Annotated in this window: 47 protein-coding genes (2 of these 47 only partly in view); 19 read left to right on the forward strand and 28 right to left on the reverse strand. The window is 74.6% G+C overall.

The window, feature by feature from the left end; all coding sequences use genetic code 11:
• On the reverse strand, positions 1-729 hold the 5' end (the start) of the coding sequence (locus ACZ6Z8_RS09090) for a UPF0182 family membrane protein (protein ID WP_465607732.1). Its footprint begins 2,295 nt before the window's first position; only the first 729 of its 3,024 coding nucleotides appear in the window; the start codon lies at positions 727-729; its stop codon lies off the left edge, out of view.
• 189 nt (positions 730-918) lie between these two features.
• On the opposite strand from ACZ6Z8_RS09090, the gene ACZ6Z8_RS09095 reads away from it, so the two are divergent.
• Entirely contained in the window at positions 919-1,491 is a 573-nt protein-coding gene (locus ACZ6Z8_RS09095; RefSeq protein ID WP_465607734.1) for a PPA1309 family protein, read from the forward strand.
• A 60-nt stretch (positions 1,492-1,551) separates the two neighbouring features.
• On the opposite strand, the gene ACZ6Z8_RS09100 is transcribed toward ACZ6Z8_RS09095, so the two are convergent.
• From ACZ6Z8_RS09100 to ACZ6Z8_RS09115, 4 genes are all read right to left on the reverse strand, one after another.
• Positions 1,552-2,664 carry a YlbL family protein gene (locus tag ACZ6Z8_RS09100; protein ID WP_465607736.1) on the reverse strand — a complete coding sequence of 371 codons (1,113 nt, stop codon included), beginning with the start codon at positions 2,662-2,664 and terminating at the stop codon, positions 1,552-1,554.
• A 57-nt stretch (positions 2,665-2,721) separates the two neighbouring features.
• Positions 2,722-2,895, reverse strand: coding sequence for a hypothetical protein (locus ACZ6Z8_RS09105; protein WP_465607738.1), 174 nt, complete (start codon positions 2,893-2,895; stop codon positions 2,722-2,724).
• Between the two features lie 365 nt (positions 2,896-3,260).
• Complete coding sequence (locus tag ACZ6Z8_RS09110; protein WP_465607739.1) at positions 3,261-3,701, reverse strand: molybdenum cofactor biosynthesis protein MoaE; 441 nt, start codon at positions 3,699-3,701, stop codon at positions 3,261-3,263.
• A 146-nt stretch (positions 3,702-3,847) separates the two neighbouring features.
• Positions 3,848-4,996, reverse strand: a complete 1,149-nt coding sequence (locus ACZ6Z8_RS09115; RefSeq protein ID WP_465391899.1) for an NAD-dependent epimerase/dehydratase family protein — start codon at positions 4,994-4,996, stop codon at positions 3,848-3,850.
• 199 nt (positions 4,997-5,195) lie between these two features.
• Here ACZ6Z8_RS09115 and ACZ6Z8_RS09120 point away from each other — a divergent pair, with 199 nt between their 5' ends.
• Complete coding sequence (locus ACZ6Z8_RS09120) at positions 5,196-6,728, forward strand: zinc-dependent metalloprotease (protein WP_465607741.1); 1,533 nt, start codon at positions 5,196-5,198, stop codon at positions 6,726-6,728.
• Positions 6,725-7,312, forward strand: a complete 588-nt coding sequence (locus tag ACZ6Z8_RS09125; RefSeq protein WP_465607743.1) for an NUDIX hydrolase — start codon at positions 6,725-6,727, stop codon at positions 7,310-7,312. Before ACZ6Z8_RS09120 ends, ACZ6Z8_RS09125 begins: the two co-directional genes overlap by 4 nt.
• Positions 7,313-7,455: 143 nt before the next feature.
• Here the strand turns inward: ACZ6Z8_RS09125 and ACZ6Z8_RS09130 are convergent, their stop codons facing one another.
• Positions 7,456-8,031, reverse strand: a complete 576-nt coding sequence (locus ACZ6Z8_RS09130; RefSeq protein WP_465608417.1) for a M48 metallopeptidase family protein — start codon at positions 8,029-8,031, stop codon at positions 7,456-7,458.
• A gap of 435 nt (positions 8,032-8,466) precedes the next feature.
• Between ACZ6Z8_RS09130 and ACZ6Z8_RS09135 the strand changes: the two genes are divergently transcribed.
• The 3 genes from ACZ6Z8_RS09135 to ACZ6Z8_RS09145 all read left to right on the forward strand — a co-directional run bounded on the left by ACZ6Z8_RS09135 (position 8,467) and on the right by ACZ6Z8_RS09145 (position 12,297).
• Positions 8,467-9,555, forward strand: coding sequence for a ThiF family adenylyltransferase (locus ACZ6Z8_RS09135; protein WP_465607745.1), 1,089 nt, complete (start codon positions 8,467-8,469; stop codon positions 9,553-9,555).
• A 462-nt stretch (positions 9,556-10,017) separates the two neighbouring features.
• Positions 10,018-10,620: a dihydrofolate reductase family protein gene (locus ACZ6Z8_RS09140; RefSeq protein WP_465607747.1), complete on the forward strand. Its 603-nt coding sequence runs from the start codon at positions 10,018-10,020 to the stop codon at positions 10,618-10,620.
• A 264-nt stretch (positions 10,621-10,884) separates the two neighbouring features.
• Positions 10,885-12,297: an ABC1 kinase family protein gene (locus tag ACZ6Z8_RS09145; RefSeq protein WP_465607749.1), complete on the forward strand. Its 1,413-nt coding sequence runs from the start codon at positions 10,885-10,887 to the stop codon at positions 12,295-12,297.
• Between the two features lie 115 nt (positions 12,298-12,412).
• On the opposite strand, the gene ACZ6Z8_RS09150 is transcribed toward ACZ6Z8_RS09145, so the two are convergent.
• From ACZ6Z8_RS09150 to ACZ6Z8_RS09165, 4 genes are all read right to left on the reverse strand, one after another.
• Positions 12,413-12,658, reverse strand: a complete 246-nt coding sequence (locus tag ACZ6Z8_RS09150; protein ID WP_094742988.1) for a hypothetical protein — start codon at positions 12,656-12,658, stop codon at positions 12,413-12,415.
• Between the two features lie 152 nt (positions 12,659-12,810).
• A complete protein-coding gene (locus tag ACZ6Z8_RS09155) occupies positions 12,811-13,179 on the reverse strand; it encodes a WhiB family transcriptional regulator (protein ID WP_465607750.1) in 369 nt (122 codons plus the stop codon).
• A gap of 168 nt (positions 13,180-13,347) precedes the next feature.
• Positions 13,348-13,806: a hypothetical protein gene (locus ACZ6Z8_RS09160; RefSeq protein WP_465607752.1), complete on the reverse strand. Its 459-nt coding sequence runs from the start codon at positions 13,804-13,806 to the stop codon at positions 13,348-13,350.
• A 323-nt stretch (positions 13,807-14,129) separates the two neighbouring features.
• Complete coding sequence (locus ACZ6Z8_RS09165) at positions 14,130-16,298, reverse strand: ATP-dependent DNA helicase UvrD2 (protein ID WP_465608419.1); 2,169 nt, start codon at positions 16,296-16,298, stop codon at positions 14,130-14,132.
• A 317-nt stretch (positions 16,299-16,615) separates the two neighbouring features.
• On the opposite strand from ACZ6Z8_RS09165, the gene ACZ6Z8_RS09170 reads away from it, so the two are divergent.
• Positions 16,616-16,873, forward strand: a complete 258-nt coding sequence (locus tag ACZ6Z8_RS09170) for a mycoredoxin (protein WP_465607753.1) — start codon at positions 16,616-16,618, stop codon at positions 16,871-16,873.
• Positions 16,874-16,909: 36 nt separating this feature from the next.
• Here the strand turns inward: ACZ6Z8_RS09170 and ACZ6Z8_RS09175 are convergent, their stop codons facing one another.
• The 6 genes from ACZ6Z8_RS09175 to ACZ6Z8_RS09200 all read right to left on the reverse strand — a co-directional run bounded on the left by ACZ6Z8_RS09175 (position 16,910) and on the right by ACZ6Z8_RS09200 (position 25,114).
• On the reverse strand, positions 16,910-17,749 hold the full coding sequence (locus ACZ6Z8_RS09175) for a GntR family transcriptional regulator (RefSeq protein WP_465607755.1): 840 nt from the start codon (positions 17,747-17,749) through the stop codon (positions 16,910-16,912).
• A 271-nt stretch (positions 17,750-18,020) separates the two neighbouring features.
• On the reverse strand, positions 18,021-18,962 hold the full coding sequence (gene nudC, locus ACZ6Z8_RS09180; protein ID WP_402812404.1) for an NAD(+) diphosphatase: 942 nt from the start codon (positions 18,960-18,962) through the stop codon (positions 18,021-18,023).
• A 199-nt stretch (positions 18,963-19,161) separates the two neighbouring features.
• Entirely contained in the window at positions 19,162-20,565 is a 1,404-nt protein-coding gene (locus ACZ6Z8_RS09185) for a dipeptidase (RefSeq protein ID WP_465607758.1), read from the reverse strand.
• 217 nt (positions 20,566-20,782) lie between these two features.
• Positions 20,783-23,638 carry an FtsX-like permease family protein gene (locus tag ACZ6Z8_RS09190; protein WP_465607759.1) on the reverse strand — a complete coding sequence of 952 codons (2,856 nt, stop codon included), beginning with the start codon at positions 23,636-23,638 and terminating at the stop codon, positions 20,783-20,785.
• Positions 23,635-24,399: an ABC transporter ATP-binding protein gene (locus ACZ6Z8_RS09195; RefSeq protein ID WP_465607761.1), complete on the reverse strand. Its 765-nt coding sequence runs from the start codon at positions 24,397-24,399 to the stop codon at positions 23,635-23,637. The genes ACZ6Z8_RS09190 and ACZ6Z8_RS09195 overlap by 4 nt, the downstream gene beginning before the upstream one ends.
• An 82-nt stretch (positions 24,400-24,481) precedes the next feature.
• Positions 24,482-25,114, reverse strand: a complete 633-nt coding sequence (locus tag ACZ6Z8_RS09200) for a PadR family transcriptional regulator (protein WP_465607763.1) — start codon at positions 25,112-25,114, stop codon at positions 24,482-24,484.
• A 67-nt stretch (positions 25,115-25,181) separates the two neighbouring features.
• On the opposite strand from ACZ6Z8_RS09200, the gene ACZ6Z8_RS09205 reads away from it, so the two are divergent.
• Positions 25,182-26,153 (forward strand): endonuclease/exonuclease/phosphatase family protein, encoded by a 972-nt coding sequence (locus ACZ6Z8_RS09205; protein WP_465607765.1) that lies wholly within the window; start codon positions 25,182-25,184, stop codon positions 26,151-26,153.
• A 65-nt stretch (positions 26,154-26,218) separates the two neighbouring features.
• On the opposite strand, the gene ACZ6Z8_RS09210 is transcribed toward ACZ6Z8_RS09205, so the two are convergent.
• The 4 genes from ACZ6Z8_RS09210 to ACZ6Z8_RS09225 all read right to left on the reverse strand — a co-directional run bounded on the left by ACZ6Z8_RS09210 (position 26,219) and on the right by ACZ6Z8_RS09225 (position 34,760).
• A complete protein-coding gene (locus ACZ6Z8_RS09210; RefSeq protein WP_465607767.1) occupies positions 26,219-27,403 on the reverse strand; it encodes a PP2C family protein-serine/threonine phosphatase in 1,185 nt (394 codons plus the stop codon).
• A gap of 195 nt (positions 27,404-27,598) precedes the next feature.
• Positions 27,599-30,826, reverse strand: coding sequence for a UvrD-helicase domain-containing protein (locus ACZ6Z8_RS09215; RefSeq protein WP_465607769.1), 3,228 nt, complete (start codon positions 30,824-30,826; stop codon positions 27,599-27,601).
• A gap of 57 nt (positions 30,827-30,883) precedes the next feature.
• A complete protein-coding gene (locus ACZ6Z8_RS09220) occupies positions 30,884-34,297 on the reverse strand; it encodes an ATP-dependent helicase (RefSeq protein WP_465607771.1) in 3,414 nt (1,137 codons plus the stop codon).
• An 85-nt stretch (positions 34,298-34,382) separates the two neighbouring features.
• Positions 34,383-34,760 (reverse strand): MGMT family protein, encoded by a 378-nt coding sequence (locus ACZ6Z8_RS09225; protein WP_465607773.1) that lies wholly within the window; start codon positions 34,758-34,760, stop codon positions 34,383-34,385.
• Between the two features lie 134 nt (positions 34,761-34,894).
• Here ACZ6Z8_RS09225 and ACZ6Z8_RS09230 point away from each other — a divergent pair, with 134 nt between their 5' ends.
• Positions 34,895-37,609, forward strand: coding sequence for a flippase-like domain-containing protein (locus tag ACZ6Z8_RS09230; protein ID WP_465607774.1), 2,715 nt, complete (start codon positions 34,895-34,897; stop codon positions 37,607-37,609).
• A 78-nt stretch (positions 37,610-37,687) separates the two neighbouring features.
• On the opposite strand, the gene moeZ is transcribed toward ACZ6Z8_RS09230, so the two are convergent.
• The 5 genes from moeZ to ACZ6Z8_RS09255 all read right to left on the reverse strand — a co-directional run bounded on the left by moeZ (position 37,688) and on the right by ACZ6Z8_RS09255 (position 44,375).
• Positions 37,688-38,866: an adenylyltransferase/sulfurtransferase MoeZ gene (gene moeZ, locus ACZ6Z8_RS09235; protein WP_465607776.1), complete on the reverse strand. Its 1,179-nt coding sequence runs from the start codon at positions 38,864-38,866 to the stop codon at positions 37,688-37,690.
• Positions 38,867-39,109: 243 nt separating this feature from the next.
• The gene (locus tag ACZ6Z8_RS09240; protein ID WP_465607778.1) at positions 39,110-40,117 is read right to left on the reverse strand and encodes an NAD-dependent epimerase/dehydratase family protein; all 1,008 of its coding nucleotides are present in this window, start codon (positions 40,115-40,117) and stop codon (positions 39,110-39,112) included.
• Positions 40,118-40,216: 99 nt separating this feature from the next.
• Entirely contained in the window at positions 40,217-41,305 is a 1,089-nt protein-coding gene (locus ACZ6Z8_RS09245) for a hypothetical protein (protein ID WP_465607780.1), read from the reverse strand.
• Positions 41,305-43,185 carry a DUF3492 domain-containing protein gene (locus ACZ6Z8_RS09250; protein WP_465607782.1) on the reverse strand — a complete coding sequence of 627 codons (1,881 nt, stop codon included), beginning with the start codon at positions 43,183-43,185 and terminating at the stop codon, positions 41,305-41,307. Before ACZ6Z8_RS09250 ends, ACZ6Z8_RS09245 begins: the two co-directional genes overlap by 1 nt.
• 236 nt (positions 43,186-43,421) lie before the next feature.
• On the reverse strand, positions 43,422-44,375 hold the full coding sequence (locus ACZ6Z8_RS09255) for an alpha/beta fold hydrolase (RefSeq protein WP_465607784.1): 954 nt from the start codon (positions 44,373-44,375) through the stop codon (positions 43,422-43,424).
• Between the two features lie 221 nt (positions 44,376-44,596).
• Between ACZ6Z8_RS09255 and ACZ6Z8_RS09260 the strand changes: the two genes are divergently transcribed.
• The 3 genes from ACZ6Z8_RS09260 to ACZ6Z8_RS09270 all read left to right on the forward strand — a co-directional run bounded on the left by ACZ6Z8_RS09260 (position 44,597) and on the right by ACZ6Z8_RS09270 (position 46,080).
• On the forward strand, positions 44,597-45,256 hold the full coding sequence (locus tag ACZ6Z8_RS09260; protein ID WP_465607786.1) for a TetR/AcrR family transcriptional regulator: 660 nt from the start codon (positions 44,597-44,599) through the stop codon (positions 45,254-45,256).
• A 134-nt stretch (positions 45,257-45,390) separates the two neighbouring features.
• Positions 45,391-45,618 carry a DUF3107 domain-containing protein gene (locus ACZ6Z8_RS09265; protein WP_402812354.1) on the forward strand — a complete coding sequence of 76 codons (228 nt, stop codon included), beginning with the start codon at positions 45,391-45,393 and terminating at the stop codon, positions 45,616-45,618.
• Positions 45,619-45,753: 135 nt separating this feature from the next.
• A complete protein-coding gene (locus tag ACZ6Z8_RS09270) occupies positions 45,754-46,080 on the forward strand; it encodes a hypothetical protein (protein WP_465607788.1) in 327 nt (108 codons plus the stop codon).
• Between the two features lie 42 nt (positions 46,081-46,122).
• On the opposite strand, the gene ACZ6Z8_RS09275 is transcribed toward ACZ6Z8_RS09270, so the two are convergent.
• Positions 46,123-46,848 (reverse strand): ferritin-like fold-containing protein, encoded by a 726-nt coding sequence (locus ACZ6Z8_RS09275; protein ID WP_465607789.1) that lies wholly within the window; start codon positions 46,846-46,848, stop codon positions 46,123-46,125.
• 700 nt (positions 46,849-47,548) lie between these two features.
• Between ACZ6Z8_RS09275 and ACZ6Z8_RS09280 the strand changes: the two genes are divergently transcribed.
• From ACZ6Z8_RS09280 to ACZ6Z8_RS09300, 5 genes are all read left to right on the forward strand, one after another.
• Complete coding sequence (locus ACZ6Z8_RS09280; protein ID WP_465607791.1) at positions 47,549-49,561, forward strand: DEAD/DEAH box helicase; 2,013 nt, start codon at positions 47,549-47,551, stop codon at positions 49,559-49,561.
• Between the two features lie 202 nt (positions 49,562-49,763).
• Positions 49,764-50,639 (forward strand): alpha/beta fold hydrolase, encoded by an 876-nt coding sequence (locus ACZ6Z8_RS09285; RefSeq protein ID WP_465607793.1) that lies wholly within the window; start codon positions 49,764-49,766, stop codon positions 50,637-50,639.
• A 380-nt stretch (positions 50,640-51,019) separates the two neighbouring features.
• On the forward strand, positions 51,020-51,178 hold the full coding sequence (locus tag ACZ6Z8_RS09290; RefSeq protein WP_380412455.1) for a hypothetical protein: 159 nt from the start codon (positions 51,020-51,022) through the stop codon (positions 51,176-51,178).
• A gap of 330 nt (positions 51,179-51,508) precedes the next feature.
• Positions 51,509-52,147 (forward strand): DUF6758 family protein, encoded by a 639-nt coding sequence (locus tag ACZ6Z8_RS09295; RefSeq protein WP_465607794.1) that lies wholly within the window; start codon positions 51,509-51,511, stop codon positions 52,145-52,147.
• A gap of 61 nt (positions 52,148-52,208) precedes the next feature.
• Positions 52,209-53,069 carry a PHP domain-containing protein gene (locus ACZ6Z8_RS09300; RefSeq protein WP_465607796.1) on the forward strand — a complete coding sequence of 287 codons (861 nt, stop codon included), beginning with the start codon at positions 52,209-52,211 and terminating at the stop codon, positions 53,067-53,069.
• An 87-nt stretch (positions 53,070-53,156) separates the two neighbouring features.
• On the opposite strand, the gene ACZ6Z8_RS09305 is transcribed toward ACZ6Z8_RS09300, so the two are convergent.
• Complete coding sequence (locus tag ACZ6Z8_RS09305) at positions 53,157-53,798, reverse strand: suppressor of fused domain protein (protein ID WP_465607798.1); 642 nt, start codon at positions 53,796-53,798, stop codon at positions 53,157-53,159.
• A 404-nt stretch (positions 53,799-54,202) separates the two neighbouring features.
• Here ACZ6Z8_RS09305 and corA point away from each other — a divergent pair, with 404 nt between their 5' ends.
• Positions 54,203-55,324, forward strand: coding sequence for a magnesium/cobalt transporter CorA (gene corA, locus ACZ6Z8_RS09310; protein ID WP_465607800.1), 1,122 nt, complete (start codon positions 54,203-54,205; stop codon positions 55,322-55,324).
• A 43-nt stretch (positions 55,325-55,367) separates the two neighbouring features.
• Here the strand turns inward: corA and ACZ6Z8_RS09315 are convergent, their stop codons facing one another.
• Positions 55,368-56,339 carry a DMT family transporter gene (locus ACZ6Z8_RS09315; protein WP_465607802.1) on the reverse strand — a complete coding sequence of 324 codons (972 nt, stop codon included), beginning with the start codon at positions 56,337-56,339 and terminating at the stop codon, positions 55,368-55,370.
• Positions 56,340-56,519: 180 nt separating this feature from the next.
• Between ACZ6Z8_RS09315 and ACZ6Z8_RS09320 the strand changes: the two genes are divergently transcribed.
• A protein-coding gene (locus tag ACZ6Z8_RS09320; RefSeq protein WP_465607803.1) for a hypothetical protein crosses the window boundary here: on the forward strand, positions 56,520-57,029 show its 5' portion. It continues 30 nt past the right edge of the window; the window shows 510 of its 540 coding nt (coding positions 1-510); the start codon lies at positions 56,520-56,522; the stop codon falls past the right edge of the window.

Below are 57,029 nucleotides of genomic sequence, written 5' to 3' on the forward strand. Positions count from 1 at the left end.
GGTCTTCACCGCCAGCGCGTACCGGTCCAGCCAGTACGCCACCGCCTTCAGCAGCACGAACACGCCCAGCAGCACCGCCAGATGACCCTGCGCGCCCGCACTCGCCCGACGGCCCGGACCCTGCAGCCGCAGCCCCCCGTACAGGTAGTGCACCAGCGCCGAGGTCAGCAGCGAGACGATCACCGCACTGAACGCGAAGCCCAGCACGAACTCGTAGAACGGCAGGTCGAAGGCGTAGAACGAGACGTCCATGCCGAACTGGGCGTCCTTCTCGCCGAAGGACGTCGCGTTCGTCCACATCAGCCACGTCCGCCACTGGCCCGACGCCGCCGCGCCCGCCACCAGGCCGATCACCAGCGAGACCCCGATCAGCGCCCAGCGCTTGAACGGCGCCAGCCCCGCCCGGTAGCGGTCCAGGCTCTGCTGCTCCACCGACATCGCCGACAGCGGCGGCCGCAGCCGGTGCGCCAGCCAGACGTTGAAGCCGACGATCACCGCCATCAGCAGGCCGAACACCCCGAACAGCCCGATCTTCGTCCACAGCTGGGTGGTGAAGACCGAGGAGTAGTGGACCGACCTGAACCACAGCCAGTCCGTCCAGAACCCGGCGAACATGACGAACAGCAGGAACAGCACCGCGAGTACGCCCAGGGTCAGCAGGGCCACCCGCGCCCGCCGGGAGGGCGGGCCAACCCTCCGCCGGAAACCCGGCCCTGAGCGTTCCGGCATCTGGAATACCACGGTGGCACCTCAGCTGTGTCGTCTGGATTCGGTCGGTCGTCAGAGAAACTTAACCAGGCTTTGGTCGAGTTCCCACCGTTAGCAGACGGTTACTCCGCCGCCCCCACCGCCCCCACCCGCGCCTTCCCCCCGGCCGCTCCGGCGAGCGCCCGCCGCCCGGCGTGTGAGGATTGAGTCATGTCCGACGCGTCTGATCTGAACAACTCCCCCGACGACGTATCCAAGCTCCCGGCCGCCACCCCGCTCACCCGGGCCGCGCTGGAGATCGACGAGTACGCCGCCACCCTCGGCTGGGACCTCCCGGCCCGACTGTTCGCCCTGGTGGACAGCGCCGCCCTGCTCAAGGCCGACCCCCGGGTCGCCAAGCAGCTCGGCCTCTCCGAGGGCGACGAGCCCGGCCTCACCCCGGTCGAGCAGGACGAGATCCCGGCCGGCACGGAGCTCGACAAGTTCCTCGGCACCATCGCCTGGCCCGACTCGGTGGCCGGCTGCGCCCTGGTCGTCGAGCGGCTGATGCTGCCGCCGGGCGCCGAGCAGTCCCGCCCCCGCGGCGCCTCCGACGCCCAGCTCGCCGAGTGGGTCGCCAACCACCCCAAGCGCGAGGAGGTGCGGATCACCGCCGCGGTGCTGCGCGACGGCCGGAAGGAGATCGCCCTGCGGCTGCGCTCCAAGGACGTCGCCCGCGAGGTACTGACCGGCCCCGACCTGGTGCCCGGCCTGACCGACGCGCTGCTGGCGACCTTCTCCTGACGCCCTCCCGCTGACGCCTTTCGCTGGCGCCCTTCCCTGGCGCCCTTCCCCCTGATGCCCTTACTTCGGGCAGGACGGCAGCGCGGAGGTCTGCCCGGAGCGGATCTGCTCCAGCGACTTCAGCGCGCCGTCCAGGGTGTCCGTCTTGATCAGGGTCAGCCCGGACGGCACGTTCTTGGTGGCCTCGGCGCAGTTCGAGGACGGGGTGAAGAAGTACTCGGCCCCGGCGTCCCGGGCGGCGATCAGCTTCATCGATATCCCGCCGATCGGGCCGACCTTGCCGTCGTCGTCGATGGTGCCGGTGCCGGCCACGAACTTGCCGCCGGTGAGGTCGCCGCCGGGGGTCAGCTTGTCGACGATGCCGAGCGAGAACATCAGCCCGGCGCTGGGGCCGCCGACGTCCTGCAGGCCGATGTCGATCTGGAACGGGTAGGTGTGCCGGATCCCGGTGCCGATGCCGACCACCGCGAGCTCGGCCCGCTCGGCCGGGGCCTTCGGGTCGAGGTCCTTGGCCCGCACGGTCGGGACGGTGACGTCCGTCTTCGTGCCCGGGGCGGCCGAGCCGTTGCCGGAGGTGTCCTTGACCCGGGGCACCACGGTGAAGACCACCGACTCGCCGGGCTTGTGCTTGGTGACGGCGGCGACCACCTGGTCGACCGAGTCGACGGCGGTGCCGTCCACCGCGGCGATCTGGTCCCCCGCGTGCAGCCGGCCCTCGGCCGGGGCCCCCGCGGTGACCGACTTGACGATCAGTTCGTTGCCGACCGGGACGCCCAGCTGCTTGAGCGCGGCGGTGCGGGCGCTGTCCTCGGAGGAGGCGAACTCCTCGGCGTTCTGCTTCTTGGCGTCCGCGTCCGACTGGCCCTTGGGGTAGACGTTGTCGTGCGGCACCACCAGCACGTCGTCGCGCATCCAGCCGATCACCGCGTTGACCAGGCTGGGCTCGTACTTCGCCCCGGTCACCTGCACGGTGGTCATGTTGAGGTGCCCGGAGGTCCGGTACGAGTCGTGGCCGGTGACGGTGATCACCGGCTTGCCCCCCTGGTCGCCGAGCGTGTTGTACGTCGGGCCCGGGCTCATCTCCGTGTACGGCACCTTCATCAGCACCGAGACGCAGAGCAGCGCTATGAGCAGCAGGGTGGCAGCGAGCATCGTCGCGGAGCGGCGTGGCATGCCTCGACAGTACGGGACGCGGATGAAGCGGCGCCCGCCGGGCTACCGCCCGCCGGGCTACCGGCCGGAGCGCTCCCCCGGGGCGGCGGTGCCGGCGGTGGTGCGTTCCATCGCGGCCATGAAGCGACGGTGCTCGGCGAGGGAGGCCGGGTCCCCCGTCGCCTTCGGAGCCCGCTGGGCCCAACCCGCCCAGGCGGCGGCGACCAGGACGGCGACAACCGGAATGATCAACCAGGCGAGCGCACCCATATCAGTACTCCCAGCTCGTCGTGTCTATGAGCAGATTAACCACTCCGGCGGACAACGCGATCGGCGCCGTCCGGGTTACGGGACGGCCGATCGGCTCACTTCCAGGGAGTATTCGGCCCACCGCGCCGGACCCTTTCGGGTGAGGCCGCGGCGCGCCTGACCCGAGGGACGCGCTCCGTGTGCGGCCGGTTCCGCCGCACCCGGCCGGGGTCGGCGGGCCGTGGCGGTGACGGGCGCGATCGCGGTCGCGGTGACGGGGTGCGGGGATGCCGGGCGCCGGAATGCCGGGTGCGGGGATGCCGGGCGCCGGATTGCCGGGTGCGGGGATGCCGGGCGCGGGGCGGGGGTCAGCAGCCGCCGGCGCCGACCCACTCCTCGTCGCCGTCGGCGAAGACCTGGTGCTTCCAGATGGGCACCTCGTGCTTGAGGTCGTCGATCAGCCGTCGGGCGGCCGCGAAGGCCTCCCCGCGGTGGGCGCAGGAGACGGCGACGATCACGGCCTTGTCGGTGATCTCCAGCCGTCCCACCCGGTGCACCGCGGCGAGCGCCTTGACCGGGAAGTCGGCGACGACCTTCTCCGCGATCCGGCGCATCTCCTCCTCGGCGGTGGGGTGGCAGCTGTACTCCAGTGCGGAGACCGACTTGCCGCCGTCGTGGTCCCGGACCGTCCCGACGAAGACGGTGGTGCCGCCGGCCGCGTCGTCGCCGACCGCCTCGTACACCTCGTCCAGGGAGAGCGGGGTGTCGCGGATGGCGAGCAGGCGGATGGGGTCGTGGTTCTCGGACATGACCCCATGATTGCCCATCCGGGGCCGACCACGACAAGAGCCTTCCACATCACGATTGCGAAATTTCGCATCGTGAGAATCGCACCGGCCGGTCCCCTGCTCGCCCGTCCTGCGGACCCCTCGGACCGGAGGCGCCGAACCCCGGATCAGAAGCGGCGCCGCTTGCGGGCCCGGCGCACCAGCGCCGCCGTACCGACCAGCGCCACCGTCGCCCCGGCCGCCCCCAGACTGGTCGCCGCCTCCTTGCCGCCCAGCCGCCGCCCCGCCACCGCGTGCTTGCCGGACACCTGTGCCAGCAGCTCCGCCAGCACCTGCTCATTGGTGAACTCCGGCCGCCAGCCCGCCTCGTGCAGCCGGCTGCCGGACACCACCCACGGGTACATCGTGTACGCCAGGTCCCCCGCCGGAGCCGGGGTCAGGCCCAGCCGGTGCAGCCGGGCCGCCGTCCCCAGCGCCAGCGCGGCCGGCAGCTCCATCCGCCGGATCCCCGACAGCCGCTCCACGTCCTCCTGCTCCAGCCAGCCGTCGCAGCCGACCGTCACCTCGCCCTCGACCAGGCCCAGCGCCGCGTACTCCAGCGCCGTCGCCAGGTCCTCCACGTGGCAGAACTGCCAGCACGGGCGGGAACCGGCCACCACCAGCAGCCGGGGCGCCTCGAAGTGCCGGGTCAACACGGTGTCCACCCCCGGGCCCACCACCACCGCCGGGCGCAGCACCGTCACCTGCAGCCCCGGGTGGGCCCGCGGCGCCCGCCGGGCCAGCCGCTCGATCTCCAACAGGTCCCCGACCAGCGAGGCCTCCTCCGTCGCCCGCAGCTCGGAGTCCTCGGCCAGCGGCACCTCGTTGTCGGCCAGCGCGCCGTAGACCATCGCCGAGGTGCACAGCACCACCCGGTGCACCCCGGCCGCCGCGGCCGCGGTCAGCACCGTCTGGGCGCCGCGAACGTTGTAGGCGCTGCGAGCCCGCGGATCGGACTCCATGCCGAAGTCCATCGCCAGGTGCACCACCACGTCGACCCCGGCCAGCCGCTCGGCCACCGCCGGATCCCGCACGTCCAGCACCCGCCACTGCACGCCCGCGACCTCACCGCGCCGGTCGTCCACCGCCAGCACCCTGCGCACGTGCGGCGAGGCCACCAGCCGGGCCGCGACCCGCTCGCCCAGCACCCCCGCGGCGCCGGTGACGGCCACGGTCAGCGGCCGCCCGCCGTAGGCTGGAGGCGGCGACACCGTGGTGTCCGGGTCGTCCTCTCCTGCGGTCAGCCCAGAGCGAACGTCCGAGGGCGGGGAACTCACCGGCCATCCTCCACGGTTAGCTTATGTGCGTACGGACGTGTGTCACGTACGTCCATCCTGCCCGAGGCGAAGGCCCGGCGGTGCACCCGGCGCGGGCCTTGCGCGCGGGAGCCGCCCACGAGTCCCCCGCTCCACCGGACCCCCGGGCGGCAGCACTTCCCGCCACACCCGTATGACGGCCGACCGGATCGAGGACCCCGTGAGCGACCTTCCCTTCGGATTCGGCGTTCCGCCCGAGGAGCCCGAGGACGGCAAGGCCAAGCCCGACGACGCGCAGAAGAAGAAGGAGCCGGGCCAGGAAGGCACCGGCCCCCAGCCGTTCGGCTTCGGAACCGGCAACCCCTTCGGCGCGATGTTCGGCATGCCCGGCGCCCCGGGCGGCCCCGGCGGCGCCGGAGCCGACAACCCCTTCGCCGCGATGTTCGGCGGCCTGAACCCCGGCGACCTCGGCGCCGCCTTCCAGCAGCTCGGGCAGATGCTCTCCTTCGAGGGCGGCCCGGTGAACTGGGAGCTCGCCCAGAACATCGCCCGGCAGACCGTCGTCGCCGAACCCGCCGAGGGCAAGAGCAAGGACCGCTCCGTCGGCGCCGCCGAGCGCGCCGCCGTCGAGGAGGCCGTGCGCCTGGCCGACCTGTGGCTCGACGGCGTCACCGAGTTCCCCTCCGGCGCCGGCACCGCCGTCGCCTGGAGCCGCGCCGAGTGGATCGAGGCCACCCTCCCGGTCTGGAAGGACCTCGTCGACCCGGTCGCCGAGCGCGTCGGCACCGCCATGGGCGGCGTCCTGCCCGAGGAGATGCAGGCCATGGCCGGCCCGCTGATGGGCATGATGCGCTCCATGGGCGGCGCCATGTTCGGCACCCAGATCGGCCAGGCCCTCGGCGCCCTGGCCGGCGAGGTCGTCGGCTCCACCGACGTCGGCCTGCCGCTCGCACCCGCCGGCAAGGCCGCCCTGCTGCCGCAGAACGTCGCCGAGTTCGGCGAGGGCCTCAACGTGCCCGCCGAGGAGGTCCGGCTCTACCTCGCCCTGCGCGAGGCCGCCCACCAGCGTCTCTTCGCCCACGTACCGTGGCTGCGGGCCCACCTGCTCGGCGCCGTCGAGGCCTACGCCCGCGGCATCAAGGTCGACACCTCCCGCATGGAGGAACTCGTCGGCCAGCTCGACCCGAGCAACCCGGAGGCCCTCCAGGAGGCGCTCGCCGGAGGCCTGCTCCAGCCCGAGGACACCCCCGAGCAGAAGGCCGCGCTCGCCCGCCTGGAGACCGCGCTCGCCCTGGTCGAGGGCTGGGTCGACGCCGTCGTCCACGCCGCCGCCGCACCCCACCTGCCGCAGGCCGGCGCGCTGCGCGAGACCGTCCGCCGCCGCCGCGCCGCCGGCGGGCCCGCCGAGCAGACCTTCGCCACCCTGGTCGGCCTGGAGCTGCGCCCGCGCCGGCTGCGCGACGCCGCCCGGCTGTGGGCGCTGCTCGCCGACGCCCGCGGCGTCGAGGGCCGCGACGCCCTCTGGGGGCACCCCGACATGCTGCCCACCGCCGCCGACCTGGACGACCCGGACGCCTTCGTGCACCGCGGCAGCGGCGACCTGGAGGGCGGCTTCGACTTCGACGCCCTCGACAAGCTGCTCGGCGAGGCCGCGGCCGGCAAGCCCGACCTCACCAAGGACGACCACCCGAAGGGCGACCCGTCGGGGAGCGACCAGGACGGCACCGACGGGAAGGGCGAGCCCACCGCATGACGGCCACCGGGACGGGCACGTCCACCCTGCACGCGGACGCCGTCCGCACCCTGACCGACTGGCGGCCCGCCGACCAGGACCAGGAACAGCTGCGGCTCGACTACCTCGCACACCTCGCCGAACAGCCCGAGGGCGTGTACCGGTCCTGCCTGCCCGCCCACCTCACGGCGAGCGCGGCCGTCATCGACCCGGCCGCGGGGCGGGTGCTGCTCACCCTGCACCCCAAGGTCGGCAGGTGGCTGCAGATGGGCGGGCACTGCGAGCCCGGCGACGCCGACCTCGCCTCCGCAGCGCTGCGCGAGGCCGTCGAGGAATCCGGCATCCCCGACCTCACCCTGCTGCGGGAGAACGGCGCCCCCGTGCCCGCCAAGCTGGACCGCCACCAGGTCCGCTGCACCGGCAAGGACCGGCCGGAGAACACCCACCTGGACGTCCAGTACATCGCGCTGGCCCCGGCCGGGGCCCGGGCGCTGATCAGCGAGGAGTCACTCGACCTGCGCTGGTTCGACTTCGACCGGCTGCCGGAGCTCACCGACCACTCGGTGCGCGACCTGGTCGCCCGGGCACGGCGGTTGACCGCCTGACCGGTTGAGGTGAGACACGCCGAGGGGGCGCGGGCCGATACGGCCCGCGCCCCCTTTTCGGTCGCTCTTCCGCGCTCCTCGCGCTCTTCCCGCTCTGCCTCAAGCCGTCTTAGGGCCGCCTTCGGGCCTTCTTCGCACCGTGCTCAGCCGCAGGAAGCCGCCGGATCCGGACCCGGCGTGCCGTGCCGGGCACCCGGAATGTGCGGCAGCCGCGCGGCGGACACCACGCCCTCCAGATAACCCCGGGCCCGCTCCGTCCGGGGATAGGCCTCCAACAGCGCCCAGAACGCCGGGCCGTGGTCCGGCACCAGCAGGTGCGCCAGCTCGTGCAGCAGCACGTAGTCCAGCACGTACTCCGGCATGCCCTGCAGCCGGTGGGACAGCCGGATCGTCCCCTCACTGGGGGTGCACGAGCCCCAGCGCGAATTCTGGTTGGTCACCCAGCGGACCTGGACGGGCTGGGCGCGGCCCCCCAGGTAGGCCGCCGACAGCTCCCGCGCCCGGGCCATCAAGGCGTCGTCCCCGAGGATCCGCCGACGCTCCTGGGCGGCGAGCTTCTCCAGCATCTGCGCGACCCAGCGCTGCTCCTCGGCGTGCGACATCCGCGCCGGGATCAGCACGACGGTGCGATCGCCCTCGCGGTACGCGGAGACGGTACGGCTGCGGCGGGCGCTGCGTCGCACCTCGACCCGGCTGCGGTCGTGCGCCTCCGGGGGCACGGCGCCGGAGGGCGGGTGCTGCGGCCTCGCCTGCTGCTTCTCGTGCCGGCTCTCGCGCTGCTGCTCGCGCTGGTTCTCGTCCGGGCGCCCGCGCGTGCTCGGCGCCGCCAACTGCGACCCGTTCGCTGCACGGGCACGCCGACGCGACGCCGGTGGATGGGAGTCCCGCTCGGCTGCCATGGCACACGACGTTACCCGGTACAGCTGACAGAAGTCCGGTGCCGTGGCCGAAATCTTTCATGGAGCGATCGGGAACGAAAGACCGACGGGGGGTGTCCGGAAACCGACGTCGGGGAGGATGGGCAGTTATCCACAGGGCCTGCGAACAGATGGTGTGATCATGCGCCTGGACCTGTGGATAACTTTCTGCGCGCGGTCGGCGCGATGGGGCATGCTGCGGTCAGCCGTCCGGAAACGATCGGAAGGGAGATCGTCGTGCGCCTCGTCCTGAAGCCCGCTCTGTCCCGCAGCTGGCGGGACTCCGAGACCCTGCAGTTCGGCACCATCACCCGGTACGCCGGGGTGCTCGGCAACGCCGACAAGTCGCTGTGCGAGTTCCTCGAACTCGTCGACGGAACGCGCGACCGACCCGAGCTGCTCTCCGCCGGTGAACGGATCGGGTTCGGCCGCGAACCCGCCGACACGCTGCTGAGCGAACTGGAGGAGACCGGGCTGCTGGACGACGCGGAAGCGACCGACCGGGCGCTCGCCCGCTTCCCCCGGCCGCACCGGGACCTCCTCGGGCCCGACCTCGCCTCGCTGTCCCTGGTCCACTCCGGCCCGGGCGCCGCACCGGCGGTCCTGGCCCGACGGGCCGAGACCCGGATCGAGGTCCGCGGCGCGGGCCGGGTCGGCGCGGCCGTGGCGGCGGTGCTCGCCGCCGGCGGCACCGGCACCGTCACAGTGGCCGACAGCGGGCGGGTCCAGCACAGCGACTGCTCCCCCGCGGGTCTGCCACCGGCGGACGTCGGGCGGCTGCGCTCGACGGTCGCCCGGGAGGCGGTGCAACGGGCCACGGGTCGACCGCTGGTCCCGGTGCCGCGGCGGAAGTCCGACGACCCGCCGCCCGACTTCGTGGTCCTCGCCCCCAGGGACGGCAGCGCCGCCTTCGCGGGCGGGACGTACGAGGCCCGGCTACTGCTCCGGGCCGGGGTGCCCCACCTGTACGTGGGGGTGGTCGAGGAGTTCGGCATCATCGGGCCGCTGGTGATCCCGGGGCGCTCGGCCTGCGGGCACTGCCTGGTGCTGCGGCGGGAGGACGAGGACGCGGCCTGGCCGCGGGTGCTGGCCCAGCTGGCGGACAACGGCCCCGGCCGGGCCCGAACCCCGGCCTGCGACACCGCACTGGCCACGGCCGTCGCCGGCCTGGCGGGACTGCACGTCCAGGTGTACCTGGACGGCGGCCGGCCGCCGAGCGTCGACGGCTGGTGCGAGATCTCGGCGGGCGACGGGATGGCTCGCCGCCTACGGCTACGAGGACACCCGGACTGCGGCTGCCTGTGGCAGCCACTGCCGCCGGGCTGAGGAGGGAGGGAGGAATCAATCAGGACGGCACCGGGCCCGGGCCCGGCGGCTGCGGGGCTCAGCAGCCGCCTGACCTGGCGCCGGGGCCGACCCGGGCGGAGCGCCCGGCCAGGTGAGCCCATGGCCAGGTGAGCCCATGGCCAGGTGAGCCCATGGCCAGGTGAGCCCATGGCCAGGTGAGCCCATGGCCAGGTGAGCCCATGGCCCGCGCCCAGGCTGGGGCCGGGCGCGGGGCGGGTGGATGGGGGGGCGCCGGTACGAAGGAGCGGGGCGAGGGCCAGAGGTGGGTGGGTGGGCAGCGGGTGAGGTGGAGGAGGAGGGCGGGTGGGGGGAGGGGGCGGGCCCCCAAAGCGTCAACAATGTGAGAAGGATCACTACTTGCGGGCAATGAGTCTCGCCCGATCCCGCGGTCTTCACTGCACAACCCCGAACAAGCAAGCCACCGAAGGAGCACAGCACCCCATGCGCATCGTGATCAGCGAGTTCGTCAGCCTCGACGGCGTCGTCCAGGCCCCCGGCGCTCCGCAGGAGGACACCGACGGAGGCTTCGCCCACGGCGGCTGGTCCCACCCGTTCTTCGACCCGGAGACCATCGGTCCGTTCATCAACGAGGCGATGAGCAGCGCCGACGCCCTGCTCTTCGGCCGCCGCACCTGGCGCACCATGGCCGCCGCCTGGCCCGAGCGGGCCGGCGACCCGTTCGCCGACCAGATGAACTCGATCAAGAAGTACGTCGTCTCCGACACTCTCGCCGAGGCCGACCTCACCTGGACGAACAGCACCCTCGTCCCCGGCACCGGGGCCGTCGAGTGGGCCCGGCAGCAGCGTGCGGCCGACGGCGGGGATCTTTTGGTCATGGGCAGCCCGACCCTCGTCCGCACCCTCCTCGGCGAGGACCTGGTGGACGAGCTCCGGCTCATGGTGATGCCCGTGCTGCTGGGCGGCGGCAAGTCGCTCTTCCCGGCCGACGGCGTGCTGCGCACCCTGCAGCTGACCTCCACCACGGTCGCCAAGACCGGCGTCCATCTGGCCACTTACCGCCGCGCCACCGAAGCCGACGCCTGAGCTCCCACCCGCGCAGGAAGTCGGCCCAGCCGACTTCCTGCGCCCGCCTCCACGACAGCACCGCCCCGGGCCCGACCCGCGTCCGACCACCGGCCGCATCAGCGTCAACGCCCCGCCGGACCGAACCTCCCAACTCCCGGCAAAGAGAAGCCACCGCCTACCGGCCCCCGTGAAATACCGGCGGAAGCTGCCCGGGGAGCGGGCACAATGGCCTAGTGATGGTGAGCCGTCCGGTGTCGGGGGGCCAGGGGATTGGAGGCCCGGGTGAGCGATCTTCCGCGCAAGGCAGTGACCCGCACGGCACGGCTCGCCGCCCTGCCGCTGGGGATAGCCGGCCGCGCCACGCTCGGACTGGGCAGGCGCATCGGCGGCCGCTCCGCCGAGGTGGTGACGGCGGAGCTCCAGCAGGCCACGGCCGACCAGCTGTTCAAGGTCCTGGGTGAGCTCAAGGGCGGAGCCATGAAGTTCGGGCAGGTGCTGTCCGTCTTCGAGGCCGCGCTTCCCGAGGAGGTCGCCGGGCCGTACCGGGCCGCGCTCACCAAGCTGCAGGATGCCGCTCCCCCGATGCCCGCCGCCAAGGTGCACGCCGCGCTGGCCCAGCGCCTCGGGAACAACTGGCGCGAGCTGTTCCTGGAGTTCGACGACCGCCCGGCGGCGGCCGCCTCGATCGGCCAGGTGCACCGGGCGGTCTGGCACGACGGCCGGCAGGTCGCGGTCAAGGTGCAGTACCCGGGCGCGGGTGACGCGCTGCTCGCGGACCTCTCCCAGCTGAGCCGGGTGGCCTGGCTGCTCGGTCCGCTGATCCCCGGGCTGGACATCAAGCCGCTGATCGCCGAACTGCGCGAGCGCGTCTCGGAGGAACTGGACTACGAGTTGGAGGCCCAGGCCCAGCGTCGGCACGCCGAGGAGTTCGCGGGCGACCCGGACATCGTGGTGCCGGTCGTGGTGGCGCAGGCCGACCAGGTGCTGGTCACCGAGTGGATGGACGGCACCCCGCTGGCCGAGGTGATCGCGAACGGCACCCAGGAGGAGCGTGACCGCGCCGGGCAGCTGCTGGCCCGGTTCCTGTTCGCCGGCCCGTCCCGGACCGGTCTGCTGCACGCGGACCCGCACCCGGGCAACTTCCGGCTGCTGAAGGACGACGGCCCGGCCGAGGGCTGGCGGCTGGGGGTGCTGGACTTCGGCACGGTGGACCGGCTGCCGGGCGGGCTGCCCGCGCCGATCGGGGCCTCGCTGCGGATGGCGCTGGCCGGGGACGCGGCGGGCGTGCTGAAGATGCTCCGCGAGGAGGGCTTCGTGAAGCCCTCGATCCAGCTGGACCCGGATGCGGTGCTGGACTACCTGTTGCCGATCATCGAGCCGGCCGCCGTGGACAGCTTCCACTTCACCCGGGCCTGGATGCGCGCCCAGGCGGCCCGTATCGCCGATCCGCGCTCGCCCGCCTACAACCTGGGCAAGCAGCTGAACCTGCCGCCCGCCTACCTGCTGATCCACCGGGTGACGCTGAGCACCATCGGAGTGCTGTGCCAGCTGGGAGCCAAGGCGCCGTTCCGCGCCGAGATGCTGGAGTGGCTGCCCGAGTTCGCCGACGAGCCACCCGCGAAGCCCGCCAAGCGGGTCGAGCCGGCCGAGCCGGCCGAGCCGGCCAGGAGGAGCAGCGGGCCCGCCCGCCCCTGACCTGCCCCACACAGCCGCCCCCTAATACCCGCCCTACAACGGCCGCAGGCCGCTCCCCGAGAACGGGGGGCGGCCTGCGGCACGACGGGGGTCAGTCGGATCGGCGTCGGTGCGCCTACATCAGCGCGACGGCGAGCGCCTTGCGGGCCCGCATGGAGGCGCGCTCGGCCCGCTGCCGGAGCTTGCGCGCCCGGACGACCCGGCTGACGAGGCGTTGTTCCTCGGCCTCGTGGAGCCTGTCTTGCATATGGGCACGGGCCAGGGATTCATGCAGGAGTTGCATTTCGAGGGTCCTGTTCTGGATCTGAAGTTCGGTGGTCTGCTCGGCGCGGACGGTGGGATCGATGGCGGCGGGGGTCATGTCGTGGTCCTGCTCGTGGTGCGTGCTCGGGAATGGGCGGGTACTGGCCGCTGAGTCGGCCTTGGCGGCGGCGATCCGTACGGACCGGCGGAGGGCGGTGTCCAGCGGGGGCTGCTCTCCCCGGCGGACGGCCCTGACGTGGTCGGCGGGGTTCACGCCATGACCTCGGTCTTGCGCGGACGGCCACGCGGCCGCTTGCGGGCCACGACCACACCCTGGACGAACAGCTCGCCGCCCCAGACGCCCCACGGCTCGCGGCGCTCCAGGGCGCCGGCCAGGCAGGCCTCCTTCACCGGGCAGGTGCCGCAGAGGGACTTCGCGTACTCGACGTCGGCGGGCGTCTCCGCGAAGAAGACCTCGGGGTCGAAGGCGCGGCAGGGGATGGGGAGACCGAGCGCCTCGGCCTGCTCGATCGAGTTGAGCTGCATGAACGGAACCTCCGGGAGGTCGGCCTGGTCGGCCTTGGTGATCTGGCTTGTCGGCGGTACGGACGGGATGGGCGGCGTGATGACCGTGGACACTGTGGGCGTCTTCCTCGTCTTCTCAGTGGTTCCGGCCCAGTGGACTGGTGGTGCTGGGCCGGAGGCCCCGGGGGGCCTGGGTGGTCTTGCGTACCGGACAAAACAGAAGGGCCGCGGATCCCGGTGTGACGGGTTCCGCGGCCCTGGAGGTGCCGACCTGAGGCTGACTCAGGTTCGTTCTCTCCAGGGTTCAGGCCCGCGGAAGGCCCGCATCCGGATGGCCTCGGCGCCGATAAAGGCGGCCTTGGCCTGGTTGATCTGCTGCTCGTTCTGCTTCTGGGCGTTTCCGGCACCGATGACCTGCGCATAGCCGCCATGCATGGCGGCGGCTACGGCCGCCTTCGGTGCCTGGGTCGGTCGCACATCGCGCTCAGGGCGCGAGGCGTCGACCGACGCCCAGTCACGGGACAGACCGGTCTCGACAACGGTGCCTTCGACACTCCTGCCGCCCGTGAGGCACAGATCAGTGTGTCCAAGACCACTGACAGCGGAGGCGACGGAGACACCGGTGGCGTCGAGACCCAGACCGGTTCCACCGAGCTCGGCGAGCGCCCGCAGACGGGCGGCACGCAGGGAGGCAGCGACAACGGTCTGGCCAGTCATTTTGGTGATCATGATGTTTCCCACTGTCTTCGCCTCCTCTCGGCGTCTCGCGGAGCCTGGTTCCCCTGGCTCCGAATGTTCGGATGTCTGTCTCGATCTGTGGGCGAGGGGGAATCGGCACAGGTTTCACCCCGTGCGACCGCGTCCCCTTGACCGCTCCGGCAGGCTATTGCGCTCCCGGTATGCCGCGCAAACTATTTTTCACGCGAGTTCACGCGACGCCGTCCGCGGCACGATCCGCGCGACGTCCCGCGGCGGTCGCCACGACGTCCCGCGGCGCTCGCCACGACGTTCCGCAGCGGTTGTGAAGTCCCCCGAGCAGTCCCCTGGACCGCGCCCGTGCCGGCTCACGCCGGATCGACCGGACCGTCGTCCTCGACGCCGTCCGGATCCTCCTCGGGCTCCTCCCCCGCGCACAACGAGAGCACGGCGGACCCGTACTTGTCCAGCTTCATGGCGCCGACCCCCGAGATCAGGGCCAGTTCCTGGCGGCTGGCGGGCACGTCCTCGGCGATCGCCATCAGGGTCGCGTCGGTGAACACCACGTACGCCGGGGCACCCTGCGCCTTCGCCTGCCGGGCGCGCCACTCGCGCAGCCGCTCGTACAGCGCCTCGTCCATCGTGGACGGGCAGTCCTCGCAGCGGCGCAGCTTGCGTTCGACGGCGTCGGTGAGCGGCTTGTCGCAGACCCGGCACTTGACCGGGCCGCGGGCCCGTCGGGCGGCCGAGCGCTCGCCGAGCTCGACGCTCCCCCGCCCGCCCCGCGCGCCGGTGCGCGCGCCCGGGGCGGAGGAGCCGGGACGCAGCCCGTCCATGAAGCGGCTGGGCTTGCGGGAGGCGCGGCCGCCCGGGGAGCGGGAGAGGGCCCAGGAGAGGCTGAGGTGCTTGCGGGCGCGGGTGACGCCGACGTAGAGGAGGCGGCGTTCCTCCTCGATCTGTTCGTCGGTCTTGGCGTAGATGATCGGCAGGGTGCCCTCGGTGAGGCCGACGAGGAAGACGGCGTCCCATTCGAGGCCCTTGGCGGCGTGCAGGGAGGCGAGGGTGACGCCTTCGACGGCGGGGGCGTGCTGGGCGGCGGCGCGGGCGTCGAGTTCGGCGACGTAGGCGGCGAGGTCGGTGCCGAGGCCCTCGGCGGTGCGGGTGCGCTCGAACTCCTCGGCGAGGCGGACGAGGGCGGCGAGGGATTCCCAGCGGTCGCGGACGGCGCCGGAGCCGGCGGGCGGTTCGGGGGTGAAGCCGCGGCTGGCGAGGACGGCGCGGACCTGGCCGGCGAGGTCGGGGGCGCCGGCGGTGAGCGGGTCGGCGGCGGCGCGGGCGGCGCCGCGCAGCAGGACGCCGGCGTCGCGGACCTCGGGGCGTTCGAAGAACCGTTCGGCGCCCTTGAGCTGGTAGGGGACGCCGAGGTCAGCGAGGGCCTGTTCGTAGACCTCGGACTGGCCGTTGGTGCGGAACAGGACGGCGATCTCGCTGGCGCGCACGCCGGTGGCGAGGAGGTCCTTGATCCGGCGGGCGGTGGTCTCGGCCTCGGTGGGTTCGTCCTCGTACTCGGTGTAGACGGGTTCGGGGCCGGCCTCGCGCTGGGAGACGAGTTCGAGGCGGTGGCGGGCGGCCTCGCCGCGGGCCTGGGCGAGCAGTCCGTTGGCGAGGTGGACGACCTGGGGGGTGGAGCGGTAGTCGCGGACGAGTTTGACGACGGTGGCCTCGGGGTGGCGGCTGCGGAAATTCAGCAGGTAGTCCGGGGTGGCGCCGGTGAAGGAGTAGATGGTCTGGCTGGCGTCGCCGACGACGCAGAGGCTGGCGCCGCCGCCGGGGCCGGTCCACTGGTCGAGCAGGCGCTGCTGGAGCGGGGAGACGTCCTGGTACTCGTCGACGGTGAAGTGCCGGTACTGGTTGCGGACCTGGTCGGCGATGTCGGGGCGGTCCTCCAGGATGGCGGCGGTGAGGAGCAGGACGTCCTCGAAGTCGATGGTGCCGCGGCGGCTCTTGGTCTCCTCGTAGACGCGGTAGACCTGGGCGGTCTCGGCGGGGTCGCGGGGGGCTTCGCGGCCAGACTTGGCGACGGCGGCGGGGTAGTCGTCGGGGCCGGTCTGGGTGACCTTGGCCCATTCGATCTCGGCGGTGAGGTCGCGCAGTTCGGTGCGCTGAACGCGCAGTCCGCAGCGGCCGGCGGCTTCGGCGACGAGCTGGACCTTGCGTTCGAGGAGCTGGGGCACGGGGCCGCCGACGGCGCGGGGCCAGAAGTACTGGAGCTGGCGCAGGGCGGCGGCGTGGAAGGTGCGGGCCTGGACGCCGTCGGCGCCGAGCTGGCGCAGCCGGCCGCGCATCTCGCCGGCGGCGCGGGCGGTGAAGGTGACGGCGAGGACCTGTGCGGGCTGGTAGACCCCGCTGCGCACGCCGTAGGCGATGCGGTGGGTGATGGCGCGGGTCTTGCCGGTGCCGGCGCCGGCGAGGACGCAGACGGGGCCGTGCAGGGCGGTGGCGACGGCGCGCTGTTCGGGGTCGAGCCCGGCGAGCACGGCGTCGGGGCCGGTGGCGGCGCCGGGGTCGGCCCAGGGGGAGCCGTGGGGGGCGTCGTACGGGCTGCCGCTCAAGAGGTCTTCCTGCATGCGTTCCATCCTCTCAGCCCGCTGGGACAACGACGGCGGGGTTGTCCACAGGCCCGGTGTGATCGCAGGATGATCCCTCCGCATCGCCCCGTCCGTTTCCGCGTCGGCCCGGTGGTCGCCCCGGTGGTTGCACCCGGTACCCCGGTGGGGTTGCCGGAATGCCGGCCGCCCGGTGGACGTTGCGGCTGTGAGAACGTACGAACCCCTCTTTCGAAGGAGCTCCCTCGATGTCCGGCAGCGTGACGATGTACAGCACGACCTGGTGTGGGTACTGCAACCGACTCAAGAGCCAGCTGGACCGTGAAGGCATCGGCTACACCGAGATCAACATCGAGGAGGACCCGGCGTCGGCCGCCTTCGTGGAGTCGGTGAACAACGGCAACCAGACGGTGCCGACGGTGCTGGTCCAGCCGGTGGGCGGCGGCGAGCAGGTCGTGATGACGAACCCGAGCCTGATCCAGGTCAAGAAGGCCCTGGCCGCCTGATCTGGCGCCGGGACGGCCGGCCGGCGTCGGCGCGCCTCACGGCGCGTCGGCCCGGGCCGGGTCGACGGGAGCGGCGGGGGCGGGCAGGGTGGTGCGCGCGCCGAGGTCGCCGATGCCGTAGACGAGCCGGCTGCGGTCGGCCGAGTAGCGGGTCTCGATGACCCGGACGGGGCCGCGCCGGTCGTAGGTGACCCGGGTCTGGACCATGAGCGGGACGCCGGGGCCGCCCTGGAACCACTGGGCCTCCTCGGGGCCGGGCATCCGGGCGACGAGGTGGTCGACGGCGCCGATCTCGGTGCGGCCGAGGGCGGCGAGGACGGCTTCGTCCCCGCCCTCGACGGGGTCGGGTTCCATCAGCGGAGTGCCGGCGGCGAGGCCGGCCCGGTAGTGGCTCTCCTCGATGGAGTACGGCTCGCGGTCGAGCAGGCGCAGCTGGCGGCGGACGACGATGGCCTCGCCGGGGCGCAGTCCGAGGCGTTCGGCGATGTCGACGCGGGCCCGGACGATCATCATCTCGAAGTCGGTGCTGAGTTCGCGCCCGGCTTCGTCGGCTTCGCCGAGGTAGACCGCGGAGGGCGCGGCGAGGCAGTCGCGGGGCGCCGGGGGCAGGGTGGGCCCGTAGGCGTGGTGGTCGAGGACCGGGTGTTCGCGCAGGTAGGTGCCCTTGCCCTGGAGGCGGACGAGGCGGCCTTCGTTGACCAGGACGTCGACGGCGAGCCGGACGGTGTTGCGGGCGACGCCGTACTGGCGCTCCAGTTCGCTCTCGACCGGGAGGGCGGCGTCGGAGGTGAACTCGCCCTCGGCGATCCGGCGGCGCAGGTCGGCGGCGAGGCGCTGGTATTTGGGGGATTGGGCGGTGCCCCGGGGGATTGTCACCCGAGTGAATGTAGCGAGCGCGGTGACGCGGTTTCAGCCGTTTCCGGCAATGTCGTCCGCGCGGGTCGGCGGTGGGGGCCTCGGAGGGTCCGGCGGTAGCAGAACTGGCCCGTCCGGCCACGAACAGCCGGTCGTGGTGGATTCGGGACGGGCGGGGAGGGAAAAGCGGGGGCGCGCGGCATAAGCCACGCGCCCCCCTGCATGCGGAACCGCACCGAACTCACCGGAACCGCCCGGGACTCCCCGCGGCCGCCCGGGAATTCGTACGGAACTACCAGCGCGCCGCCGACGGCAGCCGCTCGCCGTACCAGAGTTCGACCAGGTGGCGGGCGATCGAGATGCCGGAGGGCGGCAGGATCTCGCCCGCCTCCATCCCGGCGCGCAGCTCCTCACGGGAGAACCAGCGCGCCTCGGCCAGCTCCTCGCCGTCCACGGTGATGTCGGTGCCGCCGGGCAGGGCCTTGCCCGTGAAGCCGAGCATCAGGCTGGACGGGAACGGCCAGGGCTGGCTGGCGACGTAGCGGACCTCGCCGACCCGCACCCCCGCCTCCTCCTGCACCTCGCGGGCCACCGCCTGCTCGATCGACTCCCCCGGCTCGACGAAGCCGGCCAGCGTGGACCAGCGGCCCTCCGGCCACAGCGCCTGGCGGCCGAGCAGGCAGCGGTCCTGCTCGTCGGTGATCACCATGATCACCGCCGGGTCGGTGCGCGGGTAGTGCTCGGCCGCGCAGGAGGTGCAGCGCCGCACGTGCCCGGCGCCGGCCTTCTCGGTCGGGTGGCCGCAGCGCGAGCAGAAGCTGTGCAGCCGGTGCCAGTGCTCCAGGGCGACGGCGTGCACCAGCAGGCCGGCGTCGCGGTCGGACAGCAGCGCGCCGACCTCGCGCAGTCCGGCCGGGCGGGCGTCTCCGTCCAGCCGGCCGGGCAGGCTCTCGCCGGCCAGCGCGAAGTAGGAGACGCCGTCCTCGTCGGTGCCGAGGAAGTAGCGGTCACCGGTCTGCGGCGCCTCGAAGGACGGCAGCAGGACGAGCTCGGTGCCCTGCGCCGTGTCGACGACGAAGGCCTCGCCGCCGGCGATCGGCAGGACCCGGGTGGCGGGGTGGCTCCAGGCGGCGGCCAGCCAGGGCTCGTCGAACCGGTGCTCGGCGGCCCGGTCCACCCCCGCCCTGGCCAGGGCCAGGGCCTGCGGGCGCTCGGTCTCAGGCACGGTGCTCACTTCGTTCCATCCCCACGTGGTGAATCATCCGGATGAGTGATCTGACTGCGATGTGCGCGAAAGGGCCCGGAGCGGAAGGGGCCCGCAGCGCGCGGGTCCCCGGCTCGGGGGGCCCGACTCGCGGGCCCACAGCGCGCGGGCCCACAGCGCATGGGCCCACAGCGCATGGGCACAGCCCACGGGCCCACAGCGCGCGGGCTCACGCGCCGGGCCGGAAGTTCTCGGCCAGGTCGCCCCACAGGTACGCGGCGGTCTCGACACCCTTGGCCAACAGGTCCAGCTCGACCTTCTCGTTGACCGAGTGCCAGCCGTCCGAGGGCACCGAGATGCCGAGGAACAGCACCGGCGCGCCCAGCACGTCCTGCAGGTCGGCGGCGGGGCCGGAGCCGCCCTCGCGGGTGAAGAGGATCTTCTGCCCGAAGGCGCGGCCCATCGCGCGGACGGTGGACCGCAGCGCCGGGTGGTCCAGCGGGGTCAGGCAGGGCCGGGTCGCGCCCGGGAAGACCAGCTCGTACCGGATGCCCTCGGGCACCCGCTCGGCGACCCACGCCCGGACGGCCTCGCGGACCTTCTCCACCTCCTGCCCGGCGACCAGCCGGAAGGACAGCTTGAGGTGGGCCGAGGACGGCACGATGGTCTTGCCGCCGGGGCCGGTGTAGCCGCCCCAGATGCCGTTGACCTCGGCGGTCGGACGGGCCCAGACCCGCTCCAGGGTGGAGTAGCCGGCCTCCCCGCGGGTGCCGTACGACTTGGCGACGCGCAGCCACTGCGCCTCGTCGAAGGGCAGTTCGGCGAACAGTTCGCGCTCGCGCTCGGTCAGCTCCACGATCCCGTCGTAGAAGCCCGGGATCGCGACCCTGCGGTCGTCGTCGTGCAGGGCGGCGGCCAGTTCGGCCGCGACCTGGGCCGGGTTGGGGACGGCGCCGCCGAAGGAGCCGGAGTGGATGTCGGTGTCCGGCCCGTACAGGTCGAGCTGGGCGTCCGCGAGGCCGCGCATGCCGGTGCACACGGTCGGGGTGGTCTCGGACCACATGCCGGTGTCGGAGATGATCACCACGTCGGCGGCCAGCCGCTCGGCCTCGCGCCGGACCAGGTCGGCGAAGTGCGGCGAGCCGGACTCCTCCTCTCCCTCGATCAGCAGCTTGAGGTTGACGGCCGGCGCGGTGCGGCCGGTGGCGGCCAGGTGGGCGCGCACTCCGAGGGTGTGGAAGAAGACCTGGCCCTTGTCGTCGGCCGCGCCGCGCGCGTACAGCCGCTCGCCGACCACGGTCGGGGTGAAGGGCTCGGTGTCCCAGCCGTCCTCCTTGGCGGCGGGCTGCACGTCGTGGTGCCCGTAGACCAGGACGGTCGGCGCGGACGGGTCCCCGGACGGCCACTCGGCGAACACCGCGGGCAGCCCGTCGGTCTCCCACACCTCGGCGACCGGGAAGCCGGTCCCGCTCAGCTTTGCGGCCAGCCACTCGGCGGAGCGGCGCACGTCGCCGGCCAGCTCGGGGTCCGCGGAGACCGAGGGGATGGCCAGCCACTCGGAGAGGTCGGCGAGGAAGGCGGCCTGGTGCTGGTCGATGAAGGAGCGGACGGCGCTGTCCGGGGTTCTCGTCATACCGACGACTGTAGTTCGCCCGTGTGGGTGCCCGCCCCGGCCCTGCGGGTGCCGGACGCCGTTGGGGGCTGTAACCTCCGTCACCCCCGCCGCTTCCGCCGCTCCCGCGACGGCCGTCACCCCCGCCGCGACGGGTCGCGCCGGCGGGGGTGCCGGAGGGTGACGGGCGACGGGGGTGACAGGGGTGGCGGGGCACACCCGGCGGCGGCCGCCGCCCTCAGCCGGTGCGGCGCAGCAGCGACATCCGCGAGCGGGTGAGCAGCGCGGCCAGGGCCGCCGCGAGCAGCGGCAGCACCACGACGGTGGCGGCGATGGTGGGCCAGGGCAGGACCACGGACGACTTGTCGGCGAGCTCCTCGGGGCTGAGGCCGGGGTAGTCGGCCGCGAGGCCCTGGACCTTGCGCAGGGCGACGGCCGGCAGGAGGCCGCAGACGACGCCGAGCAGGGTGCCCATGGCGGCGATGACGCCGCACTGGAAGCCGGACAGCGAGCGGCGGATGCGCGGTTCCGCGCCGACGGCGGCGAGGGTGGTGAGGTCGCGCTGGGAGTCGGCGGCGGCGAGTCCGGTGGCGATGCCGGCCGCGCCGAGGGCGACGAGTCCGGCGAAGCCGGCCAGGCCGAGGCCGATGAGTCCGGCCCTGGACTGGTAGCCGCGTTCGACGCTGAGGACGGTGTGGTCGGTGAGCTTGCCGAGGGCGCCGTCGGCCTTCTGCTGCTCGCTGTCGGAGGGCGCGGCCCCGGGGAGCCAGACCGAGCCGGCCGGCCGGGTGGTGAAGCCGAGCCGGGTGGCGGTGTCCGGGGTCACCACGATCTGCCCGGGGGCCGGCACCGCGGAGGGGGCGAGGACGGCGTCGACGGTGGTCTCGACGGTCCTGGGCTTGGCGCGGGTGCCGCCGGCGCCCGTGGTGGTGGGCTCGCTGAACCGCAGGACGACCTTGCCGTCCTTGAAGTAGCGCGGGTCGAAGACCACGGCCTTGCCGGCGGTGAGGGCCTGGCCGGCGGCCGGGTCGGTGACGCCGTACAGGTTGCGCAGCAGGGTGGCGTCGCCGGCGGTGAGGTCGCCGTACTGGCTGCCGCGCCGTTCGTGGATCTGGCAGCGCGGGTCGGTACTCATCGCGCGCTTGATCTCGTCGGGGCCGGCGGGGACGTCGCGGTCGAAGACCGGACAGCGCCGTTCCTTGGGCGGCAAGACCTCGACGTAGCCGCAGGAGTTGCCGTCCTGGCAGTCGCCCTTGTAGTCGACGTGGGAGACGTCGGCCCGGGGGCCGAGGCCGGAGATGCTGCGTTCGACGGTGTCGCGCATCTGCGGCAGCAGTTTGGTCTCGGGGCCGGTGCCGTAGCCGGTGCCGAGGATGACGGCGCCGGGCGGGCCGGCGGCGACGTACTCGCGGCGGTACTGCTCGTCGTAGCTGGCGATGTAGACGTTGACGGCGACGGAGCCGGCGACGGCGGCCATCACGGCGGCGACGGCGGGTGCGGTGCGGCCGCGGTGGCGGACGGAGTCGCGCAGGGCGAGCCGGGGGCCGAGCGAGAGCCAGCGGCCGAGCTTGCCGAACAGGCCGACCAGGTAGGGGGTGAGGGCGACCATGCCGAGTTCGGCGAGGAGCGAGCCGCCGAGGACGGCGAGGGTGCGGCTGGAGAAGCCGCTGGTCGCGCCGATGAGGGCGAGGGCGGCGCCGGCGAGGAGCATCAGCAGGCCGAGCAGGGCGAGTTTTCGGCTCGGCGGCTTGAGCGAGTCGCGGCCGGTGAGGGCGGAGACGACGTCCTGGCGGGAGGCCTGGACGGCGGGTACGACGGCGGCGAGCAGTCCGGTGACGAGGCCGACCAGGAGCACGCCGAGCAGGTCGAGCGGTTGGAGGTTGAAGTGGCCGAAGCGGGCGCCGGAGTACTCCTCGGCCCGGGTGCGCAGCAGGGCGACGAGGCCGATGCCGAGGGCGAGGCCGATGGCGGCGCCGGTGAGGCCGAGGACGACTCCGCCGCCGAGGACGACCGCGCGGACGTTGGCGCGGTCACCGCCCGCGGCGGCGAGCAGGCCGAGCTGGCGCCGTGAGCGTCGGGCCCCGACGGCGAAGGCGGGGCCCGCGAGGAGGACGATCTCCAGCAGGGCCATGCCGACGACGGTGGCGAGGATGACGACGTAGGTGCGGTCGAGCAGGGCGGTGCCGCTGTCGCTGCGGATCCGGTCCATCTCGACGTAGTAGGGGACGTCGGCGCGGGCCGGCGGGTCGAGGATGACGCTGCGGGAGGCCAGGACGAAGCCGTAGCCGTTGAGTTCGGTGACCTTCGCCCAGTCGAGGGTGGCGCCGGCGGGGAGCTTGACCAGCCAGCGGGTGGTGGAGGCGGTGCCGTGGCCGGAGGTCTCGGGGAGCTTTCCGATCAGGGTGCCGGGGCGGGCGATGAGTTCGGTGCCCTTGAGGTCGTCGGGGTGCTCGACGACGGCGGTGATGGTGAAGGGGGTGGATTCCAGGCCGCGGACGGTGGTGCGGTCGCCGATCCGCAGGCCGGAGCGGTTGAGGAACTCGCGGGTGACGGCGGCCTGTTGGTCGTTGGTGGGGGCGCTGCCCTCGACCACGTCGAGCCGGCCGTGCCAGACGGGGTCGGTCAGGTCGGCTTCGCCGGTGCGGGTGGTGAGCAGGCCCTCGGTGCTGCTGGCCGCGGTGTCCGGGCCTTGGGGTTCGGGCACCAGGGTGCTGCCGGGCGGCAGCAACTGCCGGGCGAGCAGGGCGGGTTCGGTGTCGCGGGAGCGCTGCTGCGCGGGGGTGTACTGCGGGGCGGCGCCGTCCTTGGCCTCGTACTTGGGGTCGAAGACCATGTAGGCCTGGTCACCCGGGTCGGGGGCCTGTTTGACGGAGGCTCCGCGCTCGACCATCTGGAGTTGGCCGTCGGCCCGGCCCATGGTCCGCACGACGCGTTCGGCGGGTTCGAGGGTGGCGCTGCGGAAGAACACGTCGGCGCCGGTGACGCCGAGGACGGGCAGCGCGACCATGGCGATCACCAGGGCGCTGCGGCCCTTGGCGCGCAGGGCGTCGCGGCGGGCGATGCGCAGGGCGAGCCGCCAGGCTCCGGGCTTCACTCGTCCACCTTCCTGCTGTTGGCGGCGGCGCTGACGAGGAGGCTGGCGGCGTCCTGGCTGACGGACTCGTCGACCATGCGGCCGTCGCGCAGGAAGACGACGCGGTCGGCCCAGGCGGCGTGGCGGGCTTCGTGGGTGACCATCATGGCGGCGGCGCCGGCGTCGCAGCGGGCGCGCAGGACGGCGAGGACGGCTTCGCCGGTGGTGGAGTCGAGGGCGCCGGTGGGTTCGTCGGCGAGGACGAGGCGGCGGTCGCCGATCAGGGCGCGGGCGATGGCGACGCGCTGCTGCTGGCCGCCGGACATGTCGTCGGGGAAGCGGTCGGCGAGTTCGGGGATGCCGAGTTCCTCCAGGGCGGCGAGGGCCTCGCGGCGGGCGGCGCGGGCGGAGACGCCGTCGAGTTCGCGGGGCAGTGAGATGTTCTCGGCGGCGGTGAGGGCCGGTATCAGGTTGTAGTCCTGGAAGACGTAGCCGATGGAGCGGCGGCGGACCTGGGCGAGCTTCTTGCGGGTGAGGGTGCCGAGGGCGACGCCTTCGACCAGGACCTGGCCGGTGGTCGGGGTGTCGAGGCCGCCGGCGAGGGTGAGCAGGGTGGACTTGCCGGAGCCGGAGGGGCCCATGACGGCGACGAACTCGCCGGGGTGGACCTTGAGGTCGACGCCGCGCAGGGCCTGGACCTCGGCGGCGCCCTGGCCGTGGACGCGGGTGACGTCCTCCAGGTGCAGTACCGGCGCCTGCCGGGACTGGTCGGTGTGGGACACGGTTCCCCCCTAGTACTGGGTGCGGGCCGGGCGTTCGGGACGCCGGGCCCTTGTGGATCGGGTGGTTGCCCGAGGGCCGGTCTCAGGCGCGGGTGCGGCGGCCGAGCCGGCCGGGCTTCTTGGCGGCGCCGTCGCGGGCGGCCTCGGCGGCGCGGGTCTGCTGGAGTTCGGCCTGCTGGGCGAGCCGGGTCTCGCAGTGGTCGAGCCAGCGGATCTCGGCCTCGGTCTGGAAGATCAGCTGGTCGAGGACGAGCAGCCAGGCGAGGTCGTTGCCCTCGGAGGGCACGGTGCCGGGTCCGGTTTCGCCGGCGAGGGCGCGGCCCTTGAGCCGGGTGTAGTCCTGGAGGGCCTTGATGCTGTGCCGGCGCTGGCCCTGGACGACGGCGGAGACGTCCACTCCGGGGACGGTCACGGCCATGGCGAGCTTGATCGCCAGTTCGTCGCGCGGGGGGCTGGTCCGGGGCACCGGGGTGTCGAACCAGGCGCGCAGTTCGGCGCGGCCGGCGTCGGTGACGGCGTAGAACTGGTGGCCCTCCTCGTCCTCTCCGGCGGCTTCGACCAGGCCGTCGCGTTCCAGCCGAGACAGCGTGGTGTAGACCTGTCCGACGTTGAGCGGCCAGGTGGCGCCGGTGCGCGCCTCGAACTCGGTGCGCAGTTGGTAGCCGTAGCGGGGGCCCTGGTCGAGCAGGGCGAGCAGACCGTGGCGGATGGACATACTCAGTATGTATACCCGGTATGCCCTGCGGCCTCAAGCCGCGCCCCCTCGGGTACCGTCGTGCGGTGTGAGCCAGTTGCGCATCGCCACCTTCAACCTGTTGCACGGTCAGCCGCTCGCCGCGGACGGCGCGCCGCGGCCCTACCCGGCCGACGCGGGGGCCCCGCTGGCCGAGGCGATCGCCGCGCTGGACGCCGACGTCCTGGCCCTGCAGGAGGTGGACCGGCACCAGCCGCGCTCGGGCGGCACCGACCAGGCGGCGGTGGCGGCCGGGGCGATGGGCGCGGGCGACTGGCGCTTCGCCGCCGCGCTGCACGGGCGCCCGGCGCCGGTGGCGGGCTGGGTGCCGGACCCGTCCGGGCCGAACGGCCTGCGGGTGTACGGGCCGGGCGAGGTCGGCGACGGCGCCCCGCCCTCGTACGGGACGGCGCTGCTGACCCGGCTGCCGGTGCGGCACTGGCGGGCCCGGCGCTTCGCGCCGGCGCCGTTCGGGCTGCCGCTGCGGGTGGCCGGGCGGCGGGGGCTGACCCCGGTGCCGGACGAGCCGCGGGCGGCGCTGGCGGCGGTGCTGGAGGGCGAGCGCGGACCGTTCACCGTGGTGGCCGCGCACCTGTCCTTCGTGCCGGGCTGGAACATGGCGCAGCTGGCCGGGATCCGGCGCTGGATCGCCGACCTGCCGCAGCCGCACCTGGTGCTGGGGGACTTCAACCTGGTGGGCGCGGTGCCGCGCACGGTGCTCGGCGGGGCGACGGCGCTGGAGCGCACGGCGCCGCGGGTGCGGGTGCGGGAGCTGCGGGCGGTCCGGCGGGCCAGGCGGGCGGCGGTGGAGCCGCGCCGGCGGCGGGTGCGCGAGCCGCGGACCCGGCTGCAGGGCTGGTACGACCTGGCGAGCACGCCGACCTATCCCTCGCACCGGCCGGCGGTGCAGTTCGACCACGTGCTGGCGGTGGGGGTGCCGCGCGCGGCGGTGGGTCCGGCGGCGGCGCCGCGCGCCGCGGTGTCGGACCACCGGCCGCTGCTGGTGCGGGTCTCGCTGTAGTCCCAGGCGGCCCCAGGTGGTTCCGGGGGTGGTTCCGGGCGGCCCGGGGGCGGTCCCGGGCGGTTCTAGTGGTTCGTCAGGACGCCCGCCTGCTCGGGCAGGTGGGCGATCGCGGGCGGGGTGGGGTCGTACTGCAGCAGCAGCATCGCCGCGTCGTCGCCGAGCTGGCGGCCGACGTGGCGCACCACGTCCTCGTGGAGGCGCTGGAGGACGTCGGCGGGGCGGCCGTCGGCGCACCGCGGGAAGCGGTCGGCGAGCGGGTAGAAGGCGCCGGAGCGGTCGCGGGCCTCGATCACCCCGTCGGTGAACAGCAGCACCCGGTCGTCGCCGTGCAGCGGGACCCGGTGCACCGGGGGGTGGACGTCGGCCGGGTCGAGGACGCCCAGCGGCGGTACGGTCTCGGCGAGTTCGAGCGGGCGGACCAGTCCGCCGCGCAGCAGCAGCGGCGAGGGGTGGCCGCAGTTGACGAGTTCGGCGGTGCCGTCGGGCCGCACCCCGATCAGGACGAGGGTGACGAACTCCTCCTCCACGCCGGGGTGGTCGTTCTCGTGCAGGGCGCGGTCGAGGCTGTCGGCCAGCCAGCCGGCCACCCGGTCGAGGGCGGGCTCCTGGTGGGCGGCCTCGCGGAAGGCGCCGAGGACGGCGGCGGCGGTCTCGACCGCGCCGAGGCCCTTGCCCCGCACGTCGCCGACCACGGCCCGGACTCCGTGCCGGGTGTTGACGACCTCGTACAGGTCGCCGCCGATGCGGGCGTGGGCGGCGGCGGCCTCGTAGTGGACGGCGGCGCGCACGCTGCCGACCCGTTCGGGGACGGGCCGCAGCAGCACCCGGCGGGCGATCGAGGCGACCAGCTGGGCGTCGGCCAAGGCGCGTTCCTGGCGCAGTCTCAGGGTGGCGCTGACCCAGCCGATCGTGGCGACCAGCAGGATCGCGATGACGCTGGCGGCGTGCACGGACTCGCCGAGCGTGTCACTGCGGAAGGCCATCAGGAACGCCGCCGCCTCGGTGCACAGGCCGATGGCGAGCGGGTACCAGGTGCGGTGGCTGACCACGGCGGCCAGCGCGGGCACCGCGGTGAGGGCGGGTTCGACCGTCACCCCGGTGCCGCTGAGGTGGTCGAGGGCGACGATCAGCGCCATGCCGATGAAGGGCAGCGCGAGCGCCGTCCTCGGCCAGGTGCCGGTCGTGCCCGGTGCGGGTCCCGGGGTCGGCCCGGTGAACCGCTCTCTGATCCATCCGGTCGCGCTCAACTTCGGTCTCTCCAGCAGAAGGCGCCGATGCCCGGGGGGCACCTGCGGTGATGACTGAGGGTCAGGGAATACGGGCCTCGCTGGCGGCCGGAGCACGGGGGTTGACCGGTTACCGACCCCACAATAGGCGCGAAACGTGCACGACGCACAGGTTTCGGGCGTCGACGTGATGACTTGGATGCTCTGCGTGACTCATTAGTCACTGTTCCCGATCAGGAGCCGTTCCAACTCTTTTCGGTCGGGAAGTCGTTCCGGACGCACGATCCGTCCGCTGCGGACGTACAGGAACGAAGCCGTGACCTGCTCGGGATCGACGCCCGCCTGCTCGGCCCAGGCGAGCCGGTAGACCGCGAGCTGCAGCGGGTCGGCGGTCTCCTCGCGGTGGGTCTTCCAGTCCACCACTTCGTAGCGTGACGCACCGCCGGATTCCGTCACCCCGTCACCGTCCCGGTAGACCGCGTCGATCCGGCCGCGCACCACCCGCCCCGCGAGCACCAGTTGGAACGGCGCCTCCACCCGGTGGGGCCTGCGCTGGGCGTACGGGGTGCGCAGGAACGCCTCCTTGAGCCGCTCCAGGTCCTGCTCGTCCTCGATGCCGTCGTCGTCGGCGCCGGGCAGCGCGTCGGGCTCGATCAGCAGCAGCGGCTCGATCCGGGACTGCACCCAGGCGTGGAAGCGGGTGCCGCGCCGGGCGGCGGGCTGCGGGGGGCGCGGCATCGGGCGGGCCAGGTCGCGGGCGAAGCCGTCGGGGTCGGCGGCCAGCCGCAGCAGCTGGGTGGCGGACAGCGCGGGCGGCAGCGGAACCTCCCGGGCGGTGCGCCGGGAGCGCTCCAACTCGCCCAGCAGCGCGGTGAGGTCGCGGTCCCAGGAGGCGACCTGGCGCTGGTCCTCGGCCGCCATCGGCTCCGGTTCGGGGGCGGGCGCTCCGGCCGCCCGGGCGCGCACCACCTCGGCGACCCGGCGGCGGGCGTGCTGGGCGGCCGGGTCCAGCGGCAGCGGCCAGGGGCGTTCGACGGCGGTGGCCAGCGCCGGGTTCACCGCGCCCTTCTCCGGCTGCTCGGCCCAGTGCTCGACCTCGCCGGCGCCGGGCCGCTCGCAGTGGGCGCGCAGCTGCTCCAGGAAGGCGGACGGGCCGCGGACGGTCTTCTGGCTCGGGCCCCACCAGTGCCCGGAGGCCAGCAGCAGGGAGCGGGGGCGGGTGAACGCGACGTAGCCCAGGCGCAGTTCCTCGGTGCCGGAGTGCTCGGCCAGCTCCTTCTTGAACGCCGCCATCGACTTGCCCGTCCAGCCGCCGCGCACGTCGGGCAGGGTGGCGGCGTCGCCGCGCAGGGCGTGCGGGAGCACCCGCTTGGTGCTGGTCCAGCGTTCGCGCGCGGTGCCGGACGGGAAGGCGCCCTTCACCAGGCCGGGGACGGCCACCACGTCCCACTCCAGGCCCTTGGACTTGTGCGCGGTGAGCACCTTCACGGTGTCCTCGCCGCCGGGCAGGCTGCTGTCCAGGCCGCGCTCGTACTCCTGGGCCGCCCGCAGGAAGCCGAGGAAGGCGGCCAGGCCCGGGTCGCCGTCCAGGTCGGCGAAGGAGGCGGCGACGTCCAGGAAGGCGTGCAGGGTCTCCCGGCGCCGGGCGGCCAGGGCCCGCGGGGAGGCGGCGAGCTCGACCTCCAGGCCGGTGACGGTCAGCACCCGGTGCAGCACGTCCATCAGCGGGTCGGCGAGCGAGCGGCGCAGCTCGCGCAGTTCGGCGGCGAGCCGGGCGAAGCGCACCCTGGCCTCGGCGGAGAACGGCAGGTCGTCCGGCTGGTCCCCCTGCTCACCGGTCGAGGAGGTCAGGAAGGTCTCCACCGCGTCGGCGAGCGACACCACCTCGGTCGGGTCGGCCTCGGCGACGGCCGCGGCCAGCGCCTCCACGCCCTCGGGGCGCTCGGTGCGCACCAGTTCGGCGGCCCGGCGGCCGAGCAGGGCGAGGTCGCGCGGGCCGATCCGCCAGCGCGGGCCGACCAGCAGGCGCACCAGGGCGGCATTGGCGGTCGGGTCCTGCAGCACCTCGCAGACCGCCACCAGGTCGGCCACCTCGGGCAGGTGCAGCAGCCCGCCGAGGCCCACCACCTCGACCGGCACCTCGCGGGCGACCAGCGCGGCGTGGATGTCCGGGAAGGCCGCGCCGCCCCGGCACAGCACGGCGATCCGGCCGGGCGCGGTGCCGGTGCGCACCAGGTGGGCGATCGAGTCGGCGAGCCAGTCGACCTCCTCGGCGTGGGTGGGCAGCAGCGCGGCCCGCACGTAGCCGTCCTGTTCGGCGCCGGGGGCCGGGCGCAGCGCCTCGACGCCCTCGTGCACGGCCCGCAGCGGGGCGGCGAGTTCGTTGGCGAAGGCGAGCAGGCGTCCGCCGCTGCGGCGGTTCTCGCTGAGCGCGTAGCGGTCGGCGGGGCGGCCGTCGGCCTTCGGGAAGTGCCGGGGGAAGTCGTCGAGGTTGGCGACGGAGGCGCCGCGCCAGCCGTAGATGGCCTGGCAGGGGTCGCCGACGGCGGTCACCGGGTGGCCGGTCCCGGTGCCGTCCGGGCCCGCGCCGAAGAGGCCGGCGAGCATGAGCCGCTGGGCGACGGAGGTGTCCTGGTACTCGTCGAGCAGGACGACCTTGAACTGGCCGCGCAGCAGGGCGCCGACCTCGGGGCGCTGCTGGGCGAGGCGGGCGGCGGCGGCTATCTGGTCGCCGAAGTCCATCAGTCCGGCGGCCTGCTTGCGGCGGCGGTAGTCCTCGACCAGGCGCAGCAGTTCCAGCCGGGCGCGGGCGGTGGCGGGGACGGCCCGCAGGTCGTCGTTGCTCAGCTTGACGGTGGCGAGGGTGTCGAGCAGTTCCTCGTCGTACGCGCGCAGCGCGGCGGGCTCGACCAGGTGCTCGGCGAGTTCGCCGTCCAGGGCGGTGAGGTCGGCGACCAGGTTGGTGAAGGTGCCGGTGAGGGCGGGGAAGGGGCCGCGGGCGGTGCGCAGCACCTTGGCGGCGAGCTGGAAGCGGGTGGCGTCGGCGAGCAGCCGCACGTCCGGTTCTATGCCGATGCGCAGGCCGTGTTCCTTGAGCAGGCGGCCGGCGAAGGCGTGGTAGGTGGAGATCTCGGGTTCGCCGAGGGGTTCGGCGTCGTCCCGGTCGGCGACTCCGGCGCGCAGCAGCGCGGTGCGGACGCGTTCGGCGAGTTCGCCGGCGGCCTTGTTGGTGAAGGTGAGGCCGAGCACCTCCTCGGGGCGTACGGCGCCGGAGCCGACCAGCCAGACGACCCGGGCGGCCATCACGGTGGTCTTGCCGGAGCCGGCGCCGGCCACGATGACGGCGGGGGCGAGGGGGGCGCCGATGGCCGCCATCTGTTCCCGGTTGAACGGGATGCCCAGCAGCTCCTTGAGCTGGTCGGGATGGCTGAGCACGGCGGTCACCCCGCAACGTTAACGGGCGGGACCGACGCTCCGGGCGCCCGGCGGGCGTGACCCCGGCTACTCCACCAGCTGGGCACCGTCGCGCTGGGCGGAGCAGCTGCGGCGGAACGCGCAGCGGTCGCAGCCGCCGCCGGTCTGCGGGACGAAGCGTTCGGCGAGGACCTTGCCGGCGGCCTCGGCGAGCAGGTTCTCGATCCACGGTTCGCCCTCGGGCGGCTCCTGCCGCTGCACCTTGGGGGCGTCCGGGGCGGCCTTGGCGGCGGCCTCGCGCAGGTGGACGAGTTCGGCGCCGCCGGTGGCCGGGGGCCGTTCGGTGAAGCCGGGGAGCTCGTTGAGGGCGCCGGCCCGGACGGCGAGCTGGTAGACGGCGAGCTGCTTGTGCTCGGGCAGCGACTTGTCGGTGGGGATCTGTTTGCCGGTCTTGAAGTCGACGACGTAGGCGCGTCCGGCGTGGTCCTTCTCGATCCGGTCCATGGAGCCGCGGATGCGCACCGAGACGCCGCCGACGTCGAGGGTGACGTCGAAGCCGTGCTCGGTGGCGACGAGGTCGCGGCCGCGTTCCAGGACGTGCCAGTTGAGGAAGCGCTCCAGGGCGGCGCGGGCCTCGGTCTTCTCCTGGTGGGACTTCCAGGGGGCGTCGAAGGCGAGGGCGTCCCAGACGGTGTCCAGGCGGGCCATGAGGACGGCGAGGTCGGCGGGGGTGCGGCCGGAGCCGACCTCGTCGGCGAGGGCGTGCACCACGTTGCCGAAGCCCTGGGCGGCGGTGCCGGCCCCGCGGGCCCTGACCTCCTTGTCCAGGAACCACTGCAGCGAGCAGTTCTCCAGCTGCTCCAGGCCGCTGCCGGACAGCCGTACGGGCGCGTCGGCGCTGCGCAGCGGCTCGGGGGCGGCGGTGGGGTCGTCCAGGCCCCACCAGCGGTCGGGGTGGGCGGCGGGCACCAGCGGCAGGCCGTCCTCGTCGGCGGCGCAGGCGAGGACGGCGAGGCGTTCGGCGGCGGCGCGGCGCAGTTCGGGCGAGCGGGCGGGGTCGACGGTGACGGCGCGCAGTTCGGCGACCAGGGCGGCGACCGAGAGGGGGCGGCGCGGGCGGTGGGTGATGTCCTCGACGGTGACGGGCGGGGTTCGGCGCACGGTCTTGCCGGTGCGCGGGTCGACGTCCTCGCGGTAGAGCTCGCGCAGGAAGCGGGAGGGTTCGTCGCCGTCGTCGGCGGGGGCCTTGACGGCGGTGACGATCAGCCGTTCCTTGGCGCGGGTGGCGGCGACGTAGAAGAGGCGGCGTTCCTCGCCGAGCAGGGCGGCCGGGGAGAGCGGTTCGGCGAGGCCGTCGCGGCCGATCCGGTCGGCCTCCAGCAGGGAGCCGCGGCGGCGCAGATCGGGCCAGAGGCCGTCCTGGACGCCGGCGACGACGACCAGGCGCCATTCCAGGCCCTTGGAGCGGTGGGCGGTCATCAGCCGTACCGCCTCGGGGCGGACGGTGCGGACGGTGAGGGTGTCGGCGGCGATGTCCTGGGCTTCGAGTTCGGCGAGCAGGTCGAGGGCGCTGCGGTGCCCGGTGACCTGTTCCTCGGCGCGGGCGGCGGTCTCGAACAGGGCGCACAGCGCGTCCAGGTCGCGGTCGGCGTTGCGGCCGGCGGCGCCGCCGCGCAGGGCGGCCCGCTCCAGGCGTTCGCGCCAGCGGCGGCTGCCGTCCCACAGTTCCCAGAGGGCCTCCTCGGCGGTGCAGCCGCCGGCCAGCAGTTCGCGGACCTTGCGCAGCAGCGTGCCCAGGTCGCGGGCGCGGCGGGCGATCGCCGGGTCGAGGGCGATCAGGCGTTCGGGTTCGGCGAGGGCCTCGCGGATCAGCTCGCCGGCCGGGCGCGGGGCGGCGGGGCGGTCTTCGACGCCCGCCGAGACGCCTGGGGAAGCGCTCGGGGAGGCGCCCGCCCGGGCGCCCGGGGAGCCGCTCGGGCGGGCGCGCAGGGCGGCCCGCTCCTCCTCGCGCAGGGCGCGGCCGAGGCGGCGCAGGTCGGAGCCGTCGAGGCCGCCGAGCGGGCCGGTCAGCAGGGTGTGGGCCAGGTCGGTGGTGAGCGGGTCGGGGGCGTCCGGGTCGCCCCGCTTGTCGCGGGCGGCCTGCTCGGCGCAGACCCGCAGGGCGAGCAGCAGCTGGGCGACGGCGGGTTCCTCGCGCAGCGGCAGGTCGTCGCCGTCGATCTCCAGCGGGACGCCGGCCGCGCCGAGGGCCCGGCGCACGCCGGGGATGGAGCGGGCGCCGGCCCGGACCAGGACGGCCATCTCGCCCCAGGGCACGCCGTCCTCCAGGTGGGCGCGGCGCAGCAGGTCGGCGATCGAGTCGAGTTCGGCGCCGGGGGTGGGGTAGGTGTAGACCTCGACCCGGCCGCCCTCGCGGGAGGGCAGCAGGGCGCGGTGCTGGGCGAGCTTGTCGGCGGGCAGCCGGCCCATCGGCATCCGGCGGGCGAGTTCGCGGGAGGCGGCGAGCAGGACGGCGCCGGAGCGGCGGGAGACCCGCAGCACCTTGACGTCGGCGGGGCTGCCGTCGGCCTGCCGGAAGGTCTGGGGGAAGTCGAGGATGCCGTTGATGTCGGCGCCGCGGAAGGCGTAGATCGACTGGTCGGGGTCGCCGACGGCCACCAGGTCGCGTCCGCCGCCGGCGAGCTGGCGCAGCAGCCGGACCTGGGAGGGGTCGGTGTCCTGGTACTCGTCGACGAAGACGACCTGGTAGCGCTCGCGGAGCCGTTCGCCGACCTCGGGGCGTTCGGCGAGCAGGACGGCGCGGTGGACGAGTTCGGCGTAGTCGAGGACGCCGCGCAGGTCGAGCACGTCGAGGTAGTCGGCGAGGAAGTGCGCGGCCGCGACCCAGTCGGGGCGCTGGACGCGGCGGGCGAAGCGTTCGAGTTCGGCCTCGCCGAGGCCGAGTTCGCGGCTGCGGGCGAGGACGGCGCGGACCTCGTCGGCGAAGCCGCGGGTGGTCAGGCAGGCGCGCAGGTCGAGCGGCCACTGGATGCGGGTGCCCGCGGCGGAGCCGCCGGTCGACTCCGCGCGCCTGGCGTCCTCGGCGCCGCCGGCCAGCAGTTCGCGGACCATGACGTCCTGTTCGGGGCCGGAGAGCAGCCGCAGCGGTTCGGCGTAGTCCTCCGGTTCCTGGTGGGCGCGCAGCAGGGCGTAGCAGAAGGAGTGGAAGGTGGTGGCCTGCGGGGCGGCGGCGGAGCCGCCGAGCCGGCCGGACATCCGGTCGCGCAGTTCCACGGCGGCCTTGCGGCTGAAGGTGAGGACGAGGATCCGCTCGGGGTCGGTGCCGTCCTGGATGCGGCGGGCGACCGCCTCGACGAGGGTGGTGGTCTTGCCCGTGCCCGGTCCGGCGAGGACGAGCAGCGGGCCGCCGGTGTGCTCGACCACGGCGCGCTGGTAGTCGTCCAGCACGGGCGGGTCGGGCTGGACGAGCGGGCTGCGCACGAGCCGGTAGGGGGAACTCACGAACAAGGTCCTGGGTGGAGCGGAGGGGCATGGCCGGGGCGGGCCCGTCGGGGCCCGCCCGCATCGAGCCTACGATCCTGCCCCGTCAATCACGTCGGCGCGCGGGGTTCGGTGAAATCTCCTCGCCGTCCCAGCGGGCCCGCCCCAGGTCCACCCGGGGCGGGTCGGCGAGTTCGCGCAGCGGGGTGCCCTCCTCGCCGTAGTGGGCGAGGGCGCGGTGTTCGTGCCCGGGCAGGAGGCGGCCGTCGGCGCGGACGACCCGCCACCAGGGCACCGAGCCGCCGTACAGGGCCATCACCCGCCCGACCTGCCGGGGGCCGCCCTGGCCGAGGTACTCGGCGACGTCGCCGTAGGTCATCACCCTGCCGGGTGGAATCCGCTCGGTCAGGTCGAGCACCAGTTCGGCGAACGGTGGTAGGGCGCCCGGGACGCCGTCGTCTGTTACGTCCGTCACCTGCGGCATTCTTCCTTACAGGGACGTGTGCGCGGCCCCGTACGAACAACCCGCCGCGCCCGATCCGGCCCCTGTCCAGCACGGGGGGCCGGGGCATGCCACCATCTTCGGGGCGGTGAGTGGTGATACGAGGACAAGACCAGATGACCGGGACGGCTGACGTGGGCGTGGACAGGGACTCCGACGAGTCCGGCTCCGCCGTGCCTCCGGCTCCCGGTGACGAGTCCGAAGGGCGGCCCGGGGACGGGCCGACGCCGGAAGTCTCCCTGATCAAGGACCTGACGATCAAGACCCCCACGCCCGAGAAGGCCCCCGAGTCCCAGCCGCAGCCCCCCGCCGCGCCGCCCGCCCCGCGGACCGAGTACCACGACCCGCTGGACGACGCCCCGCACCTGGACGTCGACGAGCCGCTGCTCGCCGCCCGCGCGCACCGCCCGTCCGACCTGATCCGCTTCCTGGCCGGAGTCCTCGGGATAGTCGCCGTCTTCGTCCTGGCCGGCATCGCCACCTCGACGACCACCGGCATCGAGCAGGACATCGCCACCAACGCGCCGCACTTCTCGGCGGTGCTGTCCACCATCACCGGCCTGGTCTCCAGCGTCGCGGTGCTCGCCGTGCCGCTGGCCTTCGCGGTCGAGCGGCTGATCAAACGCGACGGCCTGCGGGTCGCCGACGGCGTGCTCGCCTCGGTGCTCGCCTACGGCGTCTCGCTGGGCATCGACTGGTGGGTGGCCGAGGGCGCCTCCATGCACATCCGGGACGCGCTGACCCGGCTGCCGCTGGACAGCAACAGCACCCTCACCGACCCGGTGCACGGCTACCTCGCCCCGGTGATCGCCTACATGACCGCCGTCGGCATGACGAGCAGACCGCGCTGGCGGGTGGCCCTGTGGGTGGTGGTGGTCTTCAGCGGGGTCACCGAGCTGCTCGGCGGCTACACCACCCCGCTGTCGCTGATGCTCACCGTGCTGATCGGCTGGTCCGTCGCGTACGGCACCCTGTACGCGATCGGCTCCCCCAACATCCGGCCCACCGGCCAGCACCTGATGATCGGCCTGCGCAAGGTCGGCTTCACCCCGGACGCCGCCCACCGCGCCCCGGACGCCCCCGGCGGCACCCGGCGCTACTACGTCACCCAGCAGGACGGCCCGCCGCTGGACGTCCACATCATCGACCGCGAGCAGCAGGCCTCCGGCTTCTTCTACCGGGCCTGGCGGCGGCTGCGACTGCGCTCGGTCGCGGTGCGCCGCAGCCCCCAGTCGCTGCGCCAGGCGCTGGAGCAGGAGGCCCTGATCGCGTACGCGGCGGCCGCCTCGGGCGCCCACGCGCCGCAGCTGGTGGCCACCTCGGAGCTGGGCCCGGACGCCGCGATCCTGGTGTACGAGAACGTCGAGGGCCGGACCCTCGACGAGCTCGCCGACGAGGAGGTCACCGACCTGGTGATGGCCTCGCTGTGGCGCTCGGTGGCGGCCCTGCACGAGCGCCGGATCGCCCACCGCCGGCTGACCGGCGAGTCGCTGCTCGTGGTGGACGAAAAGGCGGCCTGCCTGGTCAACCTCTCCGGCGGGGACATCGCCGCCACCGACCTGACGCTGCGCATCGACGTCGCCCAGCTGCTGACCACCTTCGCGCTGCGGATCGGCCCCGAGCGGGCCGTCGCCACCGCCAACGCGGTGCTCGGCGCGGACCGGGTCGCCCAGGCGCTGCCGCTGCTCCAGCCGGTCGGGATGAGCCGCTCCACCCGGATCGACCTCGCCAAGCTCACCAAGGAGCGCAAGGCCGCCGCCCGAGCCAGGGCCCTGGAGCAGGTCGCGGCCGGCGAGCGCACCCAGGAGCAGGCCGAGGAGGACATCGCGGCGGCCGGCGAGGACCTGCTCAGCCGCATCCGCGGCCAGATCCTGCAGATCGCCCCCGAGGCGCCGATGGAGCCGGCCAAGCTGGAGCGGCTGAAGCCGAAGAGCCTGATCATGGTGATCGCGCTCACCTTCGCCGCCTACCTGGCGCTGACCACCATCAAGCCCGCCCAGCTCAAGCTCTCCCAGATGAACTGGGCCTGGGCGGCGGCGGCCCTGCTGGCGGCCGCGTTCAGCTACGTCGCCGCCGCGATGAGCCTGACCGGCTTCGTCCCCGAGCGGCTGCCGTTCCGGCGCACCGTCGCGGCCCAGCTGGCCGGCTCCTTCGTGAAGCTGGTCGCCCCCGCCGCGATCGGCGGCATCGCGCTCAACACCCGCTACCTGCAGAAGGCCGGCATCCGCTCCGGCCAGGCGGTCGCCTCGGTCGGCGCCTCCCAGCTGGCGGGCCTGGCCGGGCACCTGCTGCTGCTGTTCAGCTTCGGCCTGATCACCGGCAGCCAGACCAACGGCGACCTCTCCGCCTCCCGGGCGGTGATCATCGGGGTGCTGACCGCCGCGGTGCTCGCCCTGGTGGTGGCCGCGGTCGCACCGCTGCGCCGCTTCGTCCTGGGCCGGCTGCGCTCGCTGTTCTTCGGCGTGGTGCCGCGCATGCTCGACCTGATGCAGACGCCCAGCAAGCTGGTCACCGGCTTCGGCGGCATCCTGCTGCTGACCCTCTCCTTCACCGCCTGCCTGGACTTCTCGGTGCAGGCCTTCGGCGGCGACGTCAGCTTCTCGGCCGTCGCGGTGGTCTTCCTGACCGCCAACGCGGCCGGCTCGGCGATCCCCACCCCGGGCGGCATCGGCCCGGTCGAGGTCGCCCTGATCGGCGCGCTGACCGTCGCGGACGTCTCCCCCGCGGTCGCCACCCCGGCGGTCTTCCTCTACCGGGCGCTGACCTTCTGGCTGCCGGTGCTGCCGGGCTGGATCGCCTACAACGTGCTGCAGCGCAGGCACGCGCTCTGAGCCCCGTGCCGGCACGGGGGTCGAACGGAGGAGGGCCCCACCGCCGAGCGGTGGGGCCCTCCTCCGTGCAACGGTCGCCTAGTAGACCGGCTTGTGCGGCTCGATCTGGTTCACCCAGCCGAGCACGCCGCCGCCCAGGTGGACGGCGTTGGCGAAGCCCGCGGCCTTGACCACGGCCAGCACCTCGGCCGAGCGCACGCCCGACTTGCAGTGCAGCACGATCTTCTTGTCGTGCGGCAGCTTCTCCAGGGCGTCGCCCATGAGGAACTCGTTCTTCGGGATCAGCACCGCACCGGGGATGTTGACGATCTCGTACTCACCGGGCTCGCGGACGTCGATGAGGTAGATGTCCTCCTCGTCGTCCTGCCACTGCTTGAGCTGCTGCGAGGTGACGGTCGACCCGGCGGCGGCGGCCTGCGCCTCCTCCGACACGACGCCGCAGAAGGCCTCGTAGTCGATCAGCTCGGTGACCGTCGGGTTCTCGCCGCAGACGGCGCAGTTCGGGTCCTTGCGGACCTTCACCTGGCGGTAGTTCATCTCCAGGGCGTCGTAGATCATCAGCCGGCCGACCAGCGGGTCGCCGATGCCGGCCAGCAGCTTGATCGCCTCGTTCACCTGGATCGAGCCGATGGACGCGCACAGCACGCCCAGCACGCCGCCCTCGGCGCAGGAGGGCACCATGCCCGGCGGCGGGGCCTCCGGGTAGAGGCAGCGGTAGCAGGGGCCGTGCTCGGCCCAGAACACGCTGGCCTGACCGTCGAAGCGGTAGATCGAGCCCCACACGTACGGCTTGCCGAGCAGCACCGCGGCGTCGTTCACCAGGTAGCGGGTGGCGAAGTTGTCGGTGCCGTCCACGATCAGGTCGTAGCCGGAGAAGATCTCCATCACGTTCGAGTTGTCGAGGCGCTCCTCGTGCAGCACCACGTCGACGTAGGGGTTGATCTCCTTGACCGAGTCGCGGGCCGACTCCGCCTTGGAGCGGCCGACGTCCGACTGGCCGTGGATGACCTGGCGCTGCAGGTTCGACTCGTCGACCACGTCGAACTCGACGATGCCCAGCGTGCCGACACCGGCGGCGGCCAGGTACAGCAGCGCGGGCGAGCCCAGGCCACCGGCGCCGACGCACAGCACCTTGGCGTTCTTCAGCCGCTTCTGCCCGGCCATCCCGACGTCCGGGATGATCAGGTGGCGGGAGTACCTGCGGACCTCGTCAACGGTGAGCTCGTCGGCCGGCTCGACCAGGGGTGGCAACGACACGGGGACTCCGATGGGTGTCTTGTTCAGGTGGCCAAGGGCCAGCCTCGGACGGGGTTGAAGCTCCGCCACGCGGGTGGCTCTCTGGGCCAACAGTGTCACGCCCCTCCGGTATTCCGAGACAGCCCGTCCGAAGGGCGAGACGGGCCGCGCCGGATCGTGGAACCGGCCGCCGGGCCGCTCAGGGCGCCCCCGGGCCCGGTGTTTCCGGGGCCCGGGGCGCCACCGGGCGGCGACCGGCCGGCCTCAGACCCGGCAGGCCGTCTCCAGCCAGACGTCGCCGAGCGACTCCTCCAGCGGCACCTGTGTCCGCCAGCCGAGACGGTCCCGGGCGGTGCGCACGTCCGCCTGCCGCCACGGCACCGGCTCGCCCGGGGCGGGCCGGCCGTCCGGGCGCCGCTCCTCCGCCCGGTGGCCCGGCAGGTACTGCCCCGACTGGTGACCGTGGCCCGGCAGGTGGTCGCCGCCCTGCCCGCCGACCTGCGCGGGCAGCAGGACCTGCCGGTTCTCCTCCACGATCGACCCCTCGAAGCCCGACGCCCGGACCAGCAGCTGGGCCGCGTCCCGGGCCCGCACGGCGTGCCCGCTGCCCACGTTGATCACCCCGGTCGCGGCCGAGACCGCCGCCGCCTGGATCGCCCGCGCGACGTCCCGCACGTCCACGAAATCCCGGTATCCGGACAGGTCCGGCATCCGCACCTGGTTCTCGTCCCGCTCCAGCGCCCGCCGCAGGCCCTCCGCGAGCCGCCCGAACAGCGAGGCCGTCGGCGCCCCCGGGCCCACCACGTCGAACACCCGCAGCACCGCCGCGTCCAGCCCGGAGGCCAGCACCAGCTCCGTCCCGGCCAGCTTGGACACCCCGTACGGGCCGACCGGCCGCGGCTCGGCCTGCTCGGACACCGGCACCCCGCCGGGGACCGGCCCGTACTCGGCGGCCGAGCCGACGTGCACCAGCCGGGCCGGCTCCCGGCTGCGCCGGATCGCCTCGCAGACCGTCGCGACGGCCAGCGTGTTCGACCGGATCAGGGTCCGCGAGCTGCCGTAGGTGGCGCCCGCGCAGTTGATCACCACCTGCGGCGCGACCGCGTCCAGGAAGCGGGCCAGCGCGCCCGGGCTCCCGGTGGTCAGGTCGAAGCGGATGTCGGCCGAGTCGCGCCGGCCGAGCACCGCCACCTGCAACTCCTGGTCCATCAGCAGACGATCGGTCACCCGGCGGCCGATGAAGCCGTCGGCGCCCAGCAGCAGCACCCTCATCGGGGGCGTCCTTCCACGAAGCGAGGTCGGGGACGACCTGGCGGACTGAAAACAGCGAGAACAGCGAACGAGATCGGACAGGGGTTCACCGGGCCGGGCTCACCGGTGCGAGCCGGCCCGGCCGAGCACCGCCCAGCCGTGGGCCAGCAGCACCGCCGCGACCGCTCCACCGCCCAGCAGGACGGCCGACGGCCAGGGGCGGCCCAGCGCCAGCAGCACCGCCGCGGCGGCGGGGCCGGCCACGGCGCCCAGCGCGGCAGCCGCCGACCGGCCGCAGCGCGCCAGCAGCGCGGGCAGCACCAGCAGCAGGCCCAGCACGCCCTGCGCCGCCCACGCCGTGGCGCCGGCCCGTTCGGCGGCCAGATGCAGCAGCCCGCCGCCGTGGCCGGGCCCGGGCCGCGGCGCGACGACCGCGAGCACGGCCAGCGCGGCGTAGGTCAGCACCCCGAGCACCGCCAGGTGCAGCGCCACCGCGACCGGCAGCACCGGCCGCATCCGGGCCCGGAACTCGGCCAGCGTGCGGGCCGCCCCGAGGTGCCCCAGGCCGACCCGGCGGTACCAGCGGGCCGCCCGCTCGGCCGCGCCCGCCGACGCGGCGGCGGCCGGCACCAGCGCGGCGGCCAGCGGCCGGTCCGCGCCCGGCGCCACCAGCGGGAGCAGCAGCAGCGCGGCCAGGCCCAGCCCGTACCCGAGCGCGGCGGGACGCCACCGGGAGCCGGCCGGCCCGACCGGGGCGCGCAGCGGACCGAGCTCCGCCGAACGGGCCGCTCCGCACGGCGCCGGGCCCGGTTTGGCCGGGGGCGGCGCGGTCAGCGCCGGCAGCAGCACCAGCGGGACGGCGGCGGGCAGCAGCACCGGCCAGCGGGCGCCCAGCGCCACCACCCCGGCGCAGGGCAGCACCGCCAGCGCGGCGGCGGTCAGCGCCGCCCGTCCGGCGGCCCCGTCCCGCCGCTCCTCGGACGGCTCCGGCCCCGGCGGCCGCCGGGGCACCCGCGCGTACAGCTCCTCGGCCAGCGAGAACAGGTCGGTGTGCCGGCAGCGCGCGGCGGCCTCGGGGCCGAAACCGGCCTCCTCCAGCCCGGCGGCGATCTCCAGCGGGTCGACGGCGCGCTCGCACAGCTCCCGGTGCTGGGCCATCACCTCGCGCACCGGGTCGGCGCTGGCGCCGCCGACCGCCGGGCCGGGCATCAGACGGCCTCCGCGAAGGCCGGGCCGGCGGGTCTCGTCGGCCCGGGCCGGGCTCCGGCGGTGGTCCCGAGGCCGACCGGCTGCCCGGGCCCGTCGTCGGGCGGCCCGGAGTCCCCGGCGTCCGGGTCGGCCCGGTCGTCCCGGTCAGCCCGGTCAGCCCGGTCGTCCCCGTCGGCCCCGTCGGTCGGCTCGTCCTGCCCGTCCCGGCCGCGCGGGCCGTCGGCGAGCCAGTACTCGGCGGGGCGGGCGAACGGGCGCGGGGTCCGGCCGCCCTCGCCTGCGCCGCCGCCCTCGGGGAAGGCGGGATACTGCGAGACCAGCTCCAGGTAGATCTCCCGGAAGGCGCCGATCACCGGCTCGACGGCGAAGCGTTCCTGCGCCCGCAGCCGTCCCGCCAGGCCGAGCCGGGAGCGCCGCTCCTCGTCGCGCAGCAGGGCCAGGCAGGCCCCGGCCAGGGCGCGCGGGTCGCGGGCGGGCACCAGCAGTCCGGTCGGGCCGACCACCTCGCGGGCCACCCCGACGTCGGTGGCGACCACCGCGCGGCCGCTGAGCATGGCGTCGACGAGCAGCCGGGGGCTGCGCTGGGAGAGCGCGGAGAAGACGGCGAGGGTGCCGCCCTGCCAGGCCTCGGCGAGCGAGCCGGGCCGCCCGGCGAAGTCGACCGCCCCGGCCACCCCCAGCCGCTCGGCGACCGCCGCGCAGTGCGCGAGGTAGCCGGGGGCGGTCTCCTCGCCGTGCACCACCAGGCGCGCCGCGGGCAGTTCGGCCCGGACCCGGGCGAAGGCGTGCAGCATCAGTTCGGTGTCGCGCCCGGGCTCCAGCGCGCCCGCCCAGACCAGGGTCGGCCGCGCGGGCTCCGCTCCGGCCGCCGGGCGGTCCACGGCCGGGGTGCCCTCGTACACCACCCGGGTGCGCGCCGGATCGGCCCCGCAGCGGCGCTGCCACTGCTGGTCGTGGGCGCTGCCCGGGGTGAGTATCGCGGCCTGCCGGTAGGTCTCCTCGGTGAGCGCCCGGAAGAAGGACAGCAGCAGCGCCCGGACCGGCGTGGGGGTCCCCCCGGCCGAAGGCTGGGGGAGGTACGGCGCCTCGTGACTCGCCCGCTCGCCTCCGGGCGCGCGAACCCGATGCCGACGGTCGTCGCTCCGGCACTCGTCCCTCGCTTGTCGCTCCTCGCTTTCGGCACCGGCGCCCCCTTCGGCTCGGGGCGGGTAGCCGAGGTACTGCTCGCGCAGGTGCAGTCCGTGCTCGGTGAGCACGAACGGCACCCCGTGCAGGTGCCGGGCGACCAGGGCGGGCAGCGCGGCGGGGCCGCCGCCGACCACGTGGCAGAGGTCGGCGCCGCCGAGGCCGCCGGGCCCGGTGCCGTACCAGGGCGCGGACAGCGGGCGCAGGCACTGCTCCAGCAGGTCGGCGGCGACCAGGACGTCGCGGACCAGCGGCTGTCCGGCCGAGGTGTCGGCGCCGGGCAGCCGCCAGCTCCGCTCCAGCACGCGGCGGGCGTGGTCGGAGGCGAGGAAGGCGGGCAGGGTGCCCCCGTCCTCCCGGGCCAGCGCGGCCAGCCGGTACAGCCCGGCCCCGAAGCCGGCCCGCTCCCCCGGCAGCACCAGGGCCCGCACCAGCTCCTCGTACGCCCGGGCGTACTGGCGTCTGCGCAGCGCCCCGGGGGCCCGGCCGCGCGGGCGGGGGCCCCACAGCGCCAGGTCGTGGGCGCCCCGCCAGGCGGGCGAGAGCCGCCGGACGGGCCCGAGGCCGGCCGGGCCGGTCAGCAGGTGGAGCTCGAACTCGTGCTCCGGCATGCCCTCGGCCAGCCGGTCGCACCAGGCTCCGGCGCCACGGTCGGGATGCGGACGGGCACCCTCGGTGAGCAGGGCGACGCGCACGGGAGACCTCCTCTGGTTGCTACCCCCTCCGAGGGGCTACCGGAGCCGCGGGGCCGTACGCCGGGACCCGTGCTGTTGCCCGCCACCCACCGAGTGGTCCGGTGTCTGCGGCTCTCCCCCACACCTGTTCGGTCCGGCAGCAGAACGGTAGGACCGGCCTCCGGTCACCCATCGCTCACATGCCTGCGTGCCACCTGAACGAGTGAACCGCCGTGACCTCGCCCGGAACCGGGGCGTTAGCGGGCGCTATACGCGGAGGTCTCCCCGCCCGCTCGGCGGGCGCCGGCCGCGATCAGCTCGCGCACGGCCCGGGCGACCGCGTCGGGGTGCTCCATCATCGCGACGTGCCCGGACTCGGGAAGCACCAGCAGCCGGGCGTCGGCGAAGGCCGCGCAGGCCCGGCGGGCGGAGCGGTAGGCGACCAGCTTGTCGCGCAGCCCGTACACCAGCAGCACCGGCGCGGTGACCTGCTCGGCCTGGCGCCACAGCGCCTGGTCGCCGCGCTCGGTGTACGCGGAGACGATGCCGCGGGCCGAGCCGACCAGGGCCGTCATCGCGTGCGGCAGCTCCGTCCGGCGCCGGTACTCGGCCACCGCCTCGGCCCGGGCGACCGCGCTCAGGCCGGCCGGGTCGCCGTAGACCAGGCGCAGCAGGTCCTCGGCGGCCGCCTCGGCGTCGCGCCGGCCGCCGGGCAGTCGGCGCAGCAGCGCGGGCACGCCGGGCACGGCGAGCAGGGCGGTGGACCAGGCGGTGCGCTGCGGGGGCAGTTCGGGCAGGGCGGGCGAGACCAGGGTGAGGGTGCGGACGAGGTCGGGGCGCAGCGCGGCGAGGCGGACGGCGACGGCGCCGCCGAGCGAGTTGCCGAACAGGTGGACGGGGCCGCGGCCGGAGGCCTCCAGGTAGCCGATGACGGCGCGGACGTGGCCGGAGAGGCTGAGGTTGCCGTCGGCGGGCGGGTCGGAGTGGCCGAAGCCGGGCAGGTCGACGGCCTCGCCGTCGACGAGGCCGGAGAGCCGGTCCATGAGGGCGGTCCAGTTGGCGGCCGAGCCGCCGAGTCCGTGCACGAAGAGCCCGGGCTCGCGCCCGTCGGCGCCGTCGGCGGCGATCCGGGGCGCCCCGGCGGGCCGGTGCACCGCGAGCACCGCGCCGGGGACCTCGACCGTTCGTACCTGCTGCTCAGCGCTGCTCATGGTGGACGATGGTAGTGAGCCCCGGACCTGGGGCGGTGCGGGGTGGTGCGGCTGTCCCATCCCTCGTCACACCACTGCCGAGGCCGAGGTCAGCGCCGTATTGTGGGCTCCTGACAAGGGGCCGGGCAGCTTTTCTCGCCTCCGCGGGACGCGGACGCGATGACCGAAAAGTAGAATCGGCCCTCTTGCCAGCCCCGAAAAAGTCCGAAGTGAGGAGCGCCGTGACGGCCATCCAGGAGGCGCAGGAGCGCCCGCGCGGTGCCCGCCTGCCGCGAAGCGCCCGCCGTGAACAACTGCTCGGTGCCGCCCAGGAGGTGTTCGTCGCGCAGGGCTACCACGCGGCCGCCATGGACGACATCGCCGACCGCGCCGGGGTGAGCAAGCCGGTGCTGTACCAGCACTTCCCCGGGAAGCTGGAGCTCTACCTGGCGCTGCTGGACAAGCACTGCGACGCCCTGGTCGAGTCGACCCGCGAGGCGCTGGGCACGACCACCGACAACAAGCTGCGGGTGGCCGCGACGATGGAGGCGTACTTCAACTACGTCTCCAGCGAGTCGGGCGCCTTCCGGCTGGTGTTCGAGTCGGACCTGACGAACGAGCCGGCGGTGCGCGAGCGGGTGGAGCGGGCCTCCGAGGCGAGCGCGACGCTGGTCAGCAAGGTGATCCAGGAGGACACCGACCTGCCGGAGGCGGAGTCCAAGCTGCTGGCCGCCGGGGTGTGCGGCCTGGCCCAGATCACCGCCCGGTACTGGCTGTCGCAGGGCCGGGAGATCCCGCGCGACGAGGCGGTGCGGCTGGTCGCCAGTCTGGCCTGGCGGGGCCTGAAGGGCTTCCCGATGCACCCGGGCGACGCCGCCGCGGACGGTTCCGCTCAGCGCTGACGATCCGCTGACCTTCGCCGGAGCGGTGATCGGGTGCTCTATGGTGAAGCCGTACGGCGCGGTCGCCGCGAACGCTTGTTCCAGGCGGTCGGGTGCCCGCGCGTGGAGGCTGCAACCCCGGAGGGACGGAAGCCGTGGAGGTCAAGATCGGCGTGCAGAACGCGCCGCGCGAGATCGTGATCGAGAGCTCGCAGACTGCCGATGAGATCGAGAGCGCGGTCGCGAAGGCGCTGGAGGGCTCCAGCAAGCTCTTCTCGCTCACCGACGAGCACGGCCGCCGCGTCATCGTCCCGGCCGAGCGCCTGGCGTACGTGGAGATCGGCGAGCAGGCCGCCCGCAAGGTCGGTTTCGGCACCCTCTGAGGCGCCGCCGCTCATCCTTCGGTGCCCCGTTCCCTCCCGGGAGCGGGGCACCGTCGTGTGTACGGGCGGATCGGCCGGGGTACGGCGAACAGGGACGGCACCGGTGCCGTACGCCCGTCCCCCCGGGAGGCCGCCTTGCTGGTCGAAACGATCGTCTTCGCGCTGGTCGGACTGGTCGCGGCCGCGGTCGCGCTGCTGGCCCTGCCGGGGTACTTCCGGGCCTCCCGCCCGGCGGTGGCGGGGACGGCGCTGGCGGCGGCGCTGCTGGGCGGGGCGGTCGCGCACTTCTGTCTGGGCGGGCGCCACCCGGTGGTCGCGGTCGCGTTCTCGGCGCTGGCCGCGGGTGTGCTCACCTCGCTGCTGGCCCGGCCGGACCTCGCCGCCGGGCGGGCCCCGGCGCACCGGCACCACCCGCACCGGCCCGGTGCCCACCGCGCGCCGCGGCGGCACCGGCCGGCCTGAGGCCCGCCGCTCGGCGGACCCTGCGCCCGGTGCGCCCGTCGCTCAGGAGGCCAGGCCGAGGGCGGCCATCCGCTTGGTGTGCGCCTCGGTGATCCGGTTGAACATCTTGCCGACCTCGACCAGGTCGAAGCCCTGCACGTGGACGCCGCCGACCAGCAGGTTGGACAGCGCGTCCCGCTCGGCGACGACCCGCTGGGCCTGGCTGAGCGCCTCGCCCATCAGCCGCCGGCCCCACAGCGCGAGCCGGCCGCCGGCCCGCGGGTCGGCCTCGATGGCCCGGCGGACCTTGTCGACGGCGAACTGGCCGTGGCCGGTGTCGGACATGACGCCGAGGACCAGCTCGCGGGTGTCGTCGTCCAGCCGGACGGCCACCTCGCGGTAGAAGTCGGTCGCGATGGCGTCGCCGACGTAGGCCTTGACCAGGCCCTCCAGCCAGTCCGAGGGCGCCGTCATCCGGTGGAACAGCTCCAGCGGCTCGACGAAGGGGCGCATCGCCTCCTGCGGGTCGGCGCCGATCTCGGCGAGCCGGTCGTGCAGCCGCTGGTAGTGCTGGAACTCGGCGGAGGCCATCCGGGCCAGCGCCGCCTTGTCGGCGAGGTCGGGCGCCAGCTTGGCGTCCTCGGCGAGCCGCTCGAAGGCGCTGAGCTCGCCGTACGCGAGCGCGCCGAGCAGATCCAGCACCGCCGCGCGGTAGCCCGGCTCGGCCGAGCACGTGGCCCAGTCGCCGATCGAGCCGGCGCCGTCCTGCGTCTCACCATGGGTCTCCATGACCCGCCACCTTAGTCCCGCCCGGCCACCCGCCCCGCCACCCGGCACACCCGGGTGACCTGCCGGATCGGCCGGTCCCGGGCCGGTCGCCGGGGGCGATGTCAGACGCGTCACGTGTTCGAGTCGTCGCCTGACTGTATGGTGGTACGGAGCCCCGTCGTGTTCGCACGGTGTCGCCGCCGTCTCGGTGACCCGCACGAGCCCGCTCCGAAGCGGCGCCGTCCCCCCGGGACGTGTCCGCACCGGAGGCACGGGTACTCACGTACGCGGATGCCCGGTCGGAGAGCCGATCGGCTCCGACCATGGCTTGGACCCCAAGCCTTGGCACCGCATCAGTGGCCGAGCGAGGGCCGCCGAGACCACGCCCACCTGGCGGAGGTCCCGCGCAGGTCCCTCACGGGAACCCTCCCCGACGCCGCCGGCGACGCGCCCCGCCATCGGGCCGCGCGCACCGGCCGGCCGCAGGGACCGGCGCGGTTGTGCGTCCGCGCAGCTGTCATCAGGGCCGCCAGGCCCGTATTGCAGCCGCGCGGCTGCCCGCCCGCCGCTCGCTCTCGGCCCCTCCGAAAACGGAAGAGGCAGCACCCTGTCCACCACCGCTGAACCCATCAAGACGACGTTCCGGGAACTCGGGATCCTCCCGGAGACCGCCGAGGCGCTCGAATCCGTCGGCATCGTCCATCCCTTCCCGATCCAGGAGATGACCCTCCCGGTCGCGCTGACCGGCCACGACGTCATCGGCCAGGCCAAGACCGGCACCGGCAAGACCCTCGGCTTCGGCCTCCCGCTGATCGAGCGGGTCACCGTGCGCGCCGACGTGGACGCCGGCCGGGCCACCGAGGAGCAGCTCACCGACTTCCCGCAGGCGCTGATCGTCGTCCCGACCCGCGAGCTCTGCACCCAGGTCACCAACGACCTGCAGACCGCCGGCAAGGTCCGCAACGTCCGCGTCCTCGCGGTCTACGGCGGCCGGGCGTACGAGCCGCAGGTCGAGGCGCTCACCAAGGGCGTCGACATCGTGGTCGGCACCCCGGGCCGCCTGCTGGACCTGGCCGGCCAGAAGAAGCTGAACCTGTCCAAGGTCCGCGCGCTGGTCCTGGACGAGGCCGACGAGATGCTCGACCTGGGCTTCCTGCCCGACGTCGAGAAGATCATCACCATGCTGCCGGCCAAGCGGCAGACCCTGCTGTTCTCGGCCACCATGCCGGGCCAGGTCATCAGCCTCGCCCGCCGGTACATGAGCCAGCCGACCCACATCCGGGCCACCGCCCCGGACGACACCGGCACGACCGTCGCCAACATCGAGCAGCACATCTTCCGTGCGCACTCGCTGGACAAGGTCGAGATGGTCTCGCGCATCCTGCAGGCCGACGGCCGCGGGCTGGCGATGATCTTCTGCCGCACCAAGCGCACCGCCGCCGACGTCTCCGACCAGCTGACCCAGCGCGGGTTCGCGGCCGGCGCCGTCCACGGCGACCTCGGCCAGGGTGCCCGCGAGCAGGCGCTGCGCGCCTTCCGCAACGGCAAGGTCGACGTGCTGGTCTGCACCGACGTGGCCGCCCGCGGCATCGACGTCGAGGGCGTCACCCACGTCATCAACTACCAGTGCCCGGAGGACGAGAAGACCTACCTGCACCGGATCGGCCGCACCGGCCGGGCCGGCGCCTCCGGCACCGCCGTCACCCTGGTCGACTGGGACGACATCCCGCGCTGGCAGCTGATCAACAAGGCGCTGGACCTGCCGTTCAACGAGCCGGAGGAGACCTACTCCACCTCGCCGCACCTGTACGAGCTGCTGAAGATCGCGCAGGGCACCAAGGGTGTGCTGCCGCGCTCGGAGCGCACCCGGGCCGGGCTCGGCGCCGAGGAGATCGAGGACCTCGGCGAGACCGGCGGACGGGGCTCCCGCTCCGGCCGTGGTGGCCGTGGCGGGCGCGACGGGCGCGACGGCTCGGGCCGCCCGGCCGTCGAGGCCCCGGCGGCGGAGGAGAAGCCGCGCCGCACCCGTGAGCGCCGCCGCACCCGCCGTGGTGCGGAGGTCGCCGAGGGCGCGGCCGCCGCGGTGACCGAGGCGGCCCCGGCCGTCGAGGGCGCCGAGGGCGACACCGCTCCGCGCCGCCGTCGCCGCCGCTCGCGCGGTGGCGCCGGGGCGGGCGAGACCGCCCCGGTGGCGACCGAGGCCGTGGCGACCGGGTCCGCGGCGGAGGTCGTGGCCGAGGCTGCCGCGGTCGTCGCGGCCGCCGTGGTCGCGGCGGAGCCGGTGGCCGAGGAGAAGCCGCGCCGGACCCGCACCCGCAAGCCCAAGGCCGAGGCGGAGGCCGTCGAGGCCGCCGCGGTCGTCGAGGCTCCCGCCGAGGCCCCGGCCGAGGAGAAGCCGCGCCGGACCCGCACCCGCAAGCCCAAGGCCGAGGCGGAGGCCGTCGAGGCGGCCGCGGTCGTCGAGGCTCCCGCCGAGGCCCCGGCCGAGAAGAAGGCCACCCGGACGCGGACCCGCAAGCCCAAGGCGGAGGCCGTCGAGGCCGCCCCGGCGACCGAGGCCCCGGCCGAGGAGAAGCCGGCCACCCGGACCCGCACCCGCAAGCCGAAGGCCGTCGCCGAGACCGCCCCGGAGGCCCCGGCCGCCGAGGCCCCGGCCGCCGAGGTGCCGGCCCCGCGCAAGCGCACCCGCGCCCGCAAGGCCGCGGCCACCCCGGAGACCACTCCGGAGGGCTGACACACCCCACCCCCGAGGGGGCGGACCGGGTTCGGACGACCCGCTCCGCCCCCTCGGGCGTTTCCGCCCCCGGCCGCCCCCGGCCGCCCCGGGGCGACCCTCCGCCGCGACACGGGCCCCGGTGCCGGCATCCCGGCTGGCGGGGCACGGCGCCGGGACGGCATAGGCTCGGGACGTCACCTGTCGCGGGAGGAAGCCGTCCATGAGTACTCCGCCGTTCCTGACCCTGCCCGACTGCGCCCGGGCGGAGCGCGTGGTGACGGCGCGGGGCGGGTTCGCCGCGTTGCGGGCGGAGCCGGCCGGGCCGGTGCGCGGGTCGGCGCTGCTGGTGCCGGGGTTCACGGGCAGCAAGGAGGACTTCATCGCGCTGCTCGAACCGCTGGCGGCCGCCGGGTACCGGGTGACGGCCGTGGACCAGCGGGGCCAGTACGAGACCGGCGGGCCGGACGACCCCGCGGCGTACACCGTCGACGCGCTGGGCGCCGACGTCCGGGCGCTGACCGACGTGCTCGCGCAGGACGGCCCCCTGCACCTGCTGGGGCACTCCTTCGGGGGCCAGGTGGTCCGGGAGGCGGTGCTCGCGGCGGCCGCCGAGGGCCCGCTGCCGTGGCGTTCGCTGACCCTGATGGCCACCGGCCCGGGGCCGATCGACCCGGCCGAGGCGGCCCGGACCAAGTTGCTGCTGGACGTCCTGCCGGTGATGAGCCTGGAGGAGATCTGGCAGGTGATGCGGCAGATGGACGAGAGCGGCGGGGAGCCGAAGCCCGTCCTGGAGCCGGCCGTCGCGCAGTTCCTGCACCGCCGCTGGGTGGCCAACGTGCCCCGGGCGCTGGCCGTCACCGGCGGGCACCTGGTGGCCGCGCCGGACCGGGTGGACGAGCTGGCCGCGGTGACGGCCGGGGCACTGCCGGTGCTGGTGCTGTCCGGGGAGCGGGACTACGCCTGGCCGGTGCCGGAGCAGAGCGGCATGGCGCAGCGGCTGGGTGCCCGCCGGGTGGTCGTCGCGGACGCGGGCCACTCCCCCAATGCCGAGCAGCCGGCCGCCACCGCGGAGGCGCTGGCCGCGTTCTGGGCCTGAGCGGCGCCGCCCGACCGCAGACCCACCCGGAGTGGTCTCTACCACTTTCGGCAGTCCGACCGGTCCTGGCGCAGGACAAAATTCGTTAGTTACGGTAATCTTTGATTCTGTCCGGGAATCATCGCCGGCCCGCACCCGGGTACCGATCAGCGAAACCCGGACGTTACGGACGGGCAACGGCCCAGTAGCACCGCCACGGCACCGTGGTTCACGAGGCATTGGACGCACCAGGCAAGCAGGGGGAGCCCTTGCCGCAGCAGACCGCCGCACGTACGACCCGCCCGGTCCGGCTCCAGCGCCGGATCCGCAGGACCCCGAAAGGGCTGATACCCACTCAGCCGCAATCGCCCCGCACGCCGGGGCCCGGAAAGGAGACGCCCATGACCAAGCCCATGCGCTTCGAGATCCTCCGACTGGACGACGCCGACGGCTCCGCGACCGACCGCGTGATCGCCGACGCCGAGACCGTCCGCGAGTTCGTCCAGGACGCCGCCCGCACCGGCGAACGCCTGCTCATCCGCCCGTGCCCGACCGTCTGACCCGGCGCGGCGCCTCCGACCGGGAGGCCTCACCCGCCGCCGACGAACCGGGCGCGTCCGATCCGGACGTACCGATACCCGACTGACGCCCCGTCACCGCGATCGCCGATGACGGGGCGTCAGTGCGTCCGGCCCCGGGCCGAACCCGGCACCGCCCCGATCCCCGGACGTTTGCCGCCACCCGCCACGGGACATCCCCCAACGGGAACCGCCGCCCGCGCGCACCCCACCCGCGCCGGCCGGTCGTCCAGCACCGACAGGTGCCGCCGAGCCGTCCGTACGGGTGATCGTCCTTGACGCGGCGGTCCGGAGGGAGGAGCGTTGTCGGCTATGAGGGGCGAGCCAAGCTGCCCGAGGTGCGCCGGTCGGGTCCGCGCCCCCGGTCTTTTTTCGGACACCTGGCAGTGCGACCGGCACGGAGCCGTGCACCCGATGCAGCCCGTGCTGCCCCCGAGCGTGGAAGCCCTGGGTGTCGCCGTCGCCCGCTCGCAGGTCCCCGTCTGGCTGCCCTGGCCGCTCCCGGTCGGCTGGCTCTACACCGGCATCGCCCACGTCGGCGACGACGTCTCGGGTGCCCGGGCCACCGCCGTCGCCTGCTCCGGGCCCGCCCCGCTCGGCGGCTTCGGCGAGCTGGTGCTGGTCGCCGAGGAGCTCGGGGTCGGGCTCGGCGCCCGCTACGCCGGACTCCCCGGGCCGGACCCGGGCGATTCGGTCGGCCTGTACAAGCCCGCCGACGCCAAGCTGATGGCCGCCGGGCGGCCCACCCCGATGTTCCACGTCCCGGACGCCCCGGTCGACCGCGCGGTGTTCGTCGGCGAGGCCCGCGGGCTCTGGCTCTGGGCGATCGCCTGGCCCGAGCAGTCCGCCCTGGTGATGTACGACGAACTGGTGCTCACCGACCTGCGCGAGGCCGGCGCCGAACTGGACCTGCTGCCCTGCGGGGCGCTCTCCCCCCGGCTGCTGGGCTGACCGCGGGAGACCCGGACGGCCTATCCTGGGCGGCACCCACGAGCTTCCAGGAGTCCGCCCCGTGCGCATCGACCTGCACGCCCACAGCAACGCCTCCGACGGCACCGACAGCCCGGCCGAGCTGGTCGCGGCGGCGGTCGCGGCCGGCCTCGACGTGGTCGCGCTGACCGACCACGACACCGTCGCCGGCCTGGCCGAGGCCGCCGACGCGGTGCACGCGCTGGCGGACGGCGCCCGGCTGGCCGTCGTCCCGGGCGCCGAGCTGTCCTGCGTGGTGGACGACGTCAGCATGCACCTGCTCGCCTACCTGTTCGACCCGGAGGAGCCGGAGTTCGCGCGCGAGCGGGAGCTGGTGCGCACCGACCGGTTCCGGCGCGGCCGGGCGGTCGTCGAACGCTGCCGGGAGCTCGGGGCGGACATCAGCTGGGAACAGGTGCAGCGGATCGCCGGGGCCGGCTCGGTCGGGCGTCCGCACATCGCCAGCGCGCTGGTCGAGGCGGGCCTGGTGGCCACCGTGTCGGACGCCTTCACGCCGGACTGGCTGGCCAACGGCGGCCGGGCGGACGTCCGCAAGCACGAGACCGACCCGGTGGCGGCCGTCCGGCTGGTCCGGGCCGCGGGCGGGGTGCCGGTGTTCGCCCACCCCGGCGCGGTCAAGCGCGGCCGGACGGTCCCGGACCAGGTGATCGCCGACCTCGCGGCGGCCGGGCTGGCCGCGCTGGAGGTGGACCACACCGACCACGACGAGGGGACCAGGAGGCGGCTGCGCGGTCTGGCGGGCGACCTCGGTCTGCTGGTCACGGGCTCCAGCGACTACCACGGCGGCCGCAAGACCGTCCGGCTCGGCGAGCACACCACCGACCCGGAGGTGTACGAGGCGCTGCTGGCCCAGGCCACCGGCGCGAAGCCGATCGTGCGCTGACGGCGCGTGGGGCGGCGCTCCGGCGTACCGGAGCGCCGCGAGGGCGTGCCGACGGGGCCGTACGCCCCACCCCGGACGGGCCCGGGGTCAGTCGAGCTTGACGCCCCGGCGCTGCGGGTCGCGCAGGTCGGTGCCGTGCTCCAGCCAGCGCTCCTGGAGCGCGGCCGCGCCGTGCACCCGCTTCCAGCCCGCCTCGTTGGGCGTCATCGGCAGCAGCGGCAGGAAGCGCACCGGCTCGGCGGGCTCGGCCAGTTCCAGGTCCTCGACCAGGCCGCCCGGCTCGGCGGCCAGCACCGAGGTGAAGGGGGCGCCGTCCCACAGCGGGGCGCCGAGGTCCAACGAGCCGCCCGGGGCCACCACCAGGCCCTCGACCTGGGGGGTCGCGGCGAAGGTGGCGAGGCTGCGCAGCACGCCGTCGCGTCCGCCGCGCACCGTCAGCACCAGTTCGGCGCGCGGTCCGCGCAGCTGGTCGGCGACCGGCGAGGTCGGGTCGGCCATCGGGGCGGCGGACATCCCGAGCGTCGCGTAGCGGACCAGGCCCTCGGCGTCCGGGCCGAAGCGCAGCACCTCGATCCGGTCGGTGCCGAGGAAGGTGACGGCGGCGCGTCCGCTCGGCTCACCGAAGGTGGTGATCAGCCGGGCCTCGACGGCGGCCAGCACCGCCTCCCGGGAGAGTTCCGGGGAGCTGCCGCCGTGGGGGTCGCCGAAGGACGGGAAGTCGTGCGCCATGCCGGTGAGCGTAACCCGCGCGGCCCCGGCGTCCGCGCGGGGGCGTACGGGCGAAGGGCCGGGAAACCCGGGGGTGCCGATGCTCGGTCAGATGTTAGGGTGAGTGATTGGCCACCGGGATCGTTCGTCCCGGGGCGGCGGCGCGAAGGAGGTGGTTGCGGTGGATACCGGCCGACCATGCAGTACCGGCAGCTCTGCCCGGCCCCGACTTCCCCGTATTCCTCGCCTCGCAGGCCTCGGCGGCTGATCCAGCCGTAGTGGCCCGGGCGCGGCTCGGCGGCGGACGGACCGGCCGGGAGAGCACCCCTCGTCCCCTTCACCGGTGTTCCGCGCCGTCGCACCACGGCTCTGCCCCGCGGCCCCTCCGCGCCGCCGTGCGACGGCTCCTTCCCAGGGAGCCTGCCATGTCGATGATCAACAGCCTGCGTGCCGCCGTCCGCACCAACCGCCGCCGGGGCGCCACCGGGGCGTACGACGCCGTGCCGGAGGGCAGCGGCTCGGCGGTCGTGGACTGCGCGGTGTACCAGCACGGCCGGCGCAACGGGGAGTCCTGCAGCCCGCGCGAGGCCGCCCGCCGGGTCAAGGCGGCGCACCAACTCCCGGACAGTGAGGGGTCGTTCAGCTGGATCGGGCTGCACGAGCCGACCGAGGCCGAGTTCGAGGGCATCGCCCAGCGCTTCGGCCTGCACCCGCTCGCGGTGGAGGACGCGGTGCACGCGCACCAGCGGCCCAAGGTGGAGCGCTACGACGACGTCCTGTTCGCCGTCTTCAAGACCATCCGCTACGTCGAGCACGACCAACTCACGCCCACCAGCGAGGTGGTGGAGACCGGCGAGCTGATGGTCTTCGCCGGGCGGGACTTCGTGATCACCGTGCGGCACGGCGGCCACGGCTCGCTGCAGGAGCTGCGGCACCGGCTGGAGGCGGACGCGGACGAGGCCGGGCTGCTCGCCAAGGGGCCGGCCGCGGTGCTGCACGCGATCGCCGACCACGTGGTGGACAACTACCTGCTGGTCGCCGAGCGCCTGCAGAACGACGTGGACGAGATCGAGTACGGCGTCTTCTCGGCCAAGGGAGCGCGCAGCGCGGACGTCGGCCGGGTGTACCAACTCAAGCGCGAGGTGCTGGAGTTCAAGCGCGCGGTGGTGCCGCTGCTGCGTCCGATGCAGCAGCTGTCCGAGCCGTTGCAGCGGCTGGTGGACCCGGAGATGCAGAAGTACTTCCGGGACGTCGCCGACCACCTGGCCCGGGTCACCGAGCAGGTGCACGGCTTCGACGAGCTGCTGAACTCGCTGCTGCAGGCGAACCTGGCGCAGGTGTCGGTGGCGCAGAACGAGGACATGCGCAAGATCACCGCCTGGGCGGCGATCTTCGCGGTGCCCACCATGATCACCGGCGTGTACGGCATGAACTTCGACTACATGCCCGAGCTGCACCACAAGTACGGCTACCCGATGGTCCTCGGCGCGATCGCGCTGATCTGCGTCGGGATGTACCGGGGCTTCCGCCGCAACGGCTGGCTGTAGCCGGCCGCTGTCCGGGCCCCGGCACCCGTCCACCGGCACCCGTCTACCGGCGCCCGCCGCGGGCGACCAGGACCAGGCCGAGCAGGATCAGCACCACCGCCGGGTAGGCGGCCGCCGGGGGCCACTGGCCGAGCCACAGGGCGGCGATCAGGGCCGCGCCCGGGGTCTCCAGCAGGATCGCGGTGGAGGTGATCGACGGGCCGAGGTTGCGCACCACCCGGTTGCTCAGCGAGTGCCCGAGCAGCTGCGCGGTGACCATCAGCAGCACGATCTGCCACCAGGCCCCGGCCGACCAGCCGGACAGCCGCGTCCCGGTGGCCACGCAGATCACCAGCAGGCCGACCGCCGTGGTGGCGTAGCAGACCAGGGTGTAGGCGGTGGTGCTGACGGTCCGGCGGACCTCGGCGCCCAGCAGCATGTACCCGGCCGCGGCCAGGCCCGCGGCGAGGGCGAGCGCGTCGCCGAGCAGCGCGCGCGGGGACATCGAGAGGTCCACGCCGGTCAGCACCAGCACGCCGGCGAAGGCGACGACCGTGCCGAGCCAGACCATCCGCGGCGCGCGGACACCGAACAGCCGCATCAGCAGGATCGTCCACAGCGGCGTGGTGGTGACCAGGGCGGTGGCGGAGGCGACCGAGGTCATCCGCAGGCTGGGCATCCAGAGCGCGAAGTGCACCGCGAGCAGCGCCCCGGCGGCGACCGCGAGCAGCAGCGCCCGCCGGCCGATCCCGCGCAGTTCGGCCCGGTGGCGCAGCAGCGCGTACGGGCCGAGCGCACCGACCGACATGACGTTGCGCCAGAAGGCGATGGCCAGGGCGGGCGCGGCGGTGGCGGAGATCAGCGGGCCGGAGAGCGAAATGCCGCCGATGGAGACGGCGAGCAGCAGCAGGTCGAGGGTGGGGAGCGGCTGAGCGGGCCGCGGGTCGGCGGCGCCGGCAGGGGCAGGGGCAGGGGCGGTCGCGGGCCGGGCGGCGGGCACGGCGCTCCTTAGCTGGTCGCGGGGGCGGGCGGTCATACGGTAAGGCCCGTGGCCCGCCAATGGAACTGTCGCCCGGAGGTTGAGACGTCCACCGGGGCTTCCGTGGACACCCGAGGGGGCTTCCGACGGGTGTCCGACGGCCCTTCGCCGGGCGTCCGGCGGCCTGCGCGGACCTCCGCCCGACGGGCGGGGCCCGGAGCCCGTACGCTGTGCGCCATGGACCGCAACTCCGCCGCCACGACCGCCGACGACTTCCTCGACCAGGCCCTCCTGGAGGAGGCCGCGAAGAAGTCCGGACTGCTGTGGGTGCGCGCGGACGGCGAGTCCGAGGCCCGCCCGCTGTGGCACGCCTGGCACGACGGCGCGGTGGTGGTGGTCGGCGGGGGCGCCGAGCAGCCGCTGCACGGCCTGACCGCCGGCGCCGGGGCCGTGGTCACCGTGCGCAGCAAGGACAAGGGCGGCCGGCTGACCGGCTGGAGCGCCGAGGTCGTCGAGCTGGCGCCGAACGGCGAGGCCTGGCTGGGCGCCGTCGAGGAGCTCAAGGGCAAGCGGCTGAACGCGCCGGACACCGACGCGATCGCCGAGCGCTGGGCGCGCGAGTGCCGGGTGCTGCGGCTGCAGCCGGCCGGTGCGCTGACCGAGCGCCCGGGCGCGATGCCGGACGGCTCGCACGCCGCCCGGCCGATGCCCACCCCGGCCACCACCCGACGGCCGATCCCGGCCGGG

This window comes from Kitasatospora sp. NPDC101108 (assembly GCF_055584725.1).

Coding starts and splice junctions, on each gene's coding strand:
- ACZ6Z8_RS09095 (WP_465607734.1), top strand. CDS start 919: ATGTCCGACGCGTCTGATCTGAACAACTCCCCCGACGACGTATCCAAG.
- ACZ6Z8_RS09100 (WP_465607736.1), bottom strand. CDS start 2,664: ATGCCACGCCGCTCCGCGACGATGCTCGCTGCCACCCTGCTGCTCATA.
- ACZ6Z8_RS09110 (WP_465607739.1), bottom strand. CDS start 3,701: ATGTCCGAGAACCACGACCCCATCCGCCTGCTCGCCATCCGCGACACC.
- ACZ6Z8_RS09125 (WP_465607743.1), top strand. CDS start 6,725: ATGACGGCCACCGGGACGGGCACGTCCACCCTGCACGCGGACGCCGTC.
- ACZ6Z8_RS09140 (WP_465607747.1), top strand. CDS start 10,018: ATGCGCATCGTGATCAGCGAGTTCGTCAGCCTCGACGGCGTCGTCCAG.
- ACZ6Z8_RS09150 (WP_094742988.1), bottom strand. CDS start 12,658: ATGACCCCCGCCGCCATCGATCCCACCGTCCGCGCCGAGCAGACCACC.
- ACZ6Z8_RS09170 (WP_465607753.1), top strand. CDS start 16,616: ATGTCCGGCAGCGTGACGATGTACAGCACGACCTGGTGTGGGTACTGC.
- ACZ6Z8_RS09185 (WP_465607758.1), bottom strand. CDS start 20,565: ATGACGAGAACCCCGGACAGCGCCGTCCGCTCCTTCATCGACCAGCAC.
- ACZ6Z8_RS09200 (WP_465607763.1), bottom strand. CDS start 25,114: ATGTCCATCCGCCACGGTCTGCTCGCCCTGCTCGACCAGGGCCCCCGC.
- ACZ6Z8_RS09225 (WP_465607773.1), bottom strand. CDS start 34,760: ATGCCGCAGGTGACGGACGTAACAGACGACGGCGTCCCGGGCGCCCTA.
- ACZ6Z8_RS09230 (WP_465607774.1), top strand. CDS start 34,895: ATGACCGGGACGGCTGACGTGGGCGTGGACAGGGACTCCGACGAGTCC.
- ACZ6Z8_RS09240 (WP_465607778.1), bottom strand. CDS start 40,117: ATGAGGGTGCTGCTGCTGGGCGCCGACGGCTTCATCGGCCGCCGGGTG.
- ACZ6Z8_RS09245 (WP_465607780.1), bottom strand. CDS start 41,305: ATGCCCGGCCCGGCGGTCGGCGGCGCCAGCGCCGACCCGGTGCGCGAG.
- ACZ6Z8_RS09255 (WP_465607784.1), bottom strand. CDS start 44,375: ATGAGCAGCGCTGAGCAGCAGGTACGAACGGTCGAGGTCCCCGGCGCG.
- ACZ6Z8_RS09275 (WP_465607789.1), bottom strand. CDS start 46,848: ATGGAGACCCATGGTGAGACGCAGGACGGCGCCGGCTCGATCGGCGAC.
- ACZ6Z8_RS09280 (WP_465607791.1), top strand. CDS start 47,549: ATGACCCTCCCGGTCGCGCTGACCGGCCACGACGTCATCGGCCAGGCC.
- ACZ6Z8_RS09285 (WP_465607793.1), top strand. CDS start 49,764: ATGAGTACTCCGCCGTTCCTGACCCTGCCCGACTGCGCCCGGGCGGAG.
- ACZ6Z8_RS09290 (WP_380412455.1), top strand. CDS start 51,020: ATGACCAAGCCCATGCGCTTCGAGATCCTCCGACTGGACGACGCCGAC.
- ACZ6Z8_RS09295 (WP_465607794.1), top strand. CDS start 51,509: ATGAGGGGCGAGCCAAGCTGCCCGAGGTGCGCCGGTCGGGTCCGCGCC.
- ACZ6Z8_RS09305 (WP_465607798.1), bottom strand. CDS start 53,798: ATGGCGCACGACTTCCCGTCCTTCGGCGACCCCCACGGCGGCAGCTCC.
- corA (WP_465607800.1), top strand. CDS start 54,203: ATGTCGATGATCAACAGCCTGCGTGCCGCCGTCCGCACCAACCGCCGC.
- ACZ6Z8_RS09315 (WP_465607802.1), bottom strand. CDS start 56,339: ATGACCGCCCGCCCCCGCGACCAGCTAAGGAGCGCCGTGCCCGCCGCC.